The sequence below is a fragment of the Myxococcus sp. AS-1-15 genome (assembly GCF_020037055.1).
Classification (GTDB): Bacteria; Myxococcota; Myxococcia; order Myxococcales; family Myxococcaceae; genus Myxococcus; species Myxococcus fulvus.
The window spans coordinates 458,995-516,665 of record NZ_JAIQDF010000005.1 but is presented as its reverse complement, the minus strand read 5'-3'; the positions used below and the strand labels follow the sequence as shown (position 1 = coordinate 516,665).

Genomic DNA, 57,671 nt, shown 5'->3' with positions numbered 1-57,671 from the left:
TCCGGCGAAGTCGCTGCATCACCTCCAGCTTCGCGTCGAGGTCCATCCCCAGGTCCTCGAGCAGCGCATCCAGGCCCTTCACGCCCAGACGCCACCGCGTCTCCGCGCCCGCGTCGCCGGGGTATGCCTCCAGCATGGCGAGGACCGCCTCGCTGTCCGCCTGGAATGCCGCCTCGCAAGCCTCCATTCCGGCCGGGCCTCCGTAGCGCTCCACCTCGCGTTCGTAGGTGTCGAGTTGCAGCCGCCACGCTTCACCCGAGGCGAGCGCTCGCGCACAGGCGTCGCGCAGCAGGGGCCACACCTCGGTGTCCAGTCGCCGCGGTGCGCCGTGGAAGCGCAGCCGCACGTGGGGCTCGGGGTCGTGATAGCGGATGAAGAACCACCGGTCCGACGCGCCGCTGGCCACCGCCGCGCGGAGCGCCTCGCCCAACGTGGTGCGCAGCAGTCGGTCCAGCGTGCCGGTGCCGCCGTACAGCTTCACGTACAGCCACTCCGAGCCGGGCGGGAAGGTGCGCACCCCGGACGACTCGACGGTGCTCCTCGTGGCGGGCCGAGGGGGCTCCGCCGCGTGACGGAGGAAGGGGATGACCACCTCGTGTGAATAGCGTCCGGTCTCGCCCTCGATGCACACGTCTCCGGGGCCGGGCAGCAGCTCTTCCAGCGTCGCGTACGGGCGGGCCTTCACCACCTGCACCAGGGACTCGACGCTCAGCACGTTGTCCAGGTCCACGGGGAGCTGGTTGTCCGCGTCACTCAAGCAGACCCAGCGCGGCAGGCGCGCCTCGTCGCGATGGCGCTGCACGGCCTCGAAGCGCGCCACGCCTCGCGCCGCGCCCCAGGCCTTCAGCGTGTCGCCGCGCACGCGCCACGTGGCGGGCGACAGCACCAGTCGTCCGTGCGCCACTCGCGGAAGGAAGGGCGCATCCGACAAGGGCCCCCACTCGAATCGGAGCGCGTCGACGTCCTGGGATTGCAGCGCGCCCAGGAAGCGGTAGGCCCCCAGGCCGCGAGCACCGAAGTTGTGCGCGTTCGTCAAGCGCGGCACGACCTCGCGGCCCTCTCGGCCCGAGCGCAGCACGATGCGGTGGCCCTCCACCGACACCCACAGGTCCGTCATCGGGAGCTGCGACGACTCCGGCAGACCGGAGCGGCCGAGGAAGACCAGGTCGTGCTCTCGCAGCGCGGGGCGGCAGAGGATGTTGCCCACGCGGCCCTCGGGCATGTGCACCACCTCCGCGAACAGGGCGTCGGGTCGCAGGGCCTCCTCGGCCTGCAGGTAGCGCCGCACCGCGGCTTCCAGCTCCTTGTCCCCATGGCAGAAGCGCCCCAGGTAGAGCGCTCCCGAGGGGCCATGCACGTTCTCCAGCAGGAAGCGGAAGCGCCCCGCCTCCACGGCCTCCGGTGAATCCGCCAGCACCGTGCCCACCACGCCGAAGGACTCCGGCAGCCGCGCAGGGCGGCGGGCTTCCAGGGCCTGGAGGTCCGACTCGTCCAGCACCAGCTCCACCGCACCCGAGCGGCGTACGGACTCCAGCCGGTGGAGCAGGTGTGTCCAGCGCGGCTCCCACCGGGGGCCCTCCTGTCCACCCTTGCCGGGGAAGAAGAAGCCCGCGAGCAGCGGGCCGGTGCCCGCGCCCGGACCTCGTGACGTCATGAAGCCGACGCCGCTCTCTTCATCCAGGGCCTCCAGCAGCGGCACTGGACGTCCCTCGTAGCGTTCCAGCAGGCGCTGGCGGAAACGGCCCAGGGCGGTTCCTTCTCCCGCCGCGGGAGAGATGCGCTGGAGCAGCGTCACGCCTCGCACCACCTCGTCCAACACGCGACGCGGCAGACGCACCTCGTGCGCGGGGCGGAACATGTCCACCTGGAACAGGCGCGACAGCTCCACGGGGACCGGCAATGCCTCGAGCGTCCTGGCGACTTCGCGGTAGGTCTCCGGCGGCAGGCCCGGAGGCCTCGAGTCCAGGTCGGTCAGCGTGGTGGTGACCTGCGTGAGTCGCTCGCACACGGTCGACAGCGCGGGGAGGTCCCTCGCGGACTCCAGCAGCGAGGGCAGGGGCTCGGGGCCGGTGACGACGGGCGCCCACGTGCTCACCAGCAGCTGCGCCTGCACCAGGCTCTCCAGATACTCGAGGGCCTCCTCCTCGGAGACACCCTCGGTCGAGACCAGCGTGTTGGCCAACGTCGCGAGTGGCGCGCCGCCGCGGGCCTTCTCCAGGGTGGTCTCCAGGTGGGGTTCGGGCTCCACCGCGACCAGGTGATACGAGCGCTCGCGGCCGTTCAGCCGGGACTCCATGTAGCGAAGCTGGCCACCGGCACGATACAGGCTGGAGTTGGGGACGTAGTGGAGCGTGCGTCGAACCTCCGGCTCCCGCGATACGTGAGACACCAGGGCGCTCACGTAGTCCATGTCCAGCCTCGTGTGACGGCGCACACCGGTGCGCCCCTGGATGCGCAGCGACGCGGTCTCACCCAGGTCGCCCACGGCGTGGCCCGCGAACAGGCCGAACGGGGTGGCGCGACCGGCCATGCGCGCCAGGTAGCGCACCAGGGTGTGCTCCACCTTCTGGCCCGCTTCGGACCCGGGTGACTCCAGCCATGTCGACAGGCTGTCCATCAACGAGGGAGAGGCGATGAACAGCGCCTCGCGCACCAGCGGATCCTCCACGTGCGCGCGCAGGCGTTGGCGCAGCAGCACGCGGTCCCGTGCCAGCGCCGCCTCGAGTGCCTCGGGTCGGGCTCCCGGCGCCTCGAGTCCGCAGGCCCACTCCACCAGCACGTCCAGCGGCAGCAGGGGCGTGCGGATGGCCAGGAAGCCGTCGTGTCGGAAGGGAGCCCTCCGCACGGAGGGGGAGCGAGCATCGGCGGCGGTCAAGGATGTCTCAAGGTGACGGACTGTGTCGCGAGTCTCCGGATAATGGATGTGCGCGTCATCCGTCAATCCGCCCATTTCTTTATGACCCACCTTTTCTTGACTTGATTGTTTGAGTTAGGAGTCAAGCTGTCCGCCACGGAAGGTTGTCGTGACGGATTCTGCACCGCGTCATGTTTCGTGACGTGAAACCCGTGTCGTCATCCCCCTCACTGATCAGGAGTTCTTGTGAACGAGCCGAAGAAGACGGTCGCCGCGAAGCGCAAGCTCACCCTTCACCGCGAGACGCTGCGCTCCATGGACGAGGGTGCGCTCCAGATGCTGGATGGCGTTGTCGGTGGCACCGGCACCACCAACCCCTACACCAACTTCCCCTCGGGCAAGTGCGGTGTGATCGAGACCTCTCCCGAGGTGGCCGGTCAGGTCGATCCGTAGTCGTCTTTCCGTGTCGCGGTGCACACCGTGACGCGGGAGTCGAAGGCCTGGGGTGCCCGGTCAGCCCGTGGTTGGCTGGGCGCCCTGTCGCGCGAGCTGGGTCGAGAATGTATCAGGTCTGGGGTGTTTCAGACTCGGCGCGCCTGTCTGTGATGGGTTTTGTGGCGCGTGACGTCTTGAGACATGAAACATGAACGGAGACATGGACTGCTCCGCGAAGTGGCGGCCCCTGGTGGCAGGGGCGCTTCAGGAAGAGGTGCTCCAGGTCGTTCAGGGGTTGGCTCGGGCGATCGAGGAGTCCCTCTCGCAGCGTGTTCCGGATGCATCGCTGGCGTCTGGGGACTCGGGCCTGGCGCTGCTGTTCGCCTGGATGGACAAGGTGGCCGCGTCCGCGCATCACGCGGGGTTGGCGCGGGGGCTGCTGGATGACGCGATGGAGGCGGTGGCGTCACGTCCCATGGGGATGGCGCTGCACTCAGGTGTGAGCGGGGTGGCGTGGGCGTTGGAGCACCTGGGGGAGGGCGGTGACGCGTTGGAGGAGGTGGACGCGGCGCTGGCCCAGCGGCTGGCCGTGGCTCCCTGGACGGGGCCCGTGGAGCTGCTCTCGGGGTTGGTGGGGTTGGGGGTGTATGCGTTGGAACGTTTGCCCCGGGCGGATGCACGGCGTTGCCTGGAGGGTGTGGTCGCTCGACTGGGGGAGACCTGGCGGCGCGAGTCGCCCGCCGGTGGCCATGACCTGGGCGTGGCGCATGGCGTGCCGGGAGTCATCGCGGTGTTGGCGGGGGCCGTGAGGGCTGGGGTGGCGGAGTCAGAGGCCCGAGGATTGTTGGACGACGTGTGGTCCTGGGTGATGGCGCGGCGACTGCCACTCGTGGGGCGACGGTTTCCGCACCAGGTGGTTCCTGGCAGGGCGCCGCAGTCCACGCGCGCAGCGTGGTGCTACGGAGATCCGGGCGTGTCGCTGGTGCTGTTCACGGCGGCGCGTGCAGTGGGGGAGCCCGGCTGGGCGGCCGAGGCGCTGGACATGGCGCGTGAGGCCGCGAGGCGCCCGCTGGAGGACTCCGGAGTGAAGGATGCGCCGTTGTGCCATGGCGCGGCGGGGCTTCTCCACATCTACAACCGGTTTCATCAGGCCACGGGGGAGGAGCTCTTCGCGAGCACGGCGCGGCGGTGGCTGGAGCATGCGCTGCGCTTCGGGCAGCCGGGGAGGGGAGTCGGGGGCTTTGCCTTCTGGGGGCAGGATGCGCGGGGTGTGCCCTCGTGGGTGGATCGCCCTGGGCTGTTGGAGGGAACGGCGGGCATCGCGCTCGCGCTGCTCGCGGCGGCTTCGAGCGTGGAGCCGAGTTGGGATCGGGTGCTGCTGATGTCGCTTCGTGAATCGGCGTGAGTCTGAACGAGAGCCGTCGGAGGCATCGCACCTCGGGGCATGGGGGCGGGGGCTACAGGGCCCTCGCCTCACCGTTCATGACGGTAGGTGGCTACCCCGGGTCGAGCGCCCAGGTTCCTTCTTCCCATCGCTTCAAGGCCTGCTGCGCTCCGAAGGGGACAAGCCCCTTTCCCTTGGCGGCCTCTTCCAAGACCGCTTTGGCCTCGGCCGTTCGATAGCGGAGCAAATGGGCAGCAGCCATCACTCGCACATCCATTCGTTCGTGCTTGAGCAGGACGAGAAGCGCATCGCGCCCTTTATCTCCGTGAGACAGCAACGTATCGACGGCAGCACCGTACTTCCTGGCGTGCTTGTTCCCCGTCTTGGCGTCTCCCCGGAAGATGGCTTCGTTCTGCGCCGCCACGTTCAGCGCGAATTCCTCGACGAGCTTTTCCAGGTCCATCACCAGAGCCCCTTCGCCACGTTCTCGATGGCCAGCAGTCCAAAATCACGCTGGGCCCCGTACGACTGTGTGCTCAACCATTGCCGTACGGTCAATGGCGAGCCCGTAATATCGCGTCGAATCGAAGAGAAGAACGCGCTGACGTCCGTGTGCAGGAGCTTGTCCATCGGGATGACGTTCTCGGTGTTGTGAAGCGCCTGGGGCCCGAAGCGATTCACGTTTCCTGGGGTCTGCTCGACGATGTGGTGCCACTCCTTGTCTTTTCCCGCCGGGCCCATGGCCTTCTTGAAGCCGCTGTACGACCCCCAGGCCCTGTAGCCCGCCGGCTGGACCTTGGTGGCCGTGCCTGCGCTAGTGCCACTCACCGCCATGGCCACGGCGCCGGGGGCGAGGGCGATGGTGACGGTTTCGGCGCTCACCGCCACCGCGCTGACTTCAGCGACCGCAGCGAGCCGGATTCCCACCTGTGCTTCGGCCTGCACCGCTGCCTGCGCGGCGGCTGGGAGCCCTGACACCTTCGAGCCCAGACCCGCCGCCGTGTTTCCGATGGCCGCCATGGCCAGCATGGCGAACGCGCGCGCCGCGTTGCGGCCCATGACCTGGCCGTATCGCATTCCCGCCTCGCGGAGTTCGTCGAACGTGGTCGCTCGCTCCGCCTCCGCCATCAATTGCTTGAAACCGACGATGAGACTCCAGAACGTGTCGAGCCCTACGTAGGCAATGAGCGAGGCAGTCATCACCGCGGCCACACCCTTCGAGAAGGGCTCGGGAACCGTGAGCAGGATGCAGTACGTGGTCCATGTCCAAAGGACCGCCGACATCACGGCCTGGGGATCGGCCATGTCCTCGAAGGCGTCCATCATCTCGTCCCACACGGCCCCCTGGGCCTGCGCCATGGCAAGGGCGTAACGACCATCTCCAGTGACGGTGGGGTTCTCTGTCAGGATGCTCAGGCAATCGCTGGGTTTGTTCGTACGTTCGCACCAGCGCAGGTAGGCGCGTGTCAGCGCGACTTCTGGGGCGGGTTGTTCGCTCTCCAGATGCTCGCTTGGTCCCAGCGGGATGACGCGGTGCCCACGTGGCTCGTACAGGTACGTGCCGCTGCGCGCATCCATCTCGAACAATCGCCGAGCTGCTTCCTGGGGATGACTTGGCAGCCGCACGCCGCGCGACAGCCTCTTCATGGCGTCAACGAAGTCGTCCTCATCCACTTCAACCGGCGCGGCCCCGGCGCCGCGTGGCGTCAGGAGGATGGGGGCATCACGGCCCGTCTGGAGTCGAACGGACCTCGTGGTGCCGCTGCATGCAGACAACAGCACGAGGATTAGGGGGATCGACCATCGTGGCAGCATCCAAAGTCCTCTTGGCGAAGGCTCCCCATTCGAGAGCGTGCGTCGTCGCCAGGGATCGTGAAATACTAGCTAGTCATGAAATTGTCTCCCACTGGACTTGTTGCTGGGTCGAAGGGCTGCTGTCGACCCACGCTCATTCAGGCGGCATCCGCGCCGCGTGCCTGCTCCGTGGCGCCGAAGAGCTTCGTCCCCAGTGCATGCGCGGTCTTCAGGTGGACCTTGGGGTCCTGGGTCTCCGAGTCGACCAGCAGCTCCGAGGTGACGACCTTCGCTCCGCAGTAGTCGAAGATGCCGTGGTCGATCTGCGTCTTCATCGCCCCGAAGTACCCGTGCCGCGCATAGGTCCGCAGGTCCGCGCCGGCGATGGCGACCAGGTGCACCTTCAGGTGCCTCAACTTCTTCTCCAACCCCGTGTTCAACCCGAAGTCGAACGCCCACCCGTTCGAGAACACCCGATCGATCCACCCCTTCAACAACGCCGGCATCGACCACCAATACACGGGGTAGACCAACACCAACGTGTCCGCGCGGTCGATTCGCGCCTGCTCGACCAGGACATCCTGCGGCGGCGTCTCCTGTCTGCGATGCACCGCCAGGTCCGCCTCGCTGAACCGCGGATCAAACCCCTCCGCTGACAGGTCTGCGAGCTCGAACGTATGCCCCGCACCCTCCACAGCAGCCCCTATCCGGGCGGCGATGCCGTGGGTGAGCGACTTCTCTTCAGGATGCGCGACGACGATGAGGGCATGCATGGCGGAAGCTCCAGACGACGGTCACCTGCGGACCGCTGCGTACTCTTGGTAACTTACGTTTGGTAGGTTCGTTTTCAACCCGAAGTTCGAGGATCGCGAAGGCGGATGGAGCACGATAACTCGCGGATCAGAATTGCCGTACCTACATGAACAAACATGCAGGCTCTTGCGGTAACAGGGGCTGCTCGATTTGTTCAGCAATTCTCATGTGTTGAATGACATCCGCCTGAAATCACTCAAGATCCCGACCCACTGAGTCTCAGTGCAGGTGGGTCTTCCACCCCTGTCCCTGGCACTCGTGCGGCTGCGATCGCGATCACCTGCGATCCTGATCGCCATGCCTACATGCACGCTTTATCAGTGCCCTGGCGTGGCCTGAAAATCACGCCATTTCAAGGGCAATGCCTACATGCTCTGATGTTTAGTGGTTTTCGAGGGCCCCAGGCCGCCCGGAATGAGGGCAATGCCTACATGGTCCGATGTTCAGTGGTTTTCCGGCCGCGACAAATTAATCACAAACACAAATTTGTTGTCTGTGATTGATTTGTTGAATACACAGACAGCTCATGGGCGGCGCGGACTTCACGCCGCCCGCGGAAGTCTCAGCCCGGCGTGAACCACAGCACGGACAACGGGGGCAGGGTGATCAGCGCGGACGCCGGCTGCCCATCCCAGGGCGTGGGCTCCGTGTGGAGCTGTCCCAGGTTCCCCACGTTGGAGCCGCCGAACTCGCCCGCGTCGGAGTTGACGATCTCCGCGTAGCTCGTGTGCAGCGGGAAGCCCACGCGGTAGTTCTCACGCACCGCGGGCGACAGATTCGCCACGCACACCACATGACGCCCTGGCTGCCGTGATCGCCTCACGAACGCCAGCACGTTCGACGCCGCCGAGTCCGGCTGCAGCCACTGGAACCCCACCGGCTCGCTGTCCGCGTCGTGCAGCGCCGGCAGCTCCCGGTACACGCGGTTCAGCGTCGCCACCAGACGCATGATGCCGCCGTGCCCCGGGTCCTGCGTCAGGTGCCAGTCCAGGCTCTTGTCGTGGTTCCACTCCGCCGGCTGGCCGAACTCTCCGCCCATGAAGAGCAGCTTCTTGCCGGGGTGCGCCCACATCCACGCGAACAGCGCGCGCAGGTTCGCCCGCTTCTGCCAAGGGTCTCCCGGCATGCGCCCGTACAGGCTGCCCTTGCCGTGCACCACCTCGTCATGGCTCAGCGGCAACATGAAGTGCTCGCTGAACGCATACAGCAGCCCGAACGTCAGCTGGTTGTGGTGGTACTGCCGGTAGATGGGGTCCTTCGAGAAGTACGACAGCGTGTCGTGCATCCACCCCATGTTCCACTTGAAGTGGAAGCCCAGGCCGCCCTCGCTCGTCGGCGCGGAGACCTTGGGCCATGCCGTGGACTCCTCGGCGATGACCACCACGCCCGGGTGCTTGCGGCGCACGGTGTCGTTGAGCTCGCGCAGGAACTGGATGGCCTCCTCGTTCTCCCGGCCACCCCAACGGTTGGGGATCCACTCGCCCTGCTTGCGGCTGTAGTCGAGGTAGAGCATCGACGCCACCGCGTCCACGCGCAGTCCGTCGATGTGGTACTCCTCGATCCAGAACAGCGCGTTCGCGATGAGGAAGTTGCGCACCTCGTTGCGGCCGAAGTTGAAGACCAGCGTCCCCCAATCCGGTTGCGCCCCCTTGCGAGGGTCCGCGTGCTCGTACAGCGCGGTGCCGTCGAACTCGCCCAGCGCATGCGCGTCCCGGGGGAAGTGCCCCGGCACCCAGTCCACGATGACGCCGATGCCCTCCTGGTGCAGGTGGTCCACCAGGAACCGGAAGTCATCCGGATGTCCGAAGCGCGCCGTGGGCGCGTAGTAGCCGCTGACCTGATACCCCCACGAGCCACCGTACGGATGCTCCGACACGGGCAACAGCTCCACGTGGGTGAAGCCCATGTACTTCACGTACTCCGCCAGCGCGGGCGCCAGCTCCCGGTACGTCATCGGCCGGTCGCCATCCTCCACGACGCGGCGCCAGCTCCCCAGGTGCACCTCGTAGACGCTCCACGGCTGGTGCGCGACGTCCTCGTGCTTCGCGCGCGTCTCCAACCACGGCGTGTCCCCCCAGTCGTACCGCCCCAGGTCGTGCACCACCGACGCCGTCGCCGGCGGCACCTCCGTGCGGAACGCGAACGGGTCCGACTTCAACACCCGGGGCCCACCCTGGCCCGGACGGATCTCGAACTTGTAGCGCGCGCCTTCGCCCACCTCGGGGACGAACAGCTCCCAGATGCCGGAGGCCCCCATGCGCCGCATGGCGTGCAGCCGCCCGTCCCAGCTGTTGAAGTCGCCCACCACGGACACGCCCGCCGCCGTGGGCGCCCACACCGCGAAGGCCACGCCGCGCGTGCCGTTGTGGTGGCTCAGGTGCGCGCCCATCCGCTCCCAGAGCCGCTCGTGGCGCCCCTCGCCCGCGTAGTACAGGTCCATCTCCCCGAGCGTGGGCAGGAAGCTGTAGGGGTCTCTCAGCGTGAAGACACGCTTGCCGGGGTACTCCACCTCCAGCAGGTAGCCGAAGGTCTTGTCGCGGCCATTCACGCGCGCCTCGAAGACGCCACCCAGCCGGTGGCTCATCGGCACGCGCCCGCCGAACTCCGGGAGCACGTGGATGGCCACGGCCTCCGGGCGGAAGGCACGAATCACCACGCCGTCACCGTCCGGATGGATGCCGAGCACGGAGTGGGGCTCCGGGTGCCGCAGCTCCACCACGCGCTGCAACTCCGCGTCGACCTGCGCCTTGTCCGCGGGCTTCCTCACTGGCCTTCCTCCATCCGCATGAGGGCCTCGACGGGGATGCGCACCCAGTCGGGCCGGTTCGCCATCTCATACCTCACTTCGTACAGGAGCTTCTCCAGCTCGAACGCGCGCAGCATCGTGTCGAATGCCGCGTCGTCCGAGGGCAGGAAGGCCGCTCCCTGGGTCGCCTTGCGATAGCCCGACAGGAAGGCATCGCGGCTGGGGCCCACCCGTCCCCGAGGCGTCCCACCCTCGAGCGCCACCGTGGCCTCCGCGTAGTCGAACGAGCGGATCATCCCCGCCACGTCGCGCAGCGGGCTGTACTTCTCCCGCCTGGACGTGAAGCTGCGCGCCGGCTCCCCCTCGAAGTCGAAGATGAGCCACTGGTCATTGGCCCGCAGCACCTGACCCAGGTGCAGATCTCCGTGGATGCGGATCTTCTGTCCGGACGGCGTCACCTGCGCGAGCCGCTTCGCGTGCTCGATGAGCCGCTCCCGCCGCTTCTCCAGGTCCGCATGCAGCCGACCGGCCTCCGCCAGCGTCACGCCCAGCTCGCCCACGATGGACGCGCTCCAGCGCTGCAGGTCCTCCTGGAGCAGCGGTTCCGGCGCGAACGCCGTGTCGTCCAGCGGCGCCGAGCCGAAGGCCTGGTGCAGGTCTCCCAGCCGCGCCCCCAGCTCCTCCATCTCGCTCAGGAACCGGTCGCCCACCGGCCGCGCCTGGCGCATCCGCTCCAGCGTGTACTTCCAGCCGTCCACCGAGTCGGGCACGAACCGGTGCACCAGCGCGAGCGTGGCCCCGGCGGCGCCCTCCAGCCGCAGCGCGCCCAGGAGCACGGGCGTGGCGCGGAACGAGGTGCGCGTGGCGAGGAAGCGCCCCACCTCGTACTCGGGATTCACGCCCGCCTCGAGCTTGCGGATGATCTTCACGATGACCTTCTCTCCGAGCACCACCGACGTGTTGCTCTGCTCCACCAGCAGCCGCCGCACGGGGAGGGGGGAGGGCAGGCCCAGCAGGCCCTCGGGGCCGCCAATCCACTCGCCCACCACGCGGCCGGAGGCGGAGGGAATCTGCGCGCCGTCGCGGATGAGGTCGAACAGCGCGCGCAGGCACCCGTCGTCCTCGAGCGCGTCCTTGATGCCGTCCGTCGAGGGCTTCACTGGCAGCAGATAGCGCTCCGGCTGCCCCAACTCGTAGACGACCTCCACCACGGCGAGCGACAGGTCGCACGGGGTGGCGTCCAGGTTGGCGTGGTCCACCACGCTGACCTGCTTGATGGGCCACGCCTTGCCGGAGAACCAGCGCTGGCTCTTGAGGTGTTCGGGCAGTTTCGTCAGGTCCAAGGTCGTCATGCTCGGCTCCCTCCGGGCACCGGCTGGTCCAGCCGAAACCACAGGAACATGAAGGGCCCCATCGACAGCTGATAGGGCAGGTCACTGATACGCGGGAACGGTGTGTCGCCAATCAACTCCACGGGCACCATGCCCTGCCACTCGCGCAGGTCCAGCACCGCTGGCTGCGAGAAGCGCGACAGGTTGCACACCACGAGCACCGTCTGGCCCTCCCATTCCCGCACGAACGCCAGCACCTTGCGGTTCTCCAGGGAGATGAACCGCAGCTTCCCCAGCGAGAACACCGGGTAGCGCTGGCGGATGCGAATCATCCGCTTCACCCAATGCAGGAGGCTGGACTTCACGCGCTCCTGCGATTCGACGTTGATGGACTGATAGCCGTAGACGGGGTCCGCGATGACGGGCGCGTAGAGGCGGGCGTAGTCCGCCCGGCTGAAGCCCGCGTTGCGGTCTCCCGTCCACTGCATGGGCGTGCGCACGCCGTTGCGGTCGCCCAGGTAGATGTTGTCCCCCATGCCGATCTCGTCGCCGTAGTACATCACCGGCGTGCCGGGCAGGGTGAACAGCAGGCTGTGCATCAGCTCGATGCGCCGGCGGCCGTTGTCCATCAGCGGCGCGAGCCTGCGGCGGATGCCCAGGTTGATGCGCATGCGCGGGTCGGTGGCGTACTCCCGGTACATGTAGTCCCGGTCCTCGTCCGTCACCATCTCCAGCGTCAGCTCGTCGTGGTTGCGCAGGAAGATGGCCCACTGACACGACTCCGGGATGTCCGGCGTCTGCTGCATGATTTCGACGATGGGGGTGCGGTCCTCCCGGCGCACGCCCATGAACAGGCGCGGCATCACCGGGAAGTGGAAGCCCATGTTGAACTCGTCGCCCTCGCCGAAATAGACGCGCACGTCGGCGGGCCACTGGTTGGCCTCCGCGAGCAGCATCTTCCCCGGGTACTCCGAATCAATCGTCTTGCGCAGGCGCTTGAGGAAGGCGTGCGTCTCCGGGAGGTTCTCGCAGTTGGTGCCCTCGCGCTCGAAGAGGTAGGGCACCGCGTCGCACCGGAAGCCGTCCACGCCCATGTTCAGCCAGAAGCGCATGATGTCCAGCATGGCTTCCTGCACCTGGGGGTTGTCGTAGTTCAGGTCCGGCTGGTGGCTGAAGAAGCGGTGCCAGAAGTACTGCTTGGCCACCGGGTCCCACGTCCAGTTGGAGCGCTCCGTGTCGGTGAAGATGATGCGCGCGCCCTTGTACTTGTCCTCGGTGTCGCTCCAGACGTACCAGTCGCGCTTGGGGCTCTTCGGATCGCTCCGGGCCTCCTGGAACCAGGGGTGCTGGTCGCTGGTGTGGTTGACGACCAGCTCGGTGATGATGCGGATGCCGCGCTTGTGCGCCTCGTCCACCATGCGCTGGAAGTCCGCGAGCGTGCCGTAGTCCGGATGCACGCCGTAGAAGTCCGCGATGTCGTAGCCGTCATCGCGCAGGGGGGAGGGGTAGTGCGGGAGGATCCACAGACAGTCGACCCCCAGGTCCTGGAGGTAGGGCAGCTTCTCGATGAGGCCCGGGATGTCCCCGTGGCCGTCGCCGTTGGAGTCGTGGAACGCTCTTAGATGCAGCTCGTAGATGAGGGCCTTCTTGTACCAGAGGGGATCCAGTTCCATACGCCTCTCAGGGTGTCACTCGTAGTAGTCGAACGCGTGCTCGGTGCGACGGAAGCGGTACACGGCCCAGACGGCCGCGGGCTGCTCGGGTGTCAGGCGCACCTGGACGTCGGAGCCCTGCCACAACGAGCGCTGGTCCGTCATCAGTTCGTGCACCTGATACGTCTCGTCGGGCTTCGCGCCCAGCCAGTCCAGGGGGAGCCGCAGCAGCGCCTCCTGGGCGGCGTACGGGTCCAGGCTCACCGCGCACAGCACCGTGCTGGTGCCGTCCTTCGTGCGCTTGCCGTAGAAGAGGACCCGCTCGTTGTCGGAGTCGAAGAAGCGCAGCGTGTCGTACGTGTGCAGCGCGGGCTGGGTGCGCCGCGCCGAGTTGAGCTTCGTTATCCAGTCCCGGATGTTGCCGGGCCGGTCCAGGTCCCACGCGACGAGCTGGTACTTCTCCGAGTCCAGATACTCCTCCTTGCCGGGCAGCGGGCGGCCTTCGCACAGCTCGAAGCCGCAATACATCCCGTAGACCGAGGAGAGCGTGGCGGCAAGCGCCGCGCGCAGGCGGAACGCACCGGGCCCCGCGTTCTGCAACAGCTCCGGCAGGATGTCCGGCGTGTTGGGCCACAGGTTGCCGCGGAAGAAGTCGGACACGGGCGGGCGGGTGATCTCCTCCAGGTAGTCCTGCAGCTCGCCCTTGAAGTTGCGCCAGGTGAAGTACGTGTACGACTGGGTGAAGCCCACCTTGCCCAGGGCCTTCATCACCTTGGGGCGGGTGAAGGCCTCCGACAGGAAGAGCACGTCGGGGTGGCGGTCCTGCACGCGGCGGATGAGCCACTCCCAGAACTGGATGGGCTTGGTGTGGGGGTTGTCCACGCGGAAGGTCCGCACGCCCTGCTGCACCCAGTGGAGGACGACGGACTCCAGCTCCACCCAGAGCGACTCGCGCGCGGGGCCCATCCAGTCGAAGTTGACGATGTCCTCGTAGCGCTTGGGCGGGTTCTCCGCCGTCTTGATGGTGCCGTCCGGGCGGCGCTGGAACCACTCCGGATGCTCCTTCACGTACGGGTGGTCCGGTGAGCACTGGTAGGCCAGGTCCAGCGCCACCTCGATGCCGTGAGACTGCGCGGCCTGCAGGAAGTGACGGAAGTCCGCGAGCGTGCCCAGGCTGGGGTGCACCGCCTTGTGGCCGCCCTCCGCGGCGCCGATGGCCCACGGGCTGCCCACGTCATCCGGGCCCGCCTTGAGGCTGTTGTTCTTCCCCTTGCGCGCGGTGCGGCCGATGGGGTGGATGGGCGGCAGGTACACCACGTCGAAGCCCAGCTTCTGGATGTACGGCAGCCAGCCTTCCGCGTCCTGGAACGTCGCGTGCGTGCGGCCGTCGCGCTTCGCCGAGCGCGGGAAGAACTCGTACCAGGCCCCGAAGCGCGCCTTCTCCCGGTCCGCGAAGACCTGGAGCATCGGCTCGTGGCGCCTGGCCAGCGTCCGGTCCGGGTAGGTCGACGCCACCGTGGCCAGCTCCGGCGCGAGCGCCACCGCGATGAGGTCCGGGCTCGCGGGCTGGCGCAGGCGCACGGCGGCCTCGGTGAGCACCCGCGCGTCGTCCGCGTCCACCGGCTTCGCGCGCGCGGCGGCGCCCTCCAGCAGCGCGGCCCCCTCCAAGAGCTCGCTCTTCACGTCCCGGCCCGCGTCCACCTTGCGCTTCAGCTCGGAGGTCCACGTCCGGAAGAGATCTGGCCAGGCTTCAATCGTGTACTCGTAGCGGCCATTGCGAGCCAGGGGGAACTCGGCCTCCCAGGCGTCGTTGCCGAGGGGGCGCATGGGGACCTCGCCCCAGTCGGTCTGCTCCTGTTGAGGGGAGACCTGGCGCCAGCGGACGACGGCGACGAGGACGTCATGGCCCTCCTTGAAGATGTCGGCGCGGACGGTGAGGCTGTCCCCGGCGATGCGCTTGACGGCGTGACGGCCTCCGTCGAGCTGCGGCTGGACTCCCTCGATGAACACGCTCCCGATTCGCTCTTTCATATCGGCTCGCGGCCCTTATAGGTCTGAGGTTGGGTGAAGCCGGGCGGCGTGTCGCGGGGTGCGTTGATGAAGGACGACTGGCGCGTCGGCCGCGTTGGCTCGTGAACGTTAGGGATGGGGGGCGAGGACGCCCACCCGGTGGACTCGAAGGGGCTGAGTGCCCGGCTGCCCATACTTGAAGCTGGGATCCGCACCTCGGGTTGCGGTATCCGGGAAAGGCATGGCGCTTCCTTCACCCACTGCTCAGCGGGCGAGCGACCCGGCGGCCGACAGGGCCCTGCTCCAGCAGGTGGCCCTGGGCAGCGCCTCCGCCATGCGGGACGTGTATGCGCGCTGCGCCTCCCGGGCGTTCGCGGCGTGTCTTCGCCTGCTGCCCTCCCGCGCGGACGCGGAGGAGGTGCTCCAGGAGGCGTTCCTGGAGGTGTGGCGGCGCGCGCGCGACTTCGACCCGGAGCGCGGGGGGCTGGAGACGTGGGTGACGACCATCGCTCGCACGCGCGCCATCGATCGGCTGCGCTCGCTGGGCACCGCGGCGCGCGTGGCGGAGGGCGTGGTGCACCATCCGCCTCCGACGAGCGCCACGCCGCTGGCCCCGGACGACGCGTTGGGAATGGGGCAGGACCGGGTGAGGGTGCGCGCGGCGATCCGGACCCTGCCTCCCGAGCAGCGGGAGGTGGTGGAGCTGGCCTACTTCGAGGGGCTGTCGCAGCGAGAGATCGCCGAGCGCACCGGGCATCCGTTGGGCACGGTGAAGACGCGGGCGCGGCTGGCGCTGGAGAAGCTCGCCGACGTGCTCGGGCGGGGCGGCTGAGGCCTCACGTTAAGGGAGTCTTAAGAACCTCCGGGTACTGTCGGCCTTCATTCATCCATTCGTGACGGCACCGTGGTGACCGGGAGGGAGAGGAGGCGAGCGGGAGATGGGGGAGCGAATCCTGCTGGTGGAGGACGACGCCCGGCTGGGCGCGCAGATCGTCGAGCACCTGAAGGGCGCTGGGTTCGAGGCGGAGTGGTGGACGGAGGGGCGGATGCTGCTGCCCGGCGAGCTCCCCGACGTGGGGTTGGTGGTGCTGGACCTGATGCTGCCGGGGACGTACGGGCTGGACATGCTCAAGGCGCTCCGGGGGTTCTCGGAGGTGCCGGTGCTCATCCTGAGCGCGCGCAACGACACGCTGGACAAGGTGCGGGCGCTGAAGCTGGGCGCGGATGACTACCTGACGAAGCCGTTCTGGCCGGAGGAGCTCATCGAGCGGGTGCGCGCGCGGCTGCGCCGGCCGGTGTTGCAGAAGCCGGAGTCGGTGCTGGAGCTGGGGCCGCTGCGCGTGGACTTCCTGGGGCGCGAGGTGCGCGTGGAGGGGCGCGTCGTGGAGTTGACGCGGGTGGAGTTCGACGTGCTGGCGGCGCTGGCGCGCAGGCCTCGTGAGGCGGTGACGCGGCAGTGGCTGGTGGAGCACGTGTTGGATCCGGAGCGCGAGGGGACGGAGCGGACGCTGGACGTGCACGTGTCGCGGCTGCGCAGGAAGCTGGCGCCGGCGCAGTGCGTGGAGACGGTGTGGGGCGTGGGGTACCGGCTGGTCGAGGGAGAGGGTTCGTGAAGCTGCGCTTGCGCCTGGCGCTCACGGCGATGGCGGCGGCGCTGCCGGTCGTGGTGGCGATGGCGTACTTCCAGAAGTCCCTGCGGGAGCGCTCGCAGGAGGAGGTGCTCGAGGCCGCTACGCTGGCGCGCGTGCAGGTGGAGCGCTCGCGCTGCGAGGCGTCGCCGGAGACGTGGCGCCCGCGTCCCTCGGAGCGAGGAGCGCCGCCGCCTCGGCGTGGGGAGGATGGGCGGCCGCCACCACCGCGTCCGCTTGATGAGGGGGCGGAGCGGCGCCCGCCGCGACAGGGCGGGCTTGGTGCCGAGGTTGGCCGACCACCCCCACCGCGCGCGCAGGATGAGGACGCGGAGCTGCGCCCGCCGCGTCAGGGCGGGCTTGGTGCCGAGGCTGTCCGACCACCCCCACCGCGCGCGCAGGATGAAGGCGCGGAGGGGCGCCCGCCGCGACAGGGCGGGCTTGGTGCCGAGGCTGTCCGACCACCCCCACCGCGCGCGCAGGATGAAGACGCGGAGGGGCGCCCGCCGCGTCAGGGCGGGGCTCGTGGCGGCGATGGAACGGGGCCTCCCGCCTTCGCGGATGATCCAGCCGGCCGCGGGCGCTCCGGTGCTGCCACGGCGAATGGCCTCGGTCCGTCTCTCTTCGACAACGGGCGCCCTCCGCCTCCGGCGGACGGTGATGGCGGGCGTGCACCCGCGCGAGTCGAGCACTTCCCCTATGACGCCCAGTTCGTCTCACGCAATCCGAGGGCCCCCGTGTTGTCGGAGGACATGCGGGTCGCGGCGAGTGACGGGACGGTGGTGCGCCGCTTCGAGCAGGACGGACGGCGCATGCTCGAAGTGCTGCTGCGCATGCCGTGGGAAGGGGGACCGTGTGCCTTCATCCTCGCGCGCCGGGAGGAGCCGCCGCCTCCCTCGATGCTCTCCCTGCCGCCGCTCAAGGACTGGAGCCTGCTGGTCTCCACCGTCGTGGCCTCGGTGGTGCTCGCGCTGGGCCCGGTGGTCCGCAGGATCCGCATGCTCACCGAGGACGTGCGCGCCTCGGCCCGCAGCGGCTACGCGCAGCCGGTGGCCGTGCGCGGACAGGATGAGATCGCCGACCTGGCGCGCGCCTTCCAGGAGGCTCGCGCGGAGATCCAAGCGCGGATGGCGCACCAGGAGGCGCGCGAGCAGGGCCTGCGTGACTTCCTGGCCAACACCACACATGACGTGATGACGCCGCTCACGGTGTTGCAGGGCAACCTGTCCGCGATGCAGCAGCGCGTGTCGCGCGGCGAGCCCGTGTCCGCGACAGAGGTGGCCTCCGCGATGAGCGAGGCCCACTATCTGACCTCCCTCGTCCACAACCTCGCGGCGGCGACGCGGCTGGAGGCCGGCGCGCCCCACGTCCAGCGCGTACCCGTGGACCTCAATGACGTGGTGGGCCGGGTCCTCGGTCGTCACCAGCCCATCGCCCGGCAGCAGCGCATCTCCCTGGAGAGCGGCGTTCCCGCCGTGCCCGTGCGAGTGCTCGGCGACGTGACGCTCATCGAGCAGGCCGTGAGCAACGTCGTGGGCAATGGCGTGCGCCACGGCCGCGAGGACGGCCACGTGGCGGTGGTGCTGGAGAGCACCCGCGAAGGTCGCTTCCACCTGCGCGTCCTCGACGACGGGCCCGGCATCCCCGAGGACGAGCGCGCGCGGCTGCTCGCCCGGGGCGCGCGTGGCAACGCGGCCCGCACGCGCGCGCCGGAGGGGCAGGGGCTCGGGCTGCACATCGCCCACGACGTGGCCCAGGCCCACGGCTGGACCCTGACCCTGAGCCCGTCGGAGTACGGCGGGCTCGAGGTGTGCTTCTCCGGCGAGGTGCTCGCCGACGATGCCCCGGTGTCTCGCGGGTGACGCCGGGGCCGCGAGCTCACTCGAGCTCGCTGGCGTCGTAGCGTCCGCTCTCCAGCTTCCGCAGATACTCCTCGAAGAAGTCCTCCATCGAGTCGGCGAACGGGCCAAGCGGACCGCCGTGGATCTCCCAGCGAATCACCTGCCCGACGCTGCCGTGCTCCTCGGGCTCCAGGTCCACGCAGTACAGGTTGCCGCCACTGTCCGAAGCGAAGGGCACCCAGCCCGGGTGCCACCACGTCCACTTCACGAACCGCTGGTCCTTGGACAGCTCGTGGGGCCGGGCCTTCTTGAAGACGCCATTGTCGACGTGCTCCCGCAGGCCCTTCCACAGCTCCTGGATCTGCTCCGTGGTCAACACGTCGTACTCGGAGATGGACAGACCGCGGGACGTCGGGGCGCCGCCGCCGAACTTCTGGAGGAACGCGCGGAAGTCCGAGGGCAGCGCCTTGCCGACCTGCTTCTCCAGCGCGGCGATCCGCTCGGGCGTGGCGGGGCGGTTGACCGTCAGCCGCGAGGCATGGTCCGGGTGGTGCTTGTCGGCCCAGTCGCCAATCTGCTTCCAGATGCCGTCCATGCGCTTGCGCGCGGCCTGTTCCCGCGTGGGGCTTCCGGCCGCGAGCAGCCGCTCGATGACCTTCGTGTGGCCACGGCGCGTCGCCAGGTCGATGGGGTAGTAGCCCACGGTGTTGGCGAGGTGCGGGTCCGCGCGCGCCGCGAGCAGCGCCTCCAGCGGCGCCACGTCCTCGATGCAGGCCGCCAGGTGCAGCGGCGTCCAGCCTCGGGCATTGGGCTGGTTCGGATTGGCCCCCGCGCGCAGCAGCGCGCTCACGATTCGCGGCGACGGAGTGCTGAACAGCTCGTCCTCGTTGACGGTGAGGGTGAGCGCGGTGTCGCCCTCGTCATCCGTCGCGAGGTGATTGACGTTGGCGCCCTTCGCGATGAGCCGCTCGACGGCACCCTCGTTCCCGGCGCGGATGGCCCACATCAGGGCCGTCCACCCGCGGTCGTTGACGGTCTCCACCGAGGCGCCGTGCTCCAGCAGCAGCTCCGTCAGCTTCGGCTGGTCCTTGAACGTCGCGGCCAGCATCAAGGGCGTCTCCTCCTGCCCGTTGGGAGCGTTGACGTCCACCCCCGCCTTCAGGAGCACCGCGAGGATGTCCTCCGACGGCGCCTCGTTGTCCTCGCCGAACAGGTCCGTGAGCACCGTGGAGCCCGCTTCGTCGTTCCAGCGCTGGTTGACGTTGGAGCCCTTGTCGATGAGCAGCCTCACCAGCGCCACCCCCTCGTCACCCGACTGCGCCGTGGCGAACGAGAGCGCGATGGCCCCATCCGAGTCCTGGGCGTGGACGTCCGCGCCGGCGTCGAGCAGCAGTCGGACCAGCTCCAGGCTGCCCTCGCTGGCCGCGGAGTGCAGGGCGGGGTAGCCCTTGGCGTCGACGGTGTTCGGGTTGGCGCCCGCCGCGAGCTGCTTCGCGACGTCCTTGGCGTTCGAGGCTTCGATGGCTGCGAGCAGCCTGGCGTCCAGGGGGGACAACTTCTTCTTGGGCGACATGAGGGGGGCTCCGGCGGGGTCGGTCGTTCTCCTGAACGTCGCCTCGGCGGAAATGTCGCGACCCGACCGGTTTCAGGGGAAGCGCGCGAGGAAGGCCGCGAGCAGGGGGCCTCCTCGTCGCGCCTCCTCGGGGGAGCCGGGCCCGCCCTCGCGCAGCCGGGTGCGCAGCTCCTCGAGCGCCGGCTTCATCGCGTCATAGGCCTCGCTCGCCGCCTCCGCGTTGTCGAAGAAGCGATGGTGGAGCAACCAGCCCGACACGGCGCAGGTGACGGCATGGAACGAGCGGCTGTCATCGCGCTCGTACGTGAGTCGCAACTGCCCCGCGAGCTCCTCATCCCGAGCGATGGTGCCCCCCTGCGAGCCCGCCCAGCCGAGCGAGGCTCCTGCTTCGTACGGGGTCCATTCGACCGGCGGGGCGTGCATCGGCCCACCATTCCAGCGAGCCCCGTGAGGGTGCAAGCGCTGGTGCGCGCGTGTGTCCCGCGGGCGTCGACATGGGGGCAGGGGAGCGCCTCGATGACGCGAGGCAGGCCGCGCGGTGGGCCCGGGGCTCGCGCCCGGCAACGTGCGGGCCCGTTGCGCATCCCCGCGCGGTGCTCCACGTTCCAGACAGGTTCCCCTGGCTGACGCCGCGCCGCCGGAGGGGGCGGGTCTCGTGCCCAGGGGTTGGGGTGCGAGACACCTGGTCGAGTCGAGACGAGGGGGCCCGCGTCATGCCAGCCGAACCGTCCAGCCCACGTGGTCCTCGCCCGTCGGGGCGCTCCTCGCGAGGGTGGCCTCCGACGTCGCGACAGGCCTGGCGACGCTCCCTGTCCATCCTCGCCATGCTGCTGCTCCTCGTGGCCGGCGAAATCTATGTGAGCGTCCTGGTGGGCCGACGGCTGTCCTTGATGCTCGTCGTCGCGCTGACCTGCGTGGTCATCAGCGTCGTGGTCTTCGGCTACCTCTTCATCTCGGACCGCGGCGACCTTCCACGTCCATGACGCCGGGAGCGCGCGCCGTGGGGAAGTGCACGGCGAATCGTCCTGGAGGCCCAGGTGTGGGGTGAACAGTGACACCGGGCCTGGTTTGTGTGGCGCGCCGCGAGGCGGCTAACCTGCCGTGTCCATGAAGGCGCTCATTGTCTCCCTGTTCTTGTTGGGTTCGGCTCCTCCCGCCGCGACTCCGGCGCTGGCACCGGAAGCACTCTCGGCGCCGCCCGTCTCGGATGATTCCCCGACGGCGTGGGCCTGTACCGTCGACACGCTTCGCGAGGGCAAGGAGTGTGTCTTCGAGTCCGAGGCCACGCCAGGCACACCGAGCCCCGAGCAGGACGCCGCCAACCGCAAGCTGCTCAAGGACATCTCCCGCGCGCTGTGCACGGAGACGGTGGGCAATGCGCGCGAGGGCGTCTCCGACGCGACGCTCGTGGCGATGTGCGAGAAGCGCTATCTCGCCGCCGCGGACAAATGCGGGCTGGGGGGCAACGTGTCCATCGTGGACTCGAAGGGCCGCTTCGCGGCGACGGCGCGCACGTGCTACCGCGGCCTGTCCACGGTCCTCCAGGAGGCGCAGTTGATGGCCACCGTGGCCGCGCCCTGCTGTGAGTGCGCCGCGCGCCGAGGCTGTCCCGCCGCCGGCGACCGCTGCTACGCGGACGTCGCCCAGCAGCAGACCAGCCCCGCGACGCTCGCGTGCCTGAGCGAGCGCTGCGAGGACGTGTGCTCCGTCGTGTTGCCCTCGACGTCCACGGCGCCCACCGCGCGCGAGCGTGCGGGGTCGTCTCGTTCCGGTTCGGCTTCGCTCTAGGAGTCTGCGCCATGCGCCACCATCCCTGGACTGTCCCCACCTGGGCCCTGTTGGGCTCGCTCGCCGCCGGCTGCGGCGCGTCGCACTCCCATGTCACCTGGACGGAGTCGCCGCCCCGCGAGGACGCGCCCGTCGTCGAGAAGGCCCGCGAGGCCCCGCCGCCCAGCGCCTCCGCGGACCCCAAGGGCTTCGTCGCGCGCTATCCGAATCCGGCCCTGTGCGAGGCCGCCGCGCGTCGGGTCCAGGCCGAGTCCCGCGACGAGGGCTGGGCCGCCCTCAAGGCCTGCATCGAGCTGACGCCCTTCACCCAGCTTCGAGCGCTGCTCGGCGGCGCGTGGGCGGAGGACCTGAAGGTGCGTCCCGAGGCCGCGAACCTCATCGCGCGCGTGGTGGCGCAGCGCGGGGGCAGCGTGCCCGGTGAGCTCCAGTACCTGCAGGAGCGCAAGATCCCCATCTTCTCCCTCGCCTCCGCGGTGGAGCGCCCGGACACGTACAAGGGCCGCTACGTGCTGCTGCGCGCGCGCGTGGCGGACCAGCGCTCGGAAGGGGAGAAGCCCACGGTGTGGCTGGTGGAGCACACGCTGGCCTCGGTGGAGTCGGATGCCCCGGTGGGCTACGGGGAGACGTTCGACACCACCACGACGACGAACGGTGACCTGGGTGGGCAGACGCAGCTCACGGGGCCGGGGCGGCTGGGTGGGAACCTCAGCACCCGCGAGCGCGGCACCGCGTCCACCACGCGCAAGCACTTCGACAATGTCTCGGACGAGACGGGCCGGGAGGCGCTGGGGCGGCTCTCCGGCGCGGACCCCTTCCTCGAGGCGCGTCGCGAGTACGTCTTCCTGGCGCGCTTCGACGGGGTGCGGTTGACGTCGGGCGGCAACGACGATGACGCCGAGGCGCCGCGCATCCCGGTGCTGACCATCGTCAGCTACCACGCCCCGCAGGCGCTCGTCGTCTACTGAGCCGTCGCCGTCGCGAGGCCCAGGCCCGCAAGAAAAAACGAGGCGCCGGGGACTGTCCCGACGCCTCGTCTGGGGAGCTGGCCCCGCGCCAACCCCACCTGATTCCGAGAGTTCCGCGGGAAAAAACGGCCTCTCATCCAGGAGACCCCTCGCGCTCGGGGTCGGCCACGAGCTGCGTGGATTTTTCCTCTCGCCGTGGCGCACGCACATCGCGCGCTGTGAGGCGGAGTGGGGAAGCGGGCTACGGGAGCTGGGCGCTCGTGATGACGAAGGCCTGGGTGCTGTCGCGTCCGGACTCGAGCCGCACGGACACCGGCTGGGCCGGCGTGGTGCCCAGGCTCACGCCCACCGGGGCCTCCACCTGCACCTGGAAGGTGCCGGGGATGAGGAACCGGAAGGTGGCCTCGAAGGTGCCGTCCGCGTTGGCGTCCGTCAGCGGCAGCGTCTCGCGGCTGCCCTCGGCGTTGATGAGCACCGCGTTGAGGTTCGCGAGCGTGAGGACCTGGCCCTCGAGTGTCGGCAGGACGACACCGGCGCCGAGCGTCACCTCCACGTCGATGCTCGCGGAGGCGGTCAGCTCCGCGGACTTGATGACGGGGCTCATCACCCAGCGGCCGGAGTTGCCGGCCTCCTTGCCGAAGCTCTGCGCCACGTCGAAGTCGACCAGGAGGATCTTCTGCTCACCCTCGATGGTGAGCTTCTCCGTGAACTTCACCTTCAGGCCGGAGGAGCCGTAGCTGGGCATGTGCAGCCGACCGGACACCTCGGCGCCCTCGGGCAGGCCCGCGTAGTCATCCGAGGTGGCGAAGATGGACGTGGTGCCGTCCTCGTTGCGCACCTCCAGGTAGCCGCCGGTGATGACGAAGCGCAGCTGGTCGTAGTCGCCGTTGGGCACCACGGCCTCGGACACGAGCTCCGAGGTGGAGTTGGCCAGCTCCAGCAGGCTCACCGTCACGGGCTCGTCGCGCAGGACGACGCGGCCGCCCTCGGAGTCTCCGCCCTGCAGGTAGATGCTCGAGATGGTGACCACCGCCGTCTCGATGCCGTCACCCGGCGCGTCCGTCAGCAGGATGGAGACCTTTCCATCATCGCCACCACCACAGCCGAGCAGTGGCAACAGCAACACCATGGCGAACCTCGAGACGAGGCTCGCGCGAAGCGAGTCGATGAACGACATGAGGGCTTTTCTCCAGCGAAGGGGCCTCGGGGTGGAGGCCGTTTCGACGGAAATGACTCGCCACCGGACGCATCGGCCACGAGAAAGGCGGTGGACCTGTCCGCAGCCTCACCCCGCGTGGAGGTGGGCGTGTCCGGTAGCGTGTGTCGCCGTCCGACTCAGGGCCCGCCCGAGTCCAGTCCGTGCTTGCGCAGGAGCTTGCGCAGGTACACGCGGTCGATGCCCGCTTCACGCGCCGCGCGGGACACGTTGCCCTCGCAGCGCTCGACGAGGTTGCGCAGGTAGTCGCGCTCGAAGCCCTCGATGAGGCGCTCCTTGGCTTCCTTGAAGGGCAGGTCGAGCGCCAGCGACAGCGTGGACTCGTCGTCCTCCTCGTCCTGGGAGGAGGGCGCGCGAGGGGGCGCCTCGGGCAGGTCGGGCATCTCCGGGAGCGCCTCCTCGCCCATGCTGACCACGCGGTCCACCACGTTGCGCAGCTCGCGCACGTTGCCCGGCCACGGGTACTGCGTCAGCAGGGCGCGCGTGACCTCGGAGAGGGCGCTGGGGGGCTTGCCCAGGCGCGAGAGGACGGTGTCGATGAGCAGGGGGATGTCCTCGGGGCGCTCGCGCAGGGGCGGCAGCACGACGCGCAGCACCGCGAGGCGGTGGAACAAGTCGCCGCGGAAGCGGCCCTGCTTCACCGCGCCCTCGAGGTCCTGGTGCGTGGCGGCGACGACGCGCACGTCGAAGGTGCGGTAGTCGTTGGCGCCCACGCGCTTGACCTGCCGGCGCTCCAGCACGCGCAGGAGGCGCGGTTGGACCTCGAGCGGGAGCTCGCCCACCTCGTCGAGGAAGAGGGTGCCACCGTGGGCGCGCTCGAAGGCGCCCGCGCGATCCGCCTGGGCCCCGGTGAAGGCGCCCTTCACGTGGCCGAACAGCTCGCTCTCCAGGAGCTGGGGAGGGATGCCCGCGAGGTCCGCGATGACGAAGGGGCCCTTGCCGCGCGAGCCGTGCGTGTGGATGGCCTCCGCGCACAGCTCCTTGCCGGTGCCCGTCTCGCCCTGGATGAGGACGTCGGACTCGCCCTGCTGGGTCATTCGCTCCAGGAGGGTGAAGACCTCCCGCATGCGGCGGCTGGTGCCCACCAGGCCCCCGAAGCTCGTCCGGGTGGAGAGGGGCGGAGCCTTGGACTTCTCGCCTTCGGCGACGAGCCGCAGCTCCGTCGTCCCAAGGGTCAGCGTGGCCCCTGGACGAACCTCCAATTCCGAGAAGCGCATGCCCTCGCAGAAGGAGCCATTGCGCGAGCCCGGATCCGTGGCGCGCACGAGATTGTCCCGGACCTCCAGCAGCAGGTGCTGCCTGGAGACGGCGCGATCCGGCAGGACGATGTCCGCCGACGCCTCGGAGCCCACCCGGTAGCGCCCTGGCGCCAGCGGATACACCCGTCCGGCATCCGGCCCGGACAGCACCGCCAGCTTCACCCGGACGCGCGCGCTCCGGAGTGCCGGCAGGGTATCGGTCCGGACCAGCGCGTCATCCCCATCCTCGTCTCCCATACTTGCCACGGTCCGGAACATAGCACGGGGAAGACCTGGGAAGTTCGGGGTCCCAGGAAAGTGGGGTAGGGTCTGTTCTTGATATGGCCTTGCAGCCCGGCGACAGGTTCGGCCGATACGAGTTGGTGTCCTGGCTCGGTCGGGGGGGAATGGCGGAGACGTGGCGCGCCCGGTGGATGGGCGATGCCGGCGTGACGAAGTCCGTCCTCATCAAGAAGGTGCTCCCGGAGTTCGTGGCGGACGACGCGTTCGTGTCGATGTTCGTCAACGAGGCGAGAATCTCCGCCACGCTGTCCCACGGGAACATCGCGCAGGTCTTCGACTTCGGACGGGTGGATGGGCAGTACTACCTGGCGATGGAGTTGGTGGACGGGCCGCCGCTGCACCGCATCATGAAGCGGGCGGTGAAGACGGGCCTGCCGCGGTTGCCCATTCCGATCGCGACGTACATCACGTTGGAGATCTGCCGGGGGCTGCACTACGCGCACACGCGGACGGATGACAAGGGTGTGCCGCTGGGCATCGTGCACCGGGACATCTCTCCGGACAACGTGCTGGTCAGCTACGAGGGGCAGGTGAAGATCGTCGACTTCGGCATCGCGAAGGCGCGGATGGCGCGCAACTTCCAGACGGAGCCGGGGGTGGTGAAGGGGAAGTACCTGTTCTTCTCGCCGGAGCAGGCGCGAGGGCGGGAGGTGGATGCGCGGACGGATGTGTGGGCGACGGGGCTGGTGCTGTACGAGATGTTGTGCGGGCAGCCGCCGGTGTCGGGCTCGCAGGCGGCGGTGATGATGAAGATGGCGAACGGGGAGTTTCCTTCGCCTCGGGAGGTGTACGCGGGCATCCCGGAGGAGCTGGACGACATCGTCATGAAGGCGCTGTCGGTGGATTTGTCGGCGCGGTACGAGTCGGCGAATGCGTTCGCGGATGCGCTGGCGGGGTTCCTGTACTCGTATTCACCGCGCTTCTCCGCGATGAACCTGGCGTACCTGGCGCGGGTGCTGTTCCGTGGGGACATGGCACAGGAGGGGCGGGAGTTGTCCGTGCCTCCGTCGTTCATCGATGAGCTGACGCTGTGGCGGCAGCAAGCGGAGACTCCGGCGGAGGAGCCGCCGCAGCCCTCACGTGGGGCGAAGCCGGTGGTCTCGCAGGCGCTGTCCAAGGTCGAGACGGACTTGAAGCCCCGGCTTCAGCGGGCGACGCGGAAGCTGTTGCCCGCGGTGAGCGAGGCGCCGCCTCCGGTCGTGGATGATGCGCCCGAGGTTCCGACGCACGCGACGGGGAGTCTCGCACGCGGGACGAAATGGGGGATGCTGATGGTCGCCGCGGCGGTCGTGGGCGCGCTGTGGGGGGGCGTCTATTGGCTCTTCGGGAGGAGTCGGGAGCTGCCCCTGCCGCAGTCCTCCCGCCCGCAGGTGAATCCCGCGTACCCGATTCCGGGGCGGCTCGACGAAGAACAGGGCGCGCGCCGGATGTCGGCCGCGGAGCTCGCCGAGGAGGCTCGGAAGAAGGCTCAACGCGCTCGGGATGACGGGGCCTATCGGAGCGCCGCGGACTTCGCGGATCAATGTCTCAAGAACGTACCGGACCATCCTCAGTGTCTGTTGATTGCTGGGGCCAGCCATGCGCGAGACGGGAGGTTCGAGGAGGCCGCTGCTCGGTATCAGCGGTTCGTCGAGCGTCACCCCGAGCATGATTTCGCGAAGACCGCGCGGACCCTGGTGGAGGAGTACTCGAGGAAGAGCGCGGAGGCGAAGGTCGCGCAACCCAAGGAAGCTCCTCCCGGATACAAGGTCATCTACGACAAGGATGCCCCTGCGAATCCACCAGCGGGAGCTGGTTCCGCCACATCTTCGAACCCGAGCACCCCTGAGAGCGTGGCGCGCGACTTGGTTCAGAAGACCCGGGAGTTGCTCAAGCGACAGAAATACCCGGCGGCTCTGGAGATCGCGCAGGAATGCCATGCGATGTTTCCCGAAGATCCTGATTGCCACCTGGTCCTGGGAATCACATACGCCCGGCTCAACAAGATCGATGAGGGGGCAAAGAGCTACAGGCGTTTCCTTGAGCTTGCTCCGAAAAACCATCCGAGCCGCAGCGGAGTGACGAGTCTGCTCAAGGCCTACGACTCAAGCCGCTATTGACCCATTCTACCGCCACGGCACGCGCCCATGTCCACCGAACGGAACCAACGCTTCGGCCGATACGAGCTCCAGTCCCTCCTGGGCCGGGGCGGGATGGCGGAGACGTGGCGCGCGAAGCTCGTCGGTGCCGCGGGCGTCACCAAGCCGGTCCTCATCAAGATGGTGCTGCCCGAGTTCGCCAACCACTCGGACTTCATCTCCCGGTTCATCAGTGAAGCGCGCATCTCCTCCACGCTGTCCCACGGCAACATCGCCCAGGTCTTCGAGTTCGGGCGCGTCGAGGGGCAGTACTTCCTCGCCATGGAGCTGGTCGACGGCCAGCCCCTCCATCGCGTCCTGAAGCGCGCCGCCAGGCTCGGCCTGCCGCGACTGCCGCCTCCGCTCGCCGCGTACATCGCCCTGGAGATGTGTCGGGGCCTGCACTACGCGCACACGCGCACCGACGAGAAGGGCGCCCCGCTGGGCATCGTCCACCGCGACATCTCTCCGGACAACGTCCTCATCAGCTACGAGGGCCAGGTCAAGATCGTCGACTTCGGCATCGCCAAGGCCCGCATGGCCCGCGACTTCGAGACCCAGCCCGGCGTCGTGCGCGGCAAGTACCTCTACTTCTCCCCCGAGCAGGCCAAGGGCCTGGAGGTCGATGCCCAGAGTGACGTCTGGTCCACGGGGCTCGTGCTCTACGAGATGCTCTGCGGACAACCTCCCGTCACCGGCACCCAGGCCTCGGTGATGCTGCGGCTGGCCTACGGCGAGTTCCCTCCACCCCGACACCTTCGCCCCAGCCTCCCCGCCGAGCTGGACGCGCTCATCATGTCCGCCCTCTCGGTGGACCTGTCCGCGCGCTTCCACTCCGCGCATGTCTTCGCCGAAGGGCTCGCGGAGTTCCTCTACTCCCAGAACCGCTCGTTCTCGTCCCAGGACCTGGCGCACGCACTCCGGCTGCTCTTCCGCGAGGACCTCCAGAAGGAGGGACGCACCCTCAACGTCCCTCGCTCCTTCGAGGAGGAGTTCGCGTCCTGGCGCACCTCCGAGGCCCGCTCCAGGCCCCCCTCGAAGCCGCACCCCCGGGAGACCCTGGAGCTCCCCGCCGCTCCACACCCCGGCACCATGCCCCTGGCCAGGAGTCCGGACCTGGACCGCACGGTGCTCGATGCCGCGCGCCTGTCCGGCGAGCCGCCCACGCAGCTGCTCGGCGCGTTCGGGCTCATGTCGCGCCTGTGGCTCTCCCGCAGATGGCGTGTGGCCGGACTCGTGTCCCTCGGGGGGATCGGCACGGTGCTCACCGGACTCCTGATCGCCCGCGCCATCCCCTCGGACTCCACCGGCACTCCGGTAGCGGGGGACGACACGCGGCCCGTGACCGGCGAGCTGCGCCCTCCCGCCGTCATCGCGTATCCCGTGAAGGAGCTGATGCTCGAGGCGGACCGCGATGTCCTCATCGTTCCGCGGACGTTCCGGACCTTCGAGTCGCTCGACCCCTCGCGGACCTATGCGCTCGGCGACGCGACGGTCCCCGCTCAGGACGAGCCCGAGGTCCTCACCCCCGACGTCGACGGGCCGACCCCGGTCTTCCATCTGCTGTCCGGGGACGCGGACACACTCCCCGAGGCCGTCCGTCTCGGTCAGGTGACGCTCGCCCCGACGCGCTTCTCGGGGGCCCGCTTCGCCTCGCTGTTCAGGCTGGGACCGCCGGGGCTTCGCGCCATCCCCGGACGCACCATCCGACTCGCGGGCCGTGGCCGCGAAGAGTTCCAGACCACGACCTTCCGCCCGGACGCGGAAGGCCTCCTCCTGAAGCGAGCGCTCACGCTCACCGGTCTGGATCCGGCGGTCCTGTACTCCCTCAAGCTGGAGCCGACCGAGCGCGACGCGTTCCTCCACGGACCCAAGGCAGGACCCGCGCGCGCCGTCCTCTGCGCGCAGTGGGTGCCCGACGCCGATGCGGCGCCACGCAACGCCCCCAGGCCCGAGCGGGAAGGGGCCCTGCTCCAGTTCCTCCTCTCCGTCGGTACCGAGCGTCGCGTTCGAGGCGTGCTCGGGCTGCGGTGTGCATTCATCGACGACAGCGTGGACGGCAACTCGGGCGCGCTGCGGCTGCGCATCGAGGAGCCCGAGCCCTCCCAGCGTCCGCCTCCGAAGAAGGCGCGGAGCGCGGACGTGGGGACGCTGGTCCTGCAGATGCGGCAACGGCTGCAGGCCGGTGACGCCGGGGGCGCGCGCTCGCTCGGGGAGAAGTGTCTGTCCTTGGCCCCCCAGCACGCGGAATGTCTGCTCATGTCCGGGACCGCGTCGACGCTGGAGGGGCGCCCGGACGAGGCGGCGCGCCTCTACAGACGGTTCCTGGAGCTGCATCCCCGGCATGCACAGACGGAGGTCGTGAAGGGCTTGTTGTCAGGTCTGGAAGGGGTGGATCCACCGCGGTGAGCGTTCGTTCGTGACCTGTCGTATCTTCCGCGCAAGGCCCGGGGGGGCACTCATGGCGCATGATCCACATGAGCAGTTCGGACGCTACGAGCTCCAGTTCCTCATCGGCCGTGGCGGCATGGCGGAGACGTGGCGCGCGCGGCTGCTCGGCGCCGCCGGAGTCACCAAGCCCGTCCTCATCAAGAAGGTCCTGCCCGAGTTCGCCGACGACGACGCCTTCGTCTCCATGTTCATCAGCGAGGCGCGCATCTCGGCCTCGCTGTCCCACGGCAACGTCGCGCAGGTCTTCGACTTCGGGATGATGGATGGCCAGTACTTCCTGGCCATGGAGCTGGTGGATGGACAGCCGCTCAATCGCGTCCTGAAGCGGGGCGCGCGGATGGGCCTGCCGCGTCTGCCCATCCCCCTGGCCGTCTATGTCGCCCTGGAGATGTGTCGGGGATTGAACTACGCGCACACGCGCACGAACGAGAGGGGCGTGCCGCTGGGCATCGTCCACCGCGACATCTCTCCGGACAATGTCCTCATCAGCTACGAGGGCCAGGTCAAGATTGTCGACTTCGGCATCGCCAAGGCCCGCATGCTGCGCGGCTTCCACACGGAGCCCGGCGTCGTGCGCGGCAAGTACCTGTACTTCTCCCCCGAGCAGGCCCGGGGGCGCGACGTGGATGCTCGCACGGATATCTGGGCCACGGGACTGGTGCTGTACGAGATGCTCTGCGGACAGCCTCCCGTGGTGGGCCCCGAGCCGGTGGTCCTCACCCGCATGGCCCAGGGCGACTTCCCGCCGCCCATCCAATTGCGCCAGGAGCTGCCGCCCGAGCTGAATGAGCTGATCCTCAAGGCGCTGTCGGTGGACGTGGCGCGGCGCTTCGAGTCCGCCAATGCCTTCGGCGACACGCTGGCCGCGTTCCTCTATTCGTTCGCGCCCCGGTTCTCGACGATGAACCTGGCCTACCTGGTTCGTGAGCTGTTCCGGGAGGACTTGCAGAAGGACGGCCGTGAGCTCCAGGTCCCTCCCGCCTTCGTCGAGGAGCTGTCGACGTGGCGCGAGCAGGAGTCACCAGGCTCCGGTCCCCGAGCCCCGCTGCCGGACGTGACGCCCGAGGATGCTCGACCCACGACGCCCGGAGTGGGGGCCGGGGTTCGCCCCGCGCCATCCGGTCCTCCGCTGGCGTCCACGCGGCCCACGACGCCTGGACCCGCGAAGGCAGTGAGAGGGGATGGCGGGGCAGGGGAGCGCTCGACCGGCGGGGGAGCCTCGCCAGCAACGCCGCCGCGCGCCTCGACGTCGGGGTCAGCGACCCGGTCCACGCCGCCTCGGTCCGCGGTGACTTCCGGCCCCCGGGCCATGCCTGGCGGCGCGGTGTCCTCGGTGGAGGCGTCGAACGGTGGAGCTCCGAGTCCGACGACTCCGGGCCCCTCATCACCGCGTCGAACCCAGACGTCTGGGGAGCTGCCTGCGTCCTCGGCCAGCACCTCCGAGGCGCGGTCGTTCTCGGCGTCTCCAGCACGTCGTACCCGCACCGAGGGCTCGTTGCCCGCGGCACCTGAGCTCACGGTGCCCGCGTTCGCATTCTCCGCTTCCGCTCCGTCGGGGCCATCCGTGTCGCCGCCTCCTCGACGCACCCGCACGGAGGGCTCGCTGGCCGCGGTGGTCCCCGAGGCTCCCGACTCCACGGTGCCGGAGTTCTCGCTCTCCGCTTCGAACCCGTCGGGACCTTCATCGTCGCCGCCCCGACGCGCCCGCACGGAAGGCTCGCTGCCCTCGGTGGTCCCCGAGGCTTCCGAGTTCACGATGCCGGAGTTCTCGCTCTCGGCGTTGATCGCATCGGGACCTTCGTCGACGACGCCACCGCGTCGCACGCAGACCTCGACCTTGTTCTCCGTGGCGAGCGATGACGCGGCGGAGAACACGATGCCCGCGTTCTCGGTCTCCGCCTCGAGCTCGTCGGGGGGCTCGGTTTCGTCACCTCGCCGTACGCAGACTGCGGGCTCGCTCCCCGCGGCGGTTCACGACGCCTCGTCGGCCGTGAGCACGCCCACCGTGCGGTTCCCCTCGGTCCAGGGGCCTTCCTCGTCGTCACCACACCGCACCCAGACCTCGGGCTCGATGCCCAGCGACCTCCAGGAGGTGTCGTCGGCGCGCGCGGCGAACAGCCATCCGGAAGGGTACCCCGGATCCGCCCAAACAACCTCGGGGGCGGCTCCTCCGCTTCCACGTCGCACGCAGACCTCGGGCTCGATGCCCATGGTCCTCCAGGAGGTGCCGTCGGCGCGCGCGGCGACCAGCTATCCGGAGGGGTACCCCGGATCGGCCCCATCCACCTCGGCGGCGGCCTCTCCGCCCCCACGTCGCACCCAGACCTCGGGTCCGGTTCCCCTGGTCGCCCAGGACGCGTCGACTCGTGCGGCGAGCTCGCCCGCGGAGGGGCACTCAGCTCCCGCGCCAGGAACCGTGGCGACCTCCACTTCGTCGCCACGTCGTACTCGCACCCTCGGCTCGATTCCCGCGGTCGTCCCGGAGTCATCCGCGCGTGCGGCGAGCGCCTCCGTGGAGTCACCGCACCCAGGGGCCACCTCCGCGACGCCGGGGGCGCCACGTCGTACCCACACCCTGGATTCAGCTCCCAGGGCCATCCCGGAAGCCTCCACACGTGCGGCGAGCGCGCCCACGGAGTTGCTCCACTCCGACTCCGTTACCTCGCTGCCGCCACGTCGCACGCACCCCCTGGGCCCGGCGCCGATGGGGGTTCCAGCGGCCGCGACCCGCGCCGCGAGCGCGCCCACGGAGGTGCTTCGCTCGGACGCCGTGCCGACCCCGCCTTTCCCCGCGTCGCCGCCTCCGCGTCGCACGCTGCCCGCGGGGATGGCGCCCATGTCGAATCAGGAGGCCTCGGCGCGCGCCGCGAACGCGCCCACCGTGGTGCTGAACTCGGTTCCCGCCGGGAGCGCGCCCACGGTCCGGCTCGCCTCCATCTCCATCCCGAGGCGTCATCGTCGAACCGTCATCGCCGCGGGCGCCGCCCTGCTGCTGCTCTCCGCGGTGGCCATCCCCTTCCTCGTATCGAGGCGGTCCGAGCCCGGGGAGATCTCCCCGACCCAGCCCATCCCCGCTCCGACGGGACCCGGTGGGGCGAACCCCCTCCGTCCGCAGGCGCGACCCCAGCCTGCCCCCGGTGACCCGACCGCCGCGTCCCCGGACCCACGGCCGCTCGTGGCCGTCTCGCCCCACGGTTCGCCAGGAGCCGACGGCACCGAGCCCACCGACGAGCCCGAGTCCGTGGGCGAGTACCCGAAGGAGACGGCCTTCGTGCTCGACTCGAAGCGCCACGTCCTGCGCGTGCCGCTCGACCTGGTCGCCTTCTCCCGCCTCGATGCCTCGGCCAGCTACAGCTTCTGGGGGATGACGCAGGCGAAGTGGATGGCCGACCCGCTCATCCAGGAGCCCACGCCGCGCAGGGAGCCCCTCGTCTTCTTCCTGCTCTCCGGAGACGCGGTCCGTCCCGAGGTCCGCGAGGGCATCGTGTCCCGCCACCCCATCACCCTCCAGGGCGTCCGCGCCATCTCGCTGTTCACCCTCGGCGAGCCCACGCGAGAGGACCTCTCGCCCCAGTCCGTCTACCTCCGCAAGGTCAACACCGAGGACCAACAGCGCTTCACCTTCCACCCCGAGCCCATGCGCCTCTCCGCTCGCAAGGGCTTCCTCATCAAGGGGCTCGACGTCCGGCAGACCTATGCCCTCTCACTCGTGCCCCGAGGGGAGGGCGTGTTCCTCCGAGGCCGCGCGCACGGCCCGGCCGCCCAGGTGGCCTGCCTCGAATGGTCTCCCCACGAGTCCGCCCCGGGCCCCCGCGAACCGGGCGCCCATGCCGAGCAGCCCCTGCAGGTCCTCATCTCCGAGTGGCGAGAGGCCCACGTCCGCGGCATCCAGGGCATGCGCTGCGCCTTCATCGACGACGCCAGCTTCGACAACGAGGGCGAGGCCGAGGTCCACGTCACCCCATGGGAGAAGGCGCGCCGGCCCTCCACCCCGAATCACGAGGAGGCCGAGCGACTGGCCCTCCAGGCGCAACGGCTGGCGCGCTCCGGTCAGCACCACGACGCCTTCCTGCTCGCCGAGGACTGTCTGCGCATGGCTCCCGAGCAGCCCGACTGCCTCGTCCTCTCCGGCGCCATGCAGCTCTTGCTCGGGAGGACCGAGGGCGCCCTCGAGCGCTACCGGACCTTCGTCAAGCGGCACCCCCACCACCCCGAGGCGCGCTCGGTGAATGGCATCCTCCAGACGTATGGCCAGACAAATTCAGGGAAAACGCCCCCGCCCCTCGGGAGATGAGAGGTCGCGGGTATTCCCTGACGACCCTTTTTGAACGGGATGCCCCGGGATACCCTACGCCGCAATGGCGAATGCGCAGCACGAACAGTTTGGCCGGTACGAGCTCCAGTCGCGAATCGGCCGCGGGGGGATGGCGGAGACCTGGAGGGCCCAGCTGTTGGGGGCCGCGGGGGTCACCAAGCCCGTCCTCATCAAGAAGGTGTTGCCGGAGTACGCCAACGACGAGGCGTTCGTCTCCATGTTCATCAGCGAGGCGCGCATCTCCGCCTCGCTGTCGCACGGCGCCATCGCCCAGGTCTTCGACTTCGGGCAGGTGGATGGCGAGTACTTCCTGGCCATGGAGTTCGTGGACGGGCAGCCGCTCAACAAGGTGATGAAGCGCGCGCTGCGCTCGCAGTTCGCCAGCCTTCCGGTGCCCATCGCCACGTACATCGCCCTGGAGATGTGCCGGGGGCTGCACTACGCGCACACTCGCACGGACGACAAGGGTGAGCTGCTGCACATCGTGCACCGGGACATCTCCCCGGACAACGTGCTCATCAGCTACGAGGGCCAGGTCAAGATCGTCGACTTCGGCATCGCCAAGGCGCGCTCGCTGCGCAGCTTCGACACCGCGCCCGGCGTGGTGAAGGGCAAGTACCTGTTCTTCTCCCCCGAGCAGGCCCGGGGCGAGGAGGTGGACGCGCGCACGGACGTGTGGGCCACGGCGGTGGTGTTGTTCGAGATGGTGTGCGGCCGGCTGCCCCTGGAGGGGCCCGAGTACGCGGTGCTGCACAAGCTGCACACGCGCCAGCCGATGCCTCGCGCGCGGGACGTGCGGCCGGACGTGCCGGTGCGCCTGGACGCCATCCTCCACAAGGCGCTCGCGGTGCGGAAGGAGGACCGCTTCGAGTCCGCGCATGCCTTCGGCGACGCGCTCGCGGGGTTCCTCTTCAAGGCCGCGCCACGCTTCTCCGCGATGTCCGCCGCCTACCTGCTGCGCGAGCTGTTCCGTCCCGACATGACGGAGCTGGGCAAGGACACCAAGGTCCCCGCCTCGTTCGTGGAGGAGCTGTCCGTCTGGCGCGCCACCACCAACCTGCTGCCCCGGCCCACGGAGCTGTCGGCCCCGGAGTTGCGCACCGAGCCCGCGACGCAGGAGAGCCACCCGAGCGAGCTGCCCGACGGCGGTCAGAGCCTGGCGGAGGACGAGGACGACACGGACGGCAACTCGCCGGACCGGGGCGGCTTCTTCGAGAACGGCTTCCGCATCTCCACGCACCACGTCGTGGTGGGCACGGGGCTGCTCATCCTGCTGGCGCTCCTGTGGTCGTCCTTCGACCGGCTCAAGGCGGACTGGATGCCGCCGGAAAAGCCCGCGAGCGCGGGGCCGGCGAGGCCCCCGCTGCCCGGCCCGCAGCTCAAGGACGCGGACGCGCCGCGCGTGGCGCCGGGGCCGCCCGTCGTGAAGCCGGCGCAGCAGGCGGTGGTGACGCCCAGGAAGGAGGGCGTGGACTCCGCCCGGATGCCCGTCGCCTCGTTCCGGCTGGACGCGGCCCGGCACCTGTTCGCGGTGTCCTCCGGGCGCGCGGCGCTGGGCGCGATGGATCCGGCGCACACCTACCGCGTCACGGAGTCGACGTCGCTGACCGCGGCGGACCGGGCCAAGCCCCTGCCGAGCCTCTTCTACCTGCTGACGGGCAAGAACGTCGCGGCGGACGCGGCGGTGGGCATGGTCGGTCGCGACACGCCGCCGGCGGGCGCCGCGTCGGTGATGGTCTTCACGGTGGGCGGGCCCACGCCCCAGGACGACCTTCCCGAGCGCATCGTCTCCGTGGTGAACACCCGCACCCATCAGGAGCGCAAGCTGCTCATCCACCCGGAGTGGATGGTCACCGACGTGGGCCGCAGCTTCCTGCTCGACGGGATGGACCCCTCGGACAGCTACACGCTGTCGCTGTCGTCGGTGGGCACGGGCGCCTTCACCCGCGGCCCGGGGCAGGGGCCGGTGGTGACGGTGGCCTGTGTCCAGCAGGTCTCCCTGGAGCGCGACGGCCCCGGGACGCCTCCGGCCCGCGCCAGGCGCTTCCTCCTGTCCCAGGGCGCGGACGTCCCGCTCACCGGCGTCCACGGGCTCCACTGCGGCTTCGTGGACGATGACCCCTCGGACAACCAGGGCCAGGTGGAGGTCCGCATCACGTCCGCCAAGGGCGCGCTGGACCAGGACTTCGCCGACTCCGCCCGCCCGACGGAGCCCCCTCCGCCGCCCCAGCGCCAGGGGACCGCGAAGGCACCCTCCGGGCCCCGGCCGGCGGCTTCGCTGGTCATCGACGAGACGCCCGAGCCCGAGACCCCGGGCCAGAAGCTGCTGACCGAGGTGCGGGAGCTGCTCAGGTCGAAGCAGTACGAGCCGGCCAGGGCGAAGGCCCGCGAGTGCATCTCCGTGGAGTCTGGGAACTACGAGTGCCACCTGCTGCTGGGCTCGGTGGAGGCCCGGCTCGGGCGCAAGGAGGAGGGGGCGAAGCACTACCGCCTCTTCCTGGACCTGGCGCCCAGCAGCCACCCCCAGGCGAGCAAGGTGCTGCGCGCGCTGCAGGAGTACGAGGGCGTGACGGGCGCCTCCCAGCAATAGGAAGGCCCGAGACGGCCGGGTGTCCGGTGCCGGTCAATCCCGGGGCGTGATGCGGCGAGTCAAAAAGGCGCCGGGTGGGGGCTTGGAAAACCGAGCGGGCCTCCCGTAGAAAGGCGCTCGCATGACGCACTCCCGCATGGTCCGTTCGCTCGCGCTTCCGGTGTTGCTCCTCTCCGCGGCTTGTGGTGACTCCGAAGACTCCATCCCCGTCCGGACCTGCGAGGTGGTGCTGACGTACGCGCCGCAGCAGTCGCTCGTGGGCGCGGTGTCCGTCGCGGGGGAATGGAATGGCTTCTCCTCCTCCGCGCTGCGCATGGCGGACCGGGGTGACGGGGTCTACACCGCGCGCCTGGAGGGGCTGGAGCCGCGCGACTACGGCTACCGCTTCGTCATCGGCCAGCAGCAGGTGATGGACCCGCAGAACCCGTACTCCCGCTGGGTGCGCGCGGAGGAGTACTCGCGCCTGACGGTGCCCGACTGCCGGCAGCCCATGCTGGAGCTGCGCCGCTTCACCGCGACGCCCGAGGGCGTGCTGGACGTGGAGGTCGCGTACGTCGACGGCACCGATGAGGCCGGCCCCGACACGGGCAAGGTGGTGGTGACGCTGGATGGCCAGCCGCGCCCCGACGCGTTCGACGCGAAGACGGGCCGCATCACCCTGCACGAGGAGGCGCTGGGGCAGGGCAAGCACCACGTGAAGGTGGTGGCCACGGACAAGGCGGGCCGCTCGGCCGAGCCGCTCTACCTGCCGTTCTGGGTGGAGCCCCAGAAGTTCCGGTGGGAGTCCGGGCTGATGTACTTCGCCTTCACGGACCGCTTCCTCAACGCCCGCCCGGACAATGACGGGCCGGTGGCGGACGTGGACCCCATCGCCAACTACCAGGGCGGCGACTTCGCCGGCATCACCCGCAAGCTGGAGGACGGCTACTTCGACTCGCTGGGCGTCAAGGTGCTGTGGATCTCGCCCGTGGACCAGAACCCCGAGGGCCGCTTCATCGGCACGGGCGGCAAGTACTACTCGGGCTACCACGGCTACTGGCCCACGCAGCCGCGCACCACGCAGCACCGCTTCGGCTCGCTCGAGGAGCTGCGCGCGCTCACCGCCGCGGCCCACAAGAAGGGCATCCGCGTCATCGCCGACCTGGTGCTCAACCACGTCCACCAGGAGCACCCGTACTGGGTCAATCACCGCGACGACGACTGGTTCAACACCTCCGCCAGCTGCGTGTGCGGCAGCCAGGACTGCGATTGGGAGGAGAAGCGGCTGACGTGCAAGTTCACCGACTACCTGCCCGACTTCAACTGGCGCTCGTCGAACATGGTGGACCAGTTCATCGCGGACACGCTGTGGTGGCTGGAGGAGGCGGACTTCGACGGCTTCCGCATGGACGCGGTGAAGCACATGGACCAGGTGGCCGGCCGCACCCTGCGCGGGCGCCTGCGCGACCTCACCGCGATGACGGGCACCGAGTTCTACCTGGTGGGTGAGACCTTCGTGGGCGCGGATGGTCGCTCCCAGATTGCCCGCTACATCAGCCCCCGCGAGCTGGATGGCCAGTTCGACTTCCCGCTGTACTGGCCGGTGCGCGAGGCCTTCGCGGACGGTCAGAGCCTGGAGCGCGTGGACCAGGCCGTGCGCGAGAACGAGGTCTACTACGCGCCCGGCACGCTCAACTCTCCCTTCCTGGGCAACCACGACGTGGCCCGCTTCATGTCCCAGGCCGCGAAGCAGCTGGACGGGGAGGGCGGAGACCCCTGGAGCAGCGCGCGCCCGGCGGCCACGGTGACGGACGCGGCCGCGTTCGAGAAGGCGAAGTACGGCTTCACCTTCGTGCTCACCCAGCCCGGCGTGCCGCTCATCTACTACGGCGACGAGGTGGGCCTGCCCGGCGCGGGAGACCCGGACAACCGCCGGCTGATGCGCTTTGACTCCACGCTCACCGAGCTGGAGGCGGACCTGCTCGAGCACGTGCGCAAGCTGGGGCAGGCGCGGCGGGCGTCGCCGGCGCTGCAGACCGGCTCGCGGCACACCCTGCGCGTGGAGAAGGACCTGTACGTGTACCAGCGCTCGCTGCCGGACGGACAGGGCGCGGTGGTGGCCATCAACCGGAGCGACGTGGAGCGCCCGCTGGTGGTGGAGCCCCTGGGGAGCCTGGCGGCCAGCGCCGCGACGTACGTGGACGTCTTCAGCGGAAGGACGCTCCAGCTCGCCGGCACGGAGACCCAGCTGGTCGTCCCCGCGCGCAGCGTCGCCGTGTACGTGCCTCGCGCCGAATAGGCCGCTCGGGATGAGGGAGGAGGGGGGCCGCCCCCTTCCGGACCGCGGACCCGGCGACGGGCCGCGGGGACTGCCTGCGACTACGGCTGCGACGGCTGCTGCTGCTTCCCGTGCCGGTAGAAGAGCACGAGGGTGTAGCAGTGGAATTCGTTATCGGACGACTGGCACACCACGCGATCCACGATCTCCAGATCGGAGTTGCTCTTCATCCAACGGGTGACGTTCTCACCCAGCTCCTCGCGCTCCTTCGCCTTGGTGGCGGAGAAGACCTTCACGCCCGTGAACATCGCCTGCCACTCCTTGTGCGGTCCCGACACAGGACAAGGGGGCTTTATCGCACGGGGTGTTCAGAGGTGTCAAAAACCCGGCTTCCTGGCGGGGGGTGTGTGGGTGGCCTCGTGGCGGGGGTTTGCAGCGCGGGGGACATGCCTAGATTGTCCTGGTCGCACCCGGTTGGGGGCGCTCGCGGCAGGGGCCACGAGTGGCGGCGTGTTGGGGAAGGGGGCAGGCCCGTGGACGTGAAGACCAAGAAGGATCTGGCGGTTGATTTCATCAACACCATCCGGACGATGGAGCCCACCGCGCTGAACGCGCTCATCGTCAAGGAGGCGGGGGAGGAGCTGGCGCAGTTCTTCCTCAACTACAGCGCCAATCTCATCTCGAAGGACCCGTCCCGGGTGCTGGAGAACACGTCCTCGCTGATGCTGATGGGCTACCTCATCCGCACCTACGAGGAGAAGAACACGCAGGCCAAGCAGGGGACCTTCCAGTCCTACGCCTTCGCCTGAGAGGGGCGGGGCGGGCAGCACGGGCTCGACAGCCCCGGGGGAGCCTGTTAGGGAGCGGCGCCCATGCTCATCGACCTGCACGCCCATTCCCACCTGTCCAAGGGGTGCGAGCTGGACCCTCGCGCCGTGCTGGAACGGGCCGCGATGTTCGGCCTGGACGGGGTGGCCTTCACCGAGACGAACACCCAGGACGGCTGCGACGAGCTGTTCGAGATTGGTGCGAAGGCGAAGGTGAAGGTCTTCGTCGGGCTGGAGCTGGTCACGGACCGAGGCCAATACCTGTGCTTCTTCCCGAAGCCGGAGCTGGCCCCGGAGCCCGTGCAGATGTGGGGCAGCAACCGCGAGAAGCCCTGGAGCGCCGCGGAGTGTCTGCCCAAGGTGAAGGCCCTGGGTGCGGCCATTGTCGCCGCCCGGCCCTTCGACAGGGATTCTCCGAACCCGGCCATGGATTACGTCCGCTCGCTCAACGTGCTGTGCGCGGTGGAGGGCTACAACGCCCGGGTGAAGCAGACGTCCAATGATCTGGCCGTGGAGGCCGCCGAGGCGCTCAAGCTGCCGTGCACCGGTGGCAGCGACGCGCGGGGCTCGCTGGACGAGGTGGGCCGGGGCGCCACGTTCTTCAAGAACCCGGTGACGTCGCAGGCCCAGCTCATCGCCGAGCTGCTCAAGGGCGAGTTCTGGCCGGTGATGGCCGGCGAGCTGCCCCGGCTGACGCGCCCGGGGGAGGCCCAGGCGGCCCGCAAGCAGGGCGGCGGTGGGGGTGGCAAGCGCCGCCGCGGTGGTGGCGGCGGTCGCCGGTAGGGCCTCGGCGGCTCAGGGCGGCACGCAGGCCCCGGCCTCGTCTCAAGGCAGAACGGAGGCCCCGGCCTCCTCGGCGCGAGCGAGCCGGCCGTCCGACAGGAAGGCCTTGCGGCGCCCGCCCGGGTACGTCCACTCCTCGTTCTTGGCGGCGCCCTCCAGCGAGCGGCGCACCAGCTCCGGCGGGCCCCAGGCCATGCGCACCGCGTCCGCCGACATGTTGGCGACCAGGCGCTTCTCCCGGATGGCGTCGCGCACGGGGGCGGCGAACGCCTCCATCAGGGCCTTGGGGTTCTGCGGGGAGAGGTACTTCTCCAGCTCCGCGCGGAAGTCGTTGGGCTGATCCAGGTTGGGCGGCAGCACGAGGATGAGGGGCGGGGCGTCGGGCTTCGCGCCGTCCTCGGCCAGGTACACCCAGGGCCAGGTGCGCGGGGTGTAGAGGACGCGCTCGGCCACCACCCACGCGGTGGGGAACTCCACCTTGGTGATGCGCAGCTTCGTGCCCACAGGCAGGGTGCGCTCCACCGCGCCGGGGGAGATGGGCTTGCCGCTGCTGTCGTCCAGGAGGCGCACGTCCTCGGGCGCGTAGGGCGTCAGCAGGCGCTTGGAGCCGTCGCCGAAGAAGGGCGTGACGTTGCCGGACAGGCGCAGGTACTGCTCCGCGTCGGGGCCGGTGAGGGTCCGATGGAGGGACGTGCGGGCGTCCGGCGCCATGCGGGTGTAGTTGCCGCAGCCGGCCGCGAGCGCGGTCAGCACGAGGACTGTCAGGAGGGAGTGGGGGCGTCGAGCGAGCATCGGGGCACCTTCCGCGACAGGGCGCGCGGGAGGTCCCGGTTTAGCTCAGCGCGAGGCCTGCGTCAGCGTGGACTCGGCCGCGCTGTCCCGCTTGCCGCCACGGCAGCCGCGCTGCGACGGACACACGGGGCCTCGGCCATGCGGGTCCGGAACGAGCAGGAAGCGGCCGAGCCCGCGCGTATCCGTGAGCTCCGGATGGCCACACAGGGCGCAGCGACGGGGAGGACGCTTGGAGGGAGGGAAGGGCACGGGGAGCGAGTGTGCGTCGCTCCCGGACCCCGCGCGAATTTTCAGCCCCTCCCGCCCGGGCGGCTACTTCTTGTCGCTGGAGGCCGCCGCCGGCGTGGAGGCGGCGGGAATCGACGCGGCGGGCGTGCTGCTCGACGACGAGCTGCTGCTGGACGACGCGCTGCTCGACGAGGACGAGCTGCTGCTCGAGGACGAGCTGGAGGAGGACGACGAGTCGCCGTCCTTCTTCGTGGAGCTGTACAGGTCCGAGTACCAGCCTCCGCCCTTGAGGACGAAGCTGGAGCGGCTGACCACCTTGGTCAGCGAGCCTTCCGCGCCGCAGGCGGTGCAGGCCGCGGGCGTCGGGTCGGAGATCTTCTGCAGCACGTCGATGATCTTTCCACAGCTCTGGCAGGCGTACTCGTAGATGGGCATGGGTGGTTTGCCTCTTCAGGGTGTTGAGGAAGGGCCACCGGAGTGCAGCTGCTTGCGCAGCCCCTCCGCCAGCCCCAGGCGCTCGATGGCGCGGAAGACCAGCTCACCGGGCGAGCCATACTTGCGGCCCACGGCCTCGGCCAGGCCGTGCAGGTCCGAGGCGGTGGGGACCTCGTCCTTCAGCAGCCGCTCCAGCTCCTTGCGGAGCGAGTCGTTGAACTTGCGCTGGATGCCCAGGTCCGCGAGGTACTTCTCGCGCCCCAGCAGATCCAGCCGGTGCGTCAGATGGGACGTGGCCAGCGCCTCGCGGCGGAAGCGCTCGCGCAGGGCCTCGACCTCCTCGGTCAGCCCCACCGCGGACACCAGCCGCTGCAGCTCCGGCGGGCTCACGCCCAGCGCCCAGCCCACCCGGCCCGTGGCGCCACGCTGCTGCGTGTAGGCGTCCAGGAGCTGGAGTCGCTCCTTCTCCTGCAGCGCCTCCAGCAGGCCGTGATCGCGCAGCACCGTCTCCAGATCCACCAGGGACAGGTCTCCACGCGAGCCATTGAAGCGGTGCGAGAGGTTTCGCAGCAGGGCGAAGCGGTGCTCGGAGCCCTCCAGCGAGGCCTCCAGGACGTCCTTGCCGCTCTGGCGCGTCAGCTCCACGAACGGGCTGCGAGGCGCCTCCACGCGGGTGAACCGGCCGCGGGGGCGGGGCAGGTCGCGGCGCAGGAAGCTGTGCCCCTCGTCCTGATCCATGGGTGAGGTCGTCTCCTCGTCCACGGCGACGCGCTTCTTGGGGGCGATGCGCTCCAGGATGGAGGGCTCCTCGGCCTTGGCGCCCTTCTTCGCCGCCTTGCTGGCGCCGTCGCCCGAGGGCTGGGGGGCCGGGGTGGCGAAGGAGGGGATGGCCGGGCTGGCGGCGGGCGCGGGCTTGGGCGTCTTCTGCTCGCGCACGTAGGCCAGCTCCCGCGCCACGTCGTAGAAGCCGCAGGACTGACGCTGCGCGGCGACGGCGGGGGCGGTGCCCTGGAGGATGTCCACCACGGCGAAGGGGCCGAGGGGGGAGGTCTCCGGCTCACCGTCGGCGAGGGCTCGGACCCGGAAGTCGTCGTCCTCGGCCAACAAGGCGAGTGCTTCCCGGACCTCCGGGGCGGGGGCCGGCGACTTCGCGCGCCGGCAGAAATCCGAGACGGCAACCGCCACGGGGGTGGGAACGTCGTCGGGCTGTCGTCTTCTCTGCCAGGGGCTGGTCATGGAAAGGTGCGGAAAAATGCTCGTTTACGAGGGCGGATGCCTCTATCTTCGCGGCCAGACAGGTGTCAATGAGCCAGTCCGACTCCATTCTAAACAGCCTGTGGCGGTTGCAAGTCGCGATGGGGGGCGAGCGGAGGGGGGAGGGCTTGCTGGCACCGGCTGCCGGACGTTGCCGGCGGGGTGGGCTGGAGGTATCAGATGCCCCACGTCCGGAGACCAACAGTCGTCGCTGACGCTTTACTTCGAGGATGACCGGAGCCTGGGGCGGGGCGGGAAGCGCGCGATTCGCTCGGCGCGGTTACAACAAGGATGAGGAGGGGCGCCGCAAGGCCGGCCTCCTACCGAGGGATTTCCATGCAGGGCCACGAAGAAATCAAGGACAAGGACGAGGTGCTCGCCCGCTACATGGCCCAACACGGCCTCAAGAGCACGCGGCAGCGCAGCCTCATCATCGACACCTTCTTCGCCGTCGGCGGCCACCTGTCGGTGGAGGAGCTGTGGAACAAGGTTCGCTCACAGGACGCGAAGGTCTCCGTGGCCACCGTGTACCGGACCATGAAGCTGCTCAACGAGTGCGGCCTGGCCCACGCGCGCAACTTCGGTGACGGCCAGACGCGCTACGAGGCGGCGGCGGGGAGGGACCATCATGACCACCTCATCTGCACCCGCTGCGGCACCATCGTCGAGTTCGAGAACGACCGCATCGAGACGCTCCAGGACGCGGTGGCCCGCAAGCACGGCTTCACGGTGACGTCGCACAAGATGGAGCTGTACGGCTTGTGTCGTGACTGCCAGCGCGGTGGCGGCCCACCCTCGGAAGCGTGACATGCGGGCCGTCCTCCGGGTCGCGGCCTGTGCCGTCCTGCTGACCGTCGCGTCGGCGGGCTGCGCCGGGTCGCGGCCGGTGGACGCGGGGCCGGCCTTCCTGCACGCGCTGGCCCTGCCGTCGGTGGGGCCCACGCGCCACGACGTGGGCAAGCTGTCCGGCAAGGTCGTCCTGGTCTCCTTCTTCGCCACGTGGTGCTTCCCGTGCCTGGCGGAGATGCCGACGCTGGAGGCGCTCCAGCGCGAGTACGGCGCCCAGGGCTTCCAGGTGGTGGCCGTGGGCATGGACCTGGAGGGCGCCCGCGTGCTCCAGCCCTTCGCGGACCACTACGCGTCGCCGTACCCGGTGCTGCTCGCCTCCGCGCGCATCATCGATGGCCGCAGTCCCTTCGGCCCCATCAAGGGGCTGCCCACCACGGTGCTGCTCGACAGGCGTGGCCGCGCGGTGGCCGGGTGGCAGGGCGTGGAGGGGCACGCGGACGTGGCGGAGGCGATCGAGAAGCTCCTGAAGCAGGACTGACGGCTCCGAGTCGCGCGGCTTGCGTCGCGCGCGCGTGAGGCCGCGTCGACTGCTACAGGGCTGGAGCGGATTACTTGCGGGGGCAAGGCTCGCTGGTACCGTCCGTGGCGTTCATGACGGCACGCGGAAAGCTCCTGGGTGTGGCGGTGGGTGTGGCGGGGGCCTTGAGCCTGCTGTCGGTGGCGGACGCCAAGGGCTTCCGGCGCTACCTCTCCCTGCGTCAGGACGTGAGCGCGCTGCAGCAGCGCAACGCCGCCCTGGACGCGCAGAACGAGGCGCTGCGTCAGGAGATCGCCGCCCTGCGCAAGGACCCCGCGGCGCTGGAGCGGGCCGTCCGTGAAGAGCTTGGCTACGTGAAGCCGGGCGAACTCGTCTTCCACCTGGAGTCCCCATGACGTCGCTGAGCACGTTTCCGTCGCCCGGGAAGTTGCTGCGTCACGTCGTGCGGCTCATCCCCGCCGCGGCGGGCCTGTCCACCTTCGTGCACCTGGCGCGCGGGGGCTTCCGGGGGCTGCACACCCTGGAGTGGACCGAGGCCGGGCTGGTGCTGTTCCTGTTGGTGGGCATCGCCGTGGCGGCGTGGCGCCGGGCCATGCGCGGCTCGGTGGGCGCGGTCATCGACCTGCGCGACGACCTGGAGCTGGGCGGCGGGTTGATCGCCGCGGCGTTCATCGTCGTGGCCATCGGCGGCGGCGAGCTGTTCCCCATCGTCTATCTGTTGATGGCGTTCCTGGTCGCCTTCCTGCCGCGCAACGCGGGGCTGACGCTCTTGGGCGTGGCGCTGGTGTTCGACGGGCTGGTGACGCTGGGCGGCCCGTGGCCGAACCCGGCCAGCTTCGCGACGCACTCGGCGTTCCTCGTGCTCTTCGCGGGCCTGTACCACCTGGTGCTCGCCTCGCGCATCGCGGTGGCGCGCCGGGCGGAGAGCGACGCGGTGCAGAAGCGCATCCGCGAGGTGGAGGAGCGCGCGCGCACCTTCCGCCTGGTGAGCTCCGGCACGCAGGACAGCTTCAGCGGCATGAGCTCCGACGAGAAGTGGCTCGTCGCCTCGGTGAAGGAGATTGAAGGCGCGGTGCACGCCGCGCTGGAGATCGCCGAGACGGGGCTGCGCACGCACACCTGCGCGGCGTTCCTGCTCACGTCGGATGACCGGAGCCTGAAGCTCTATGACTGCCGCTCCGGCTCGGACCGGGTGCAGCGGGATCGCTTCGGGGCAGGGGAGGGCATCATCGGCGGCGTGCTCAAGCGCCGCGCGCCGGTGCGGATGAACTCGCCCCAGGGCCTGAAGGGCGTCTCGTACTACGACGGCGGTGGCCCGGGCGTGCAGGCGCTGTTGGCGGTGCCCATCATCGAGGGCGGCGGACTGGTGCGCGGCGTGCTCGTGGCGGACCGGCTGGGCAACGAGCCGTTCAGCGACCAGGACGAGAAGCTCTTGTCCACCATCGCCGGCGAGGTGCTGCGCTCCATCGAGGTCGAGCGGGTGATGAGCTACATCCGCAAGACGCGCGACGAGAAGGACCGGTTCTTCCGCGCCATCGAGGAGCTCAACCGCGCGGGCAGCCCCGAGCAGGTCTTCGTCGCGGTGCTGGAGAGCACCCGGCAGCTGGCGGGCCTGGACTTCTGCGCGGTGACGCTGGTGTCGGAAGTGGAAGGCAAGCGCATGCACCGCGTGGCGCGGATGACGGGCGTCACGGCGCAGGGCAAGGCGCTGGAGGGGCGCTCGTTCCAGGACAACAACGGCCTGGTCGCCAACGTGGTGCGCTACGGCGCGCCGCTGCCGGGGCGTGACCTGAAGGCGATGGACCGCCAGGTCATCTTCGACGACGAGACGCAGATTCGCGGCCTGGGCGCGCTGAAGATCTTCCCGCTGGTGGCGGGTGACCGCATCCTGGGCACGCTGGTGGCGGGCTCGCGCAAGAAGGCGAACTTCGAGCAGGACGTGCTGCGGATGATCGAGGTCATCGCCATCCAGGCCGCGCAGGCGGTGCTGCGCGCGCAGCTCTACGAGCAGATGGAGCGGATGGCGACCACGGACGGCCTCACCGGCCTGTTCAACCACCGCACCTTCCAGACGAAGGCGGACGAGATCCTCGCACAGGCGCGGCGCTACCAGCGCAAGTGCTCCGTCATCCTCACGGACGTGGACCACTTCAAGAGCGTCAACGACACCTACGGCCACCCGACGGGAGACCAGGTGCTCAAGGGCGTGGCGCGCATCATCAAGTCCATGGCGCGCGACACGGACATCGTCGCCCGCTACGGCGGCGAGGAGTTCGTCATCATCATGCCGGAGACGGACGCCAAGGGCGCGTACACCATCTCCGAGCGCATCCGCGAGGCGGTGAAGGCGGAGGTCTTCCAGACCGAGATGGGCCCGCTGCGCATCACCATGTCGCTGGGCATCGCCACCTTCCCGGACAACGGGATGGAGAAGCAGCAGCTCATCGACCTGGCCGACCAGTGCCTCTACCACTCCAAGCGCAACGGCCGGAACCAGTCGGTCACCGTGGCCATCATGCAGGGTGGCCGGAAGCTGCAGGCCGTCAACGAGGCTTGAGTCCTCCGAGCCCGGGGAGCCCGCGTGTGGCGGACTCCCCGAGCCCGGGATGAGGCTTCGGTTACAGCGTCTGGAGGAAGCGCAGCAGGGCGGCGCGGTCCGCGGCGTTCATGCCGGCGAACGCGTTGCGAGCGGCCTGACCCTCACCGCCGTGCCAGAGGATGGCCTCGGTGATCGAGCGGGCGCGGCCGTCGTGCAGGTACGCCTCGCCGCCGCTGACGCCCGCCGTGAGGCCGATGCCCCAGAGCGGAGGGGTGCGCCACTCGGCGCCGCTGGCGATGCCCTCGGGCAGGTTGTCCGCGAGCCCCGTGCCCATGTCGTGCAGGAGCAGGTCCGTGTACGGGCGGATTGTCTGGCCGCGCAGCTCCGCGTTCGGGTGGAAGGCGCTGGTGGTGAAGCTGGTCGCGTGGCACTTCGCGCAGCCGGCGTTCTGGAAGAGCGTCTCGCCGCGCTGGGCCTGGGTGTCGCGCAGGTCGCGCCGCGCGGGCACGCCGAGCAGCGCCACGTAGCGGACCATCTTGTCCAGGTCCGTGGCGTTCAGCTCCTGGCTTGTGCCCGAGCACCCCTGCTGCGAGGAGCCGCAGTCCAGGGAGGGGAACACGGCGCTGGTGACGCCGATGTCCCGATTGAGGGCCTCGGCCACCTGGTGCTTGAGCCGCGCGATGCCCGCCTTCCAGCCGAAGCGCCCCAGCCGCGTCTGGCCCGTCTCCGGGTCGACGACGGCCTGCATTCGGCCGGAGATGCCATCGCCGTTGCTGTCGTTCGGGTCCGCGAGCGCGGCCACGGACGTCTCCGGGATGGCCTCCAGCAGGCCCAGGCCCACCAGCTGCGGGGTGATGCGGGCCGAGTGGTTCGTCGGGATGACGTTGAGGAAGCTGTAGTTGGGCTTGCGCAGCTCGTACGGCGTGCCGTCCGCGAAGGTGCCGGTGCTCGTCGTCCAGCTGGCGATGCGCACGTCCGCCTCGGGCGTGCCGCTGGTGCTGCGCGGCTGGAGGCGGAAGCCGAGGAACGGGTCCGCCGTCACCGTGGTGCCGCTGACGCGCCCCACCTTCACCACGTAGTTGCCCAGCGTGGTGTTGACCGCGGGCGGCAGGCCCCGGCCGTTCTGGGTGTGGCACGCGATGCAGGAGCGGGAGATGTAGTTCGGCCCCAGCTTGTTCGCGTGCGCGGTGAAGAGCGGGTTGCCCGGCTCCGAGTGGCTGCCGTCGCTGAAGTCCGTGTGGTGCAGGCGCCGGCCCTCGACGAAGGGCTGCGCGTTCACCGGCGCGATGTTCAGCGCCATCTGGAGGAACCGGTTTCGCGGCTCGTTGGAGTACGGGTAGTTCAGCGTGGTGCGGCCGCCGAGCCAGGCCGTCTCCGGCAGGGGGAACGAGTCCAGGATGGCGCCCTGGCCCTCGAAGGGGACGATGCCGGCGGTGCCGACGATGTAGAGCAGGGCGCGGCCGTAGTAGTTGAAGCGGCCTTCCACCGGTTGTCGAAGGAAGACGCCGGCTTCGATCTCCATCCGGTCGCCCACGCGGATGGCGCGGCCCTCCTTGGCGTTGAAGTTGACGCTGGCGGTGTAGAGGTAGTCGTTCACCCGCTCGAAGGTGCCGTTGTGGAAGTACTCCGCCACGGTGTTGAGGCCGCGGAAGAAGGCGCGGAAGTTGGTGCCGTCGTGGGGGTAGACGGTGTGCAGGTTCACCTTGATCTGACTGCCGCCCTTGGCCACCTCGTCGATGATCTCGAGCCAGAAGGTGCGGTTCTCGAAGTAGCGCGCCAGGTAGTGGTCGTACGCCTGGTACTGGGACTCGCGCGCGTGCCTGTCACGGACGCGATCTCCCACGCGGGTGATGAGCGCGGACGTCGTGTTCTGCGTGGTGGCGGGCTCCTGCGCGGTGCCGCTGTTGAAGAGCGGCACGATGTTGCCCACGTCGGGGGCAGGGCCGGCGTCTTGAGGCCCGGGGCCCGCGTCCGGTGTCCCGGAGCCCGCGTCCGGCGTCTGCGTGCCAGAGTGCGTGTAGCGCGCCCAGGCGGTGTCGTAGGCGCAGTTGCACGCCACGTCCCAGTACGTGAACGAATAGTCGACGACGTCGCCGGTGTTCAGCCCGCTCACCGTGTACTGGTTGCGGCCGTTCGTCACGGCCATCCGGATGTTGAGCTGCCCACCGTTGTTCACCTTGTAGTGGATGTCGGCCCACGACGTGGTGTCGATGAAGAAGATGGCGGACGAGCCAGACGGCTGAGCGCCATAGGTGGCGGCGCTCGCGGTGCTCGCCGCGAGGCCCGCCAACAGCAATGCCACGGCCATTCCTGTTGCTCTGTTACGCATGCGCGTTCTCCAGGGGGAACCTCCGCATGGTGGCCTCGGCTTTCTCCACCATCCGAAGGAAGTAGAGGTTTAGGCCGGGCAGACAAGAATTCCTATGATGTTCGGAAATTTTAGCTACTAGGGTCTAAATCCCGACATTCGTGAGAGGACGGACTTGCGTCCTGATGCGTTGCGTTGAGGTGGGCCTGGGGCAGGATGCGCGGCGTTCATGCAACCGGTGCCCTTGGCGGTGACGACGAGCAGCAAGGCGGACGAGGCCCAGCGAGAGGAGGCCCGGGCCGTGGCCGCGCGTTGGGGGCTGCCGTGGATGTCGCGCAAGCCGAAGGAGGGCATCGCCCCGTGGCTGGGCATCAAGGCCGAGGCCCTGCTGGTGGTGGGGGATGACGGCGTGACGCTGTGGGCGCCAGGCGGTTCCTTCGGGTTCCATGCGGGCATGGCGCACTTGAGGCGGCTGCGGCTGGCGGCGGGGGAGCCGGACACCTTCGTCCGGGTGGCGGAGCTGCGCGCCGGAGACGCGGTGCTGGACTGCACGCTGGGCCTGGCACAGGACGCGCTGGTGGCCTCGCTGGCGGTGGGGCCCGCCGGGCGCGTGGTGGGCGTGGAGAAGAGCCTCCCGTTGTGCGCGGTGGCGTCGGAGGGCCTGCGGCACTTCGAGCTCGGGCCGGACTCGTGCGCCATCGAGGTGCACCACGCGGACGCGCACGCGTATCTGAAGGGGTTGGCTTCCGCGTCGTTCGACGTGGTGTTCTTCGACCCGATGTTCGGCAAGCCGAAGAAGGCGCAGGCCGCGTTCGAGGTGCTGCGGCTCTTCGCGGAGCACGCGCCGCTGACGGCGGAGGCGCTGCAGGAGGCCCGACGCGTGGCGCGCCGCTGGGTGGTGGTGAAGGGCGCGCGCTACTCGGATGACCTGCGCAAGCTGGGGATTGCTCCGGAGCCGACCTCGCGCTTCTCGGACGTCACCTGGGGCAGGGTGGCCGCGCTGCCCCAGGCACCGTGAGCGTCAGTCCTTCCCCGCGCCCTTCGGAGGTCCTTCGCCGCCCATGGGCGACAGGCGCGCGGAGAGCGCTCCGGCCTGCTCGTGGGGCATCTGGTCCCTGGGCGAGCGGTAGTACTGCATGGGCGAGTGGTGCAGGAAGTTCGACACGCGGCTGGTGTACAGACACGCGTACTGCTCCACCTGGTAGCCGAAGCGGCTGTTCTCGTTGCCCTCCTTGAACAGCAGGCCCCAGTACGGGTTGAAGCCCTCCTCGACGTCCTCCTCCAGCGTGTCCGCGATGTCCGTCGCCTCCTTCAGCGCGCGGCGCATCTTGTCCAGCTCCGACTTGAGCTGACGGCGCTGCTCCTCCGTCGCCTCGCGCTCCTCCGGCGTCAGCGGCTCGCGGTCCAACCGACGCTCCAGCAGGTTCAAGAGCGTCTTGTGGTGGTTGACCTCGTCGTCCAGGCGCTCGCGGAGGATCTCCATCTGCGTGAGCGTGCCGATCTCCTCCTGGCGCGTGGCCGTGTACGTGATCTCGTCCTCGATCTCCTGGACGATCATGCACGTGCGCCACAGCGACGACTTCTTCGACTTGAGGATGTCGCCGTAGATGTGGTCGCCCACGTAGAGGATGTTCTCCCCACGGTAACCGGTCAGCTCCTCGAAGCGCGCCAGGTTGCCGCCCGAGTACACCTTGCCGCGGTCCAAGGTCGTGGCCTCGCCGATGACGCGCCCCTCCTCGGTGGACGGATCCAGCTCGAGGAACGGCCGGCCGTCGGTGAAGAAGCCCGGCTTGCCCGCCGCCGTCACCACCACGTCGAAGTAGTTGCGCCAGCTCGGGTACTCCGGAAGCTGCCCGTCCAGCAGGTACTTCATCAGCGCGTCCGTGTAGTCCCACGCGGAGTTCGTCAGCAGGAACAGCCGCTTCCCACCCGAGCGCAGCTTGTGCAGCGCGGGCCCCAGCTCCGGGTCCAGGAACACGTAGCGCCCCAGGTCCTTGCGCACCTCGCGCTTGAGCGAGTTGTCCCGGTGCACCGCGTCGATGGCCTCGCGGATGTCGTCGTAGAGCTTGCCGTAGTCCACCTCCTGGCCCAGCGACTCCAGCAGCTCGATGATGCCCGCGAACAGGCACGTCTCCGGCAGCGCGAAGAGCGTGTCGTTCCACGCGAACTGCGGGTTGCGCAGCCGCACGCGCTTGTTGCGGTACAGCTCCCGCGAGACCTCCGACTTGAGCGGCCGCAGCCCGTGGTACGCGCGGCCCACGTGGCCGAAGCGGTCCATCTTCAGGATGTTGCCGTTCACCCGGTCCACCGCCAGCCCACGCATCACGAAGTGATGGTCGTAGAGCAGGTGCCCCACGACGGCGGGGTAGTGGTACTCGCAGATGAGCTTGGCGAGCGTCATGTCGAACGACAACTGCTCGAGCCGGCGCATGTGGTAGATGGCCAGCGTGTAGTCCATGTCGAAGCCGATCAGCTCGACGCCGGACATGCGCAGGTTGCGGTTGACGAACACCTCCCGCGCCCTCGGAACCGAGTCCCTCGGCTCGCGCCGGGTGGTGAGCAGCCGCGTCAGCGTCTCATCTTCGAGCAGCTGCTGGGCATGGCGCTCGGCGGCCTCGGCGCGCGCGCGGTTGAGTGGAGAACGAAAGCTCCCGTGAAGCGGGTCCGGCGAGGGCCCGCCCGGGATCGGACGGAAGGGTGACAGGGTTGGAGCCACGGGACGTCGACACATAACACGCGTACGGGCCCACGGCTCGGTCCTTGAGGGCACCGCTGGGCCATGGCACGCTGACGGACCGCGATGCGTTCGCCCGCCCGACGTCAGCCCTCGAAAGCGCCCGAGGACCTCCATGCGCGCCTGGCCCACCGGGTCGCCGCGCTCGAGGACCGGGTGCGTCGGCTGGAGGCCCGCCTGCGCGCCGCGTCCGCCCCGCCCGCGCCCCGTGCGTCGCCCCGACGGGCGACCGAGCCCTCGGCGCCCGCGTCCCGGCGCGCGCGTCCCCGCTGTCCGGGTTGTACCCTGGAGCTGCCCCCGGGCCGACGCGGCGAGTCGTGCGTCTGGTGTGGCTTCGTCTTTTCCGCCGTGAGTCGGCGCCGCCCGGCACGAAAGAAGCGATGAGCGCCACCTACCGTCTGACGGGACGCATCGAGTCCGGAGAGCTCGCGGAGCTCTACGAGGCCGTCCAGGCTCCCTCGGGCGAAGTGGTGGTCAAGCTCTTCCACCCCAAGACGTCGGACCCCGCCTACGCGCTGGACCTGGCGGAGACGACGCGCCTGCTCCAGCCCGTGCGCCACCCGGGCATCCTCCACGTGGTGGACATGGGCGTCGTGCGCCAGCGGCTCGCCGTGGTGCGCGAGGACATGGACGGCTACCTCCTGGGCACCGCGCTCCAGCGGCTGCACACGAAGGAGGTCGTCCTCCCGTACACGGTGGCGCTCTACATCGTCATCCAGCTCCTGGACGCGGTGCAGAAGGCGCACGAGGCGGGCGTCGTCCACGGCGCGCTCACGCCCGGCAACGTGGTGCTGGGGCGCAACGGCACGCCCGCCGTCTGTGACTTCGGCGCCATGCGCGCGCTGCTCGCGGTGCCCCAACTGCGCAAGTCCTTCGCGGGCCGCGGTCGAGGCACCTACCGCGCGCCCGAGGTGACGCGAGGGGAGGCCGCCACCGAGGTGGCGGACGTGTATTCGCTGGGCGCCATCGCCTACGAGCTGCTCACCCAGCGCGAGCCGGTGGTGCCGGGCAGCGGCGGCGTCTCCACGCGGCGCAGCGAGTCGCTGCCTCCGCCCAGCCGGTTGGACCGGCGCATCAACAGCCGGTTGGATCCGCTCATCCTCCGCGCGCTGGAGCCCAACGCCGGGCGGCGCTTCCGCTCGTGCGGCGAGTTCTCCAACGCGCTCCGCAACTTCCTCTCGGCCAGCGGCGGCATGCCGGGCATCGAGGACGTGCGCCGCTTCGTCAACGAGCTGTTCCCCAACGAGGTCAGCGTCGCCAGCACGGCCCCGCCGTTCAAGGAGCCGTTCCAGCTGGAGCCCATCTCCGGCGCGGAGATGGACGACCTGGGCGCCGAGGAGCCCGAGGCCTCCATCGTCCAGCGCGCTCCCTACAGTCGGGCGCTCACGGAGGCGGAGGCCGGCGCGGAGACCCAGGAGTCCGTTCCCGGCTTCGACGAGTACCGGCCCGAGGAGTACGAGCAGGACATCGCCTCCACGCAGACCCGCGTGAAGGACGCCCCCGCGCCCCAGGCCCCCGCTCACGGAGAGGACTGGACGGAGGGGACGCACACGGCGGCGGTCGAGCAGGACTGGGATGCGCCTCCGGGCGCCGCGCCGCCCAAGCCGCGGCGTCAGCAGGGACAGCAGGGGACGGGAATGGCGGCCCCCGGTGCGCGTCCGCCGGCGCGCAACGCTCGCATGCGCGTGGTGGAGGACTTCTCCGCGCCGTCTCCGCTGTCGGATGACGACGAGGAGTTCTCCGTCGCCGGCCGTCGCGCCGCGGCCCGCGCGAAGCGTCCGCCGCCGCCCGTGGAGAAGGGCCCGCAGACGCTGCCGGACCCCATGCCCGCGGTGGTTCGCCCGGGCCATCGCGCCGACATGGCGGTGCCGGCGTCGACCTCCCAGGACATCCCCGTGAGCTCCGCGGCGCCCGCCCGCCCGAGCACCCGCGCGCGGCTCATCCTCGCGACGGAGGCGCGTCGGGGCCGCTGGCTCGCCATCGCCGGCGTGCTGGCACTGGTGGGGTTCGCGACGTTCCTGGTCGCCGCGTGGCGGCTGGGTGATTCCGAGGCGCCCGCCGAGGAGGAGGTCGAGCCCCTCGGCACGGGCCCGTCGCCCGCCATCCCCATCCCCCGGCCCGCGCCTGCGCCGAAGGCCGCGGTGGTGGAGCGGGAGCCGGAGCCGCGCGCGGAGGAGCCCGAGGAGGAGGTCGTCCCCGCGAAGGCGATTCCGGCCTCGCAGCGCGGCTACCTGACGCTCACGACCAACGAGCCCGCCAAGGTGTATCTGGACGGAAAGCTCATCAGCAGGACCACGCCCCTCAAGCGCTATCCCATGCGCGTCGGCGCGCACGAGCTGGAGCTGGTCGCGCGCACCACCGGCGAGCGCATGCCCCTGTCCGTTCAGATCCGACGAGGGAAGTTGACCTCCTCGATCGTGGTCGACTTCCGCCCCGCTCCCCGACGGTGACTGACTCCATGGACCGCACCCGCATCTTCGTCGTCGAGGACCAGCCGCAGCTGCTCAAGAACCTGCTCAAGGTGCTGAGCACCTTCGACGAGCTGGAGGTGGTGGGCAGCAGCCAGGAAGGGGAGGCCGCCGTCGAGGACATCGTCCGCGTCCGGCCACAGCTGGTCCTGTTGGACCTGGAGCTGCCGGGCATCAACGGCATCCAGGTGACGCAGAAGGTGAAGCGTCAGGCGCCCGAGGTGGAGATCCTCATCCTCACGTCCTTCGACGACGAGCAGAAGGTCTACGAGGCCATCCAGGCGGGTGCGTCCGGCTACCTGGTCAAGCGCGTGGGCCCGGAGAAGATCCGCTCCGGCATCCACGAGGTCATGGGCGGCGGCACCGTGCTGGAGCCCATCATCGCCCGGCGCTTCTGGAACTACTTCCAGTCCATCCAGGGCAAGCCCGCCACGCCGGAGAAGAAGGCGGACAACCCCTGGAAGCTGACGCCCACCGAGTTCGAGGTGCTGCGCTACGTGGCCAAGGGCCTGTCCAACGCGGAGGTGGGGCAGGTGATGACGCTGGAGCGGCGCACGGTGCGCACGCACCTGTCTCATATCTACCGGAAGATGGGGGTCAACTCCCACGTGGAGGCGGTGGTGATGGCCCTGCGTGAAGGGGTCGTGGACCTGTAGCCGCGCCCTGTATACGGTGGGGGTCTATGCGCAAGGCCCCCTCGAAGACGTCGGCTCCCGCCCGCGCCGCGGACCCCTCCCTCCAGTCGCTGTTCGACGTGCATGAGGCCACGCTGCCCAATGGCCTCCAGGTGCGCCTGCTGGCCAACCACCTGGCCCCCGTCGTCAGCCTCTACACCTTCTTCAACGTGGGCAGCCGCAACGAGCGCCCCGGCATCACCGGCATCAGCCACCTGTTCGAGCACATGATGTTCAACGGGGCCAAGAAGTACGGCCCCAAGATGTTCGACAAGACGCTCGAGTCCAACGGCGGCAGCTCCAACGCGTACACGTCCCACGACATGACGGTGTACTACGACGACTTCTCGTCGGACGCGCTGGAGACGGTGCTGGACCTGGAGTCGGACCGGATGCGCTCCCTGCGCATCTCCCAGGAGATGCTCACCAGCGAGCGCGAGGTGGTGAAGGAGGAGCGCCGCGTCCGCATGGACAACGACATCGGCGGGATGATGGACGAGGAGCTCGGCTCGCTCGTCTACAAGGCCCACGCGTACCGCTGGCCCGTCATCGGCTGGATGGCGGACATCGAGGCGATCACTCGCGAGGACTGCCAGAACTACTTCCGCACCTACTACGCGCCCAACAACGCCATCCTCTACATCGCAGGGGACATCGACCCGAAGAAGACGCTGGCGCTGGTGCGCCGCTACTACGGCGACATCCCCCGGGGCCCCGCGCCCCAGCCCGTCATCAACGCGGAGCCCGAGCAGCGCGGCGAGCGCCGCTCCACGGTGCGCCACCCCGCGCAGTCGCCCGCCGTCGTCATCGGCTACAAGGGCCCCCCGGCCCGGGACGAGGACACGCTGGCGCTGGACGTGGCGCAGTACGTGCTCACCAAGGGCGAGGGGAGCCGGCTGACGCGCTCGCTCTTGTACGAGCAGAAGGTGGTGGTGGGCGTGGGCCTGGACTGGTCCTGGCGCATCGACCCGGGCACCATCCTCTTCTTCCTGGAGCTGATGCCGGACTCCGATCCGCAGAAGGCGGAGGCCGCGCTGTACGCGGAGCTGGAGAAGCTGGCGCGCGACGGAATCACCGAGCGCGAGCTGCAGAAGGCCCTCAACAACCTGCGCTCGGACCACCTGCGCGAGCTGGGCACGAACAACGGCCGCGCCCACGCCATGGGCAACTACGAGGCGCTGCTGGGTGACTGGCGCCATGTGCTCACGCTGCCGTCCGCCTACGCGTCCATCACCCGCGAGCAGGTGCAGGCCGCCGTCAGGAAGTACCTCATCCCCGAGCGCCGCTCCGTCGTGACGCTGCTGCCCGCGCCCTCCGAGGCGTGAGCCCGGACCGACTCCAGAAAGACTCCATGGCCTCTCGCAAGAGCCGAACCTCGAAGAAGTCCGCCGCCCCCCGCCGCGCCGTGAAGAAGGCCCCGGCCCGGGCGGCGAAGAAGAAGTCCTCCTCCCGGAAGACCGCGTCCGCCGTCGCCACGACGAGCCGGGAGCTGGTGTTCCCCACGCTGCACGAGAGCACCACGTCCAGCGGCCTGAAGGTCATCGCCGCCGAGCGTGGACCGCTGCCGCTGGTGTCCATGCGGCTGGTGATTCGCGCCGGCAGCTCCACGGACCCCGAGGGCAAGCACGGCATCGCGGACTTCGCGGGCCAGCTGCTGCGCCGGGGCACGCGGAGGCTGAACGCGCAGGCCATCGACGAGGCCGTGGAGTTCGTCGGCGCCAGCCTGGGCGTGGGCGTGGGCGAGGACACGCTGTCCGTCGCCATCACCACCCCGGCCGAGCACTTCGCGCAGATGCTGGGCGTCATGGGCCAGCTGGTGATGGAGCCCACGTTCCCGGAGTCCGAGGTCGCCGATGCGCGCGAGCGCGCGCTGGCCCAGTTCGCGAATGATTTGGACGAGCCGTCCGTCATCGCCGACCGCGCCCTGGTGCGTGCGCTCTGGGGCAAGCACCCCTACGGACACAACGTGAGCGGCTCGGTGAAGACGGTGAGCACCTTCAC

The 57,671-nt window shown here is 69.7% G+C and carries 42 protein-coding genes (2 of these 42 only partly in view); 24 read left to right on the top strand and 18 right to left on the bottom strand.

Going from position 1 to position 57,671, the window contains the following annotated elements:
- Window positions 1-2,845: the 5' portion of a lantibiotic dehydratase gene (locus tag K8625_RS17730; protein ID WP_223783355.1), read on the bottom strand. It extends 362 nt beyond the left edge of the window; the window shows 2,845 of its 3,207 coding nt (coding positions 1-2,845); it begins with the start codon at window positions 2,843-2,845; its stop codon lies beyond the left edge, outside the window.
- A 255-nt stretch (window positions 2,846-3,100) separates the two neighbouring features.
- Between K8625_RS17730 and K8625_RS17725 the strand changes: the two genes are divergently transcribed.
- Together K8625_RS17725 and K8625_RS17720 are read left to right on the top strand one after the other, a co-directional pair.
- Window positions 3,101-3,307: a hypothetical protein gene (locus tag K8625_RS17725; RefSeq protein ID WP_046713920.1), complete on the top strand. Its 207-nt coding sequence runs from the start codon at window positions 3,101-3,103 to the stop codon at window positions 3,305-3,307.
- A 190-nt stretch (window positions 3,308-3,497) separates the two neighbouring features.
- On the top strand, window positions 3,498-4,694 hold the full coding sequence (locus K8625_RS17720; protein WP_223783354.1) for a lanthionine synthetase C family protein: 1,197 nt from the start codon (window positions 3,498-3,500) through the stop codon (window positions 4,692-4,694).
- Window positions 4,695-4,785: 91 nt separating this feature from the next.
- Here the strand turns inward: K8625_RS17720 and K8625_RS17715 are convergent, their stop codons facing one another.
- The 7 genes from K8625_RS17715 to K8625_RS17685 all read right to left on the bottom strand — a co-directional run bounded on the left by K8625_RS17715 (window position 4,786) and on the right by K8625_RS17685 (window position 15,040).
- Window positions 4,786-5,136: a DUF2019 domain-containing protein gene (locus K8625_RS17715; protein ID WP_223749060.1), complete on the bottom strand. Its 351-nt coding sequence runs from the start codon at window positions 5,134-5,136 to the stop codon at window positions 4,786-4,788.
- Window positions 5,136-6,488 (bottom strand): hypothetical protein, encoded by a 1,353-nt coding sequence (locus K8625_RS17710; protein ID WP_223783353.1) that lies wholly within the window; start codon window positions 6,486-6,488, stop codon window positions 5,136-5,138. The genes K8625_RS17715 and K8625_RS17710 overlap by 1 nt, the downstream gene beginning before the upstream one ends.
- 137 nt (window positions 6,489-6,625) lie before the next feature.
- The gene (locus K8625_RS17705) at window positions 6,626-7,240 is read right to left on the bottom strand and encodes an NAD(P)H-dependent oxidoreductase (protein ID WP_223783352.1); all 615 of its coding nucleotides are present in this window, start codon (window positions 7,238-7,240) and stop codon (window positions 6,626-6,628) included.
- Between the two features lie 602 nt (window positions 7,241-7,842).
- A complete protein-coding gene (gene glgB / locus K8625_RS17700) occupies window positions 7,843-10,047 on the bottom strand; it encodes a 1,4-alpha-glucan branching protein GlgB (protein ID WP_223783351.1) in 2,205 nt (734 codons plus the stop codon).
- Window positions 10,044-11,378 (bottom strand): phosphotransferase, encoded by a 1,335-nt coding sequence (locus tag K8625_RS17695; RefSeq protein ID WP_223783350.1) that lies wholly within the window; start codon window positions 11,376-11,378, stop codon window positions 10,044-10,046. The genes glgB and K8625_RS17695 overlap by 4 nt, the downstream gene beginning before the upstream one ends.
- Window positions 11,375-13,030: a maltose alpha-D-glucosyltransferase gene (gene treS / locus K8625_RS17690; RefSeq protein ID WP_141331174.1), complete on the bottom strand. Its 1,656-nt coding sequence runs from the start codon at window positions 13,028-13,030 to the stop codon at window positions 11,375-11,377. Before treS ends, K8625_RS17695 begins: the two co-directional genes overlap by 4 nt.
- A 15-nt stretch (window positions 13,031-13,045) precedes the next feature.
- Entirely contained in the window at window positions 13,046-15,040 is a 1,995-nt protein-coding gene (locus tag K8625_RS17685; RefSeq protein WP_223749055.1) for an alpha-1,4-glucan--maltose-1-phosphate maltosyltransferase, read from the bottom strand.
- A gap of 220 nt (window positions 15,041-15,260) precedes the next feature.
- Here K8625_RS17685 and K8625_RS17680 point away from each other — a divergent pair, with 220 nt between their 5' ends.
- The 3 genes from K8625_RS17680 (at window position 15,261) to K8625_RS17670 (ending at window position 18,509) form a co-directional block, all read left to right on the top strand.
- Window positions 15,261-15,851, top strand: a complete 591-nt coding sequence (locus K8625_RS17680) for an RNA polymerase sigma factor (protein WP_223749054.1) — start codon at window positions 15,261-15,263, stop codon at window positions 15,849-15,851.
- A 106-nt stretch (window positions 15,852-15,957) separates the two neighbouring features.
- Window positions 15,958-16,632: a response regulator transcription factor gene (locus tag K8625_RS17675; RefSeq protein WP_223749053.1), complete on the top strand. Its 675-nt coding sequence runs from the start codon at window positions 15,958-15,960 to the stop codon at window positions 16,630-16,632.
- Window positions 16,633-17,384: 752 nt separating this feature from the next.
- Window positions 17,385-18,509 (top strand): HAMP domain-containing sensor histidine kinase, encoded by a 1,125-nt coding sequence (locus K8625_RS17670; RefSeq protein WP_223783349.1) that lies wholly within the window; start codon window positions 17,385-17,387, stop codon window positions 18,507-18,509.
- Between the two features lie 16 nt (window positions 18,510-18,525).
- On the opposite strand, the gene K8625_RS17665 is transcribed toward K8625_RS17670, so the two are convergent.
- On the bottom strand, window positions 18,526-20,061 hold the full coding sequence (locus K8625_RS17665) for an ankyrin repeat domain-containing protein (protein WP_223783348.1): 1,536 nt from the start codon (window positions 20,059-20,061) through the stop codon (window positions 18,526-18,528).
- Between the two features lie 72 nt (window positions 20,062-20,133).
- Window positions 20,134-20,484: a hypothetical protein gene (locus K8625_RS17660; protein WP_223749050.1), complete on the bottom strand. Its 351-nt coding sequence runs from the start codon at window positions 20,482-20,484 to the stop codon at window positions 20,134-20,136.
- A gap of 401 nt (window positions 20,485-20,885) precedes the next feature.
- Between K8625_RS17660 and K8625_RS17655 the strand changes: the two genes are divergently transcribed.
- From K8625_RS17655 to K8625_RS17645, 3 genes are all read left to right on the top strand, one after another.
- Complete coding sequence (locus K8625_RS17655) at window positions 20,886-21,044, top strand: hypothetical protein (RefSeq protein ID WP_223749049.1); 159 nt, start codon at window positions 20,886-20,888, stop codon at window positions 21,042-21,044.
- Between the two features lie 124 nt (window positions 21,045-21,168).
- Entirely contained in the window at window positions 21,169-21,849 is a 681-nt protein-coding gene (locus tag K8625_RS17650) for a hypothetical protein (protein ID WP_223783347.1), read from the top strand.
- Window positions 21,850-21,860: 11 nt separating this feature from the next.
- Complete coding sequence (locus K8625_RS17645; protein ID WP_223749048.1) at window positions 21,861-22,814, top strand: hypothetical protein; 954 nt, start codon at window positions 21,861-21,863, stop codon at window positions 22,812-22,814.
- A gap of 241 nt (window positions 22,815-23,055) precedes the next feature.
- On the opposite strand, the gene K8625_RS17640 is transcribed toward K8625_RS17645, so the two are convergent.
- Entirely contained in the window at window positions 23,056-23,991 is a 936-nt protein-coding gene (locus K8625_RS17640; protein WP_223749047.1) for a DUF4382 domain-containing protein, read from the bottom strand.
- Window positions 23,992-24,149: 158 nt separating this feature from the next.
- Window positions 24,150-25,547, bottom strand: coding sequence for a sigma 54-interacting transcriptional regulator (locus K8625_RS17635; RefSeq protein WP_223749046.1), 1,398 nt, complete (start codon window positions 25,545-25,547; stop codon window positions 24,150-24,152).
- Window positions 25,548-25,609: 62 nt separating this feature from the next.
- On the opposite strand from K8625_RS17635, the gene K8625_RS17630 reads away from it, so the two are divergent.
- From K8625_RS17630 to K8625_RS17610, 5 genes are all read left to right on the top strand, one after another.
- The gene (locus tag K8625_RS17630; RefSeq protein WP_223783346.1) at window positions 25,610-27,670 is read left to right on the top strand and encodes a protein kinase; all 2,061 of its coding nucleotides are present in this window, start codon (window positions 25,610-25,612) and stop codon (window positions 27,668-27,670) included.
- Window positions 27,671-27,697: 27 nt separating this feature from the next.
- The gene (locus K8625_RS17625) at window positions 27,698-30,097 is read left to right on the top strand and encodes a serine/threonine-protein kinase (protein WP_223783345.1); all 2,400 of its coding nucleotides are present in this window, start codon (window positions 27,698-27,700) and stop codon (window positions 30,095-30,097) included.
- A gap of 52 nt (window positions 30,098-30,149) precedes the next feature.
- Window positions 30,150-34,433: a serine/threonine-protein kinase gene (locus K8625_RS17620; protein WP_223783344.1), complete on the top strand. Its 4,284-nt coding sequence runs from the start codon at window positions 30,150-30,152 to the stop codon at window positions 34,431-34,433.
- A 64-nt stretch (window positions 34,434-34,497) separates the two neighbouring features.
- Window positions 34,498-37,044: a protein kinase gene (locus K8625_RS44470; protein ID WP_370641922.1), complete on the top strand. Its 2,547-nt coding sequence runs from the start codon at window positions 34,498-34,500 to the stop codon at window positions 37,042-37,044.
- Between the two features lie 121 nt (window positions 37,045-37,165).
- Window positions 37,166-39,322: an alpha-amylase family glycosyl hydrolase gene (locus K8625_RS17610; protein WP_223783343.1), complete on the top strand. Its 2,157-nt coding sequence runs from the start codon at window positions 37,166-37,168 to the stop codon at window positions 39,320-39,322.
- Window positions 39,323-39,402: 80 nt separating this feature from the next.
- On the opposite strand, the gene K8625_RS17605 is transcribed toward K8625_RS17610, so the two are convergent.
- Window positions 39,403-39,609 carry a hypothetical protein gene (locus tag K8625_RS17605; protein WP_141330411.1) on the bottom strand — a complete coding sequence of 69 codons (207 nt, stop codon included), beginning with the start codon at window positions 39,607-39,609 and terminating at the stop codon, window positions 39,403-39,405.
- A gap of 225 nt (window positions 39,610-39,834) precedes the next feature.
- Here K8625_RS17605 and K8625_RS17600 point away from each other — a divergent pair, with 225 nt between their 5' ends.
- Window positions 39,835-40,110 carry a hypothetical protein gene (locus K8625_RS17600; protein ID WP_046713894.1) on the top strand — a complete coding sequence of 92 codons (276 nt, stop codon included), beginning with the start codon at window positions 39,835-39,837 and terminating at the stop codon, window positions 40,108-40,110.
- A gap of 63 nt (window positions 40,111-40,173) precedes the next feature.
- The gene (locus K8625_RS17595; RefSeq protein ID WP_223749041.1) at window positions 40,174-40,911 is read left to right on the top strand and encodes a PHP domain-containing protein; all 738 of its coding nucleotides are present in this window, start codon (window positions 40,174-40,176) and stop codon (window positions 40,909-40,911) included.
- Between the two features lie 42 nt (window positions 40,912-40,953).
- Here K8625_RS17595 and K8625_RS17590 read toward each other — a convergent pair whose 3' ends face one another.
- The 3 genes from K8625_RS17590 to K8625_RS17580 all read right to left on the bottom strand — a co-directional run bounded on the left by K8625_RS17590 (window position 40,954) and on the right by K8625_RS17580 (window position 43,473).
- Window positions 40,954-41,703 carry a hypothetical protein gene (locus K8625_RS17590; RefSeq protein ID WP_223783342.1) on the bottom strand — a complete coding sequence of 250 codons (750 nt, stop codon included), beginning with the start codon at window positions 41,701-41,703 and terminating at the stop codon, window positions 40,954-40,956.
- A gap of 312 nt (window positions 41,704-42,015) precedes the next feature.
- Complete coding sequence (locus K8625_RS17585; protein ID WP_223783341.1) at window positions 42,016-42,366, bottom strand: FmdB family zinc ribbon protein; 351 nt, start codon at window positions 42,364-42,366, stop codon at window positions 42,016-42,018.
- Between the two features lie 15 nt (window positions 42,367-42,381).
- A complete protein-coding gene (locus K8625_RS17580) occupies window positions 42,382-43,473 on the bottom strand; it encodes a hypothetical protein (protein WP_324289177.1) in 1,092 nt (363 codons plus the stop codon).
- 483 nt (window positions 43,474-43,956) lie between these two features.
- On the opposite strand from K8625_RS17580, the gene K8625_RS17575 reads away from it, so the two are divergent.
- The 4 genes from K8625_RS17575 (at window position 43,957) to K8625_RS17560 (ending at window position 47,504) form a co-directional block, all read left to right on the top strand.
- Window positions 43,957-44,427, top strand: coding sequence for a Fur family transcriptional regulator (locus K8625_RS17575; RefSeq protein ID WP_194869482.1), 471 nt, complete (start codon window positions 43,957-43,959; stop codon window positions 44,425-44,427).
- A 1-nt stretch (window position 44,428) separates the two neighbouring features.
- Window positions 44,429-44,947: a TlpA disulfide reductase family protein gene (locus K8625_RS17570; RefSeq protein ID WP_223783339.1), complete on the top strand. Its 519-nt coding sequence runs from the start codon at window positions 44,429-44,431 to the stop codon at window positions 44,945-44,947.
- 113 nt (window positions 44,948-45,060) lie between these two features.
- Window positions 45,061-45,342 carry a septum formation initiator family protein gene (locus tag K8625_RS17565; protein WP_046718030.1) on the top strand — a complete coding sequence of 94 codons (282 nt, stop codon included), beginning with the start codon at window positions 45,061-45,063 and terminating at the stop codon, window positions 45,340-45,342.
- Entirely contained in the window at window positions 45,339-47,504 is a 2,166-nt protein-coding gene (locus K8625_RS17560; protein ID WP_223749036.1) for a sensor domain-containing diguanylate cyclase, read from the top strand. Before K8625_RS17565 ends, K8625_RS17560 begins: the two co-directional genes overlap by 4 nt.
- Window positions 47,505-47,565: 61 nt before the next feature.
- Here the strand turns inward: K8625_RS17560 and K8625_RS17555 are convergent, their stop codons facing one another.
- The gene (locus K8625_RS17555; protein ID WP_223783338.1) at window positions 47,566-49,794 is read right to left on the bottom strand and encodes a di-heme oxidoredictase family protein; all 2,229 of its coding nucleotides are present in this window, start codon (window positions 49,792-49,794) and stop codon (window positions 47,566-47,568) included.
- A gap of 229 nt (window positions 49,795-50,023) precedes the next feature.
- Here K8625_RS17555 and K8625_RS17550 point away from each other — a divergent pair, with 229 nt between their 5' ends.
- On the top strand, window positions 50,024-50,812 hold the full coding sequence (locus K8625_RS17550) for a class I SAM-dependent methyltransferase (protein ID WP_223749034.1): 789 nt from the start codon (window positions 50,024-50,026) through the stop codon (window positions 50,810-50,812).
- A 3-nt stretch (window positions 50,813-50,815) separates the two neighbouring features.
- Here K8625_RS17550 and K8625_RS17545 read toward each other — a convergent pair whose 3' ends face one another.
- Window positions 50,816-52,525, bottom strand: a complete 1,710-nt coding sequence (locus K8625_RS17545; protein WP_223783337.1) for an HAD-IG family 5'-nucleotidase — start codon at window positions 52,523-52,525, stop codon at window positions 50,816-50,818.
- Between the two features lie 383 nt (window positions 52,526-52,908).
- Between K8625_RS17545 and K8625_RS17540 the strand changes: the two genes are divergently transcribed.
- The 4 genes in view from K8625_RS17540 to K8625_RS17525 are tightly spaced (at most 26 nt apart) and all read left to right on the top strand, a layout consistent with a single transcriptional unit that may run on beyond the window.
- Window positions 52,909-54,978 (top strand): serine/threonine-protein kinase, encoded by a 2,070-nt coding sequence (locus tag K8625_RS17540; protein WP_223749032.1) that lies wholly within the window; start codon window positions 52,909-52,911, stop codon window positions 54,976-54,978.
- An 8-nt stretch (window positions 54,979-54,986) separates the two neighbouring features.
- Complete coding sequence (locus K8625_RS17535) at window positions 54,987-55,652, top strand: response regulator transcription factor (RefSeq protein ID WP_223749031.1); 666 nt, start codon at window positions 54,987-54,989, stop codon at window positions 55,650-55,652.
- Window positions 55,653-55,678: 26 nt separating this feature from the next.
- Window positions 55,679-56,995: a pitrilysin family protein gene (locus K8625_RS17530; RefSeq protein WP_223749030.1), complete on the top strand. Its 1,317-nt coding sequence runs from the start codon at window positions 55,679-55,681 to the stop codon at window positions 56,993-56,995.
- A 26-nt stretch (window positions 56,996-57,021) separates the two neighbouring features.
- Window positions 57,022-57,671 carry the start of a pitrilysin family protein gene (locus K8625_RS17525; RefSeq protein ID WP_223783336.1) on the top strand. It continues 802 nt past the right edge of the window, so only the first 650 of its 1,452 coding nucleotides appear in the window; the start codon lies at window positions 57,022-57,024; its stop codon lies off the right edge, out of view.

What these genes read in the sequence shown, in the direction of transcription:
- K8625_RS17720 (WP_223783354.1), top strand. Translation starts at nt 3,498, where the DNA reads ATGAACGGAGACATGGACTGCTCCGCGAAGTGGCGGCCCCTGGTGGCA.
- K8625_RS17715 (WP_223749060.1), bottom strand. Translation starts at nt 5,136, where the DNA reads ATGGACCTGGAAAAGCTCGTCGAGGAATTCGCGCTGAACGTGGCGGCG.
- K8625_RS17710 (WP_223783353.1), bottom strand. Translation starts at nt 6,488, where the DNA reads ATGCTGCCACGATGGTCGATCCCCCTAATCCTCGTGCTGTTGTCTGCA.
- K8625_RS17705 (WP_223783352.1), bottom strand. Translation starts at nt 7,240, where the DNA reads ATGCATGCCCTCATCGTCGTCGCGCATCCTGAAGAGAAGTCGCTCACC.
- K8625_RS17695 (WP_223783350.1), bottom strand. Translation starts at nt 11,378, where the DNA reads ATGACGACCTTGGACCTGACGAAACTGCCCGAACACCTCAAGAGCCAG.
- treS (WP_141331174.1), bottom strand. Translation starts at nt 13,030, where the DNA reads ATGGAACTGGATCCCCTCTGGTACAAGAAGGCCCTCATCTACGAGCTG.
- K8625_RS17685 (WP_223749055.1), bottom strand. Translation starts at nt 15,040, where the DNA reads ATGAAAGAGCGAATCGGGAGCGTGTTCATCGAGGGAGTCCAGCCGCAG.
- K8625_RS17680 (WP_223749054.1), top strand. Translation starts at nt 15,261, where the DNA reads ATGGCGCTTCCTTCACCCACTGCTCAGCGGGCGAGCGACCCGGCGGCC.
- K8625_RS17675 (WP_223749053.1), top strand. Translation starts at nt 15,958, where the DNA reads ATGGGGGAGCGAATCCTGCTGGTGGAGGACGACGCCCGGCTGGGCGCG.
- K8625_RS17665 (WP_223783348.1), bottom strand. Translation starts at nt 20,061, where the DNA reads ATGTCGCCCAAGAAGAAGTTGTCCCCCCTGGACGCCAGGCTGCTCGCA.
- K8625_RS17660 (WP_223749050.1), bottom strand. Translation starts at nt 20,484, where the DNA reads ATGCACGCCCCGCCGGTCGAATGGACCCCGTACGAAGCAGGAGCCTCG.
- K8625_RS17655 (WP_223749049.1), top strand. Translation starts at nt 20,886, where the DNA reads ATGCTGCTGCTCCTCGTGGCCGGCGAAATCTATGTGAGCGTCCTGGTG.
- K8625_RS17650 (WP_223783347.1), top strand. Translation starts at nt 21,169, where the DNA reads ATGAAGGCGCTCATTGTCTCCCTGTTCTTGTTGGGTTCGGCTCCTCCC.
- K8625_RS17645 (WP_223749048.1), top strand. Translation starts at nt 21,861, where the DNA reads ATGCGCCACCATCCCTGGACTGTCCCCACCTGGGCCCTGTTGGGCTCG.
- K8625_RS17640 (WP_223749047.1), bottom strand. Translation starts at nt 23,991, where the DNA reads ATGTCGTTCATCGACTCGCTTCGCGCGAGCCTCGTCTCGAGGTTCGCC.
- K8625_RS17635 (WP_223749046.1), bottom strand. Translation starts at nt 25,547, where the DNA reads ATGTTCCGGACCGTGGCAAGTATGGGAGACGAGGATGGGGATGACGCG.
- K8625_RS17630 (WP_223783346.1), top strand. Translation starts at nt 25,610, where the DNA reads ATGGCCTTGCAGCCCGGCGACAGGTTCGGCCGATACGAGTTGGTGTCC.
- K8625_RS17625 (WP_223783345.1), top strand. Translation starts at nt 27,698, where the DNA reads ATGTCCACCGAACGGAACCAACGCTTCGGCCGATACGAGCTCCAGTCC.
- K8625_RS17620 (WP_223783344.1), top strand. Translation starts at nt 30,150, where the DNA reads ATGGCGCATGATCCACATGAGCAGTTCGGACGCTACGAGCTCCAGTTC.
- K8625_RS44470 (WP_370641922.1), top strand. Translation starts at nt 34,498, where the DNA reads ATGGCGAATGCGCAGCACGAACAGTTTGGCCGGTACGAGCTCCAGTCG.
- K8625_RS17610 (WP_223783343.1), top strand. Translation starts at nt 37,166, where the DNA reads ATGACGCACTCCCGCATGGTCCGTTCGCTCGCGCTTCCGGTGTTGCTC.
- K8625_RS17605 (WP_141330411.1), bottom strand. Translation starts at nt 39,609, where the DNA reads ATGTTCACGGGCGTGAAGGTCTTCTCCGCCACCAAGGCGAAGGAGCGC.
- K8625_RS17595 (WP_223749041.1), top strand. Translation starts at nt 40,174, where the DNA reads ATGCTCATCGACCTGCACGCCCATTCCCACCTGTCCAAGGGGTGCGAG.
- K8625_RS17590 (WP_223783342.1), bottom strand. Translation starts at nt 41,703, where the DNA reads ATGCTCGCTCGACGCCCCCACTCCCTCCTGACAGTCCTCGTGCTGACC.
- K8625_RS17585 (WP_223783341.1), bottom strand. Translation starts at nt 42,366, where the DNA reads ATGCCCATCTACGAGTACGCCTGCCAGAGCTGTGGAAAGATCATCGAC.
- K8625_RS17575 (WP_194869482.1), top strand. Translation starts at nt 43,957, where the DNA reads ATGCAGGGCCACGAAGAAATCAAGGACAAGGACGAGGTGCTCGCCCGC.
- K8625_RS17570 (WP_223783339.1), top strand. Translation starts at nt 44,429, where the DNA reads ATGCGGGCCGTCCTCCGGGTCGCGGCCTGTGCCGTCCTGCTGACCGTC.
- K8625_RS17565 (WP_046718030.1), top strand. Translation starts at nt 45,061, where the DNA reads ATGACGGCACGCGGAAAGCTCCTGGGTGTGGCGGTGGGTGTGGCGGGG.
- K8625_RS17560 (WP_223749036.1), top strand. Translation starts at nt 45,339, where the DNA reads ATGACGTCGCTGAGCACGTTTCCGTCGCCCGGGAAGTTGCTGCGTCAC.
- K8625_RS17555 (WP_223783338.1), bottom strand. Translation starts at nt 49,794, where the DNA reads ATGGCCGTGGCATTGCTGTTGGCGGGCCTCGCGGCGAGCACCGCGAGC.
- K8625_RS17550 (WP_223749034.1), top strand. Translation starts at nt 50,024, where the DNA reads ATGCAACCGGTGCCCTTGGCGGTGACGACGAGCAGCAAGGCGGACGAG.
- K8625_RS17545 (WP_223783337.1), bottom strand. Translation starts at nt 52,525, where the DNA reads ATGTGTCGACGTCCCGTGGCTCCAACCCTGTCACCCTTCCGTCCGATC.
- K8625_RS17540 (WP_223749032.1), top strand. Translation starts at nt 52,909, where the DNA reads ATGAGCGCCACCTACCGTCTGACGGGACGCATCGAGTCCGGAGAGCTC.
- K8625_RS17535 (WP_223749031.1), top strand. Translation starts at nt 54,987, where the DNA reads ATGGACCGCACCCGCATCTTCGTCGTCGAGGACCAGCCGCAGCTGCTC.
- K8625_RS17530 (WP_223749030.1), top strand. Translation starts at nt 55,679, where the DNA reads ATGCGCAAGGCCCCCTCGAAGACGTCGGCTCCCGCCCGCGCCGCGGAC.